This window comes from Pseudomonas sp. GW821-FHT04D07 (assembly GCF_059420225.1).
The window spans coordinates 1-57,671 of sequence record NZ_JBWKTH010000032.1 but is presented as its reverse complement, the minus strand read 5'-3'; the positions used below and the strand labels follow the sequence as shown (position 1 = coordinate 57,671).

The window sequence follows — 57,671 nt, the reverse complement described above, 5'->3', positions numbered from 1 at the left end:
GGCAAGAGCCTGTTGATCCTGATCGGCCTCGGCCTGGTCGCCTGGGCTCTGGCCAGCGGCTGGTACGCCTGGCGCCACAGTGGCCCGGTGTCCGCCGAGGAACAGATTCCAGCCGACGAATCGGCCATGACCCAGGACATCATCCAGACCGCCGTGCGGATCGTCGACCAGCACCGCGAGGGCACGCGCTACCTGCGTGATGCCCATGCCAAGGCCCATGGTTGCGTGAAGGCCGAAGTCCAGGTGCCTGCCGACCTGAGCAGTGAGTTGCGCCAGGGTGTCTTTGCCGAACCGGGCAAGACCTGGCAGGCGCTGATACGCCTGTCCAACGGCAACGCCTATCCGCAGTTCGACAGTATTCGCGATGCCCGTGGCATGGCGCTGAAGTTGCTCGATGTACCGGGCAAGCAACTGCTACCGGGACAGCAGGGGCGCAATGAGCAGGATTTCGTGATGTTCAGCCACCCGAACTTTTTCGTCAGTGACGTTGCCGAGTACCAGCAGAACATCGGGGCCCAGGCGGACGGCAAGCAGGTGCTGGCGTTTTTCCCGAGTTGGAATCCGACCCGTTGGCAGGTGCGCCATCTGTTTATTGCCCTGGCGACCTTGGCGCCGGCGCCGATCAGTCCGACGCAGACCACTTACTTCTCGGTCGCGCCGTACAAGTTCGGCAATGACAACGCCAAGTTCCGCGTGGCTCCCGATCCGCAGAGCTGCCCGGAATATGCCTTGCCGAAGCAGAATGAGGACCTGCCGAACTTCCTCCGCGGCGCCCTCGGCCAACAGTTATCCACAGACCGCGTCCCGGCCTGTTTTGTCTTGCAGATCCAGCGGCAGAACGCCCATCTGTATATGCCGATCGAAGACACCAGCATCGAGTGGAAGGAGAGCGACGCGCCGTTCCAGACCGTGGCGCGGATTCGGATTCCGGCCCAGGATTTCGATACGCTGGAGCAGAACATCGCCTGTGACAACCAGTCGTTCAGCCCCTGGCACGGATTGGAGGCGCACCGGCCGATTGGGGGAATCAACCGGTTGCGCAAGGCGGTGTATGACGCGGTCAGCGATTACCGGCATAGCCGCAACGCCGAGCAATAGCGTCAAAGCCTGAGTCTTGTGGCGTCCACTCGGGCGCCATCGCCGGCAAGCCGGCTCCCACAGTGGTCCGCATCGAACACAAATCTTGGGGACGACAAAAAACCTGTAGGAGCCGGCTTGCCGGCGATAGCGATGTGAGATTCACCACCGCCATCACTGGCACGGCTCAATAAACCCCAGACGACAAAAAGCCCGCACAAGGCGGGCTTTCTGTGATGACCTGGCGTTCAGCGGTCCAGATCATTTGAAGATGGCGCAGCGGACGGGACTCGAACCCGCGACCCCCGGCGTGACAGGCCGGTATTCTAACCGACTGAACTACCGCTGCGCGTAGCGTTGAAGCGAAATGGTGGGTGATGACGGGATCGAACCGCCGACCCTCTGCTTGTAAGGCAGATGCTCTCCCAGCTGAGCTAATCACCCTTTCGTTTCGGTGCGGGCGAATTATGCCACAAAAAATTCATAACGCACTGATTTAAATAATCTTTTTTCAGCGCATCGATTTCTCGAACAGCCGCACAGCAAAAAGCCCGCACAAGGCGGGCTTTCTGTGATGACCTGGCGTTCAGTGGTCCAGATCATCGAATATGGCGCAGCGGACGGGACTCGAACCCGCGACCCCCGGCGTGACAGGCCGGTATTCTAACCGACTGAACTACCGCTGCGCGTAACACTGATGACGAATGGTGGGTGATGACGGGATCGAACCGCCGACCCTCTGCTTGTAAGGCAGATGCTCTCCCGGCTGAGCTAATCACCCTTCGCTTTCGGTGTGGCGCGCATTCTACGGAGCACTCCGGACTCTGGCAAGCACTTTCTTTAATATTTTTCTCAGGCCTTCCAAAGACTTAGCAGAGGGTTGGCCTATCGGGCCATGAAGAGAATAATGCCCTCCTTTGTATAAAGGAGAGATGCACCCCATGTGGTTCAAGAACCTGCTGATCTACCGCCTGACCCAAGATCTGCCTTTTGATGCCGAGGCGCTGGAGACCGCACTGGCGAGCAAACCGGCCCGCCCCTGTGCAAGCCAGGAGTTGACCACTTACGGTTTCGTCGCGCCCTTCGGCAAAGGCGAAGACGCCCCGCTGGTGCATGTCAGCGGCGATTTTCTGCTGGTGGCCGCGCGCAAGGAAGAACGTATCCTGCCGGGCAGCGTGGTGCGCGATGCGCTGAAGGAAAAGGTCGAGGAGATCGAAGCCGAACAGATGCGCAAGGTCTACAAGAAGGAACGCGACCAGCTCAAGGATGAAATCATCCAGGCATTCCTGCCACGGGCGTTTATCCGTCGCTCCTCGACCTTTGCCGCGATTGCGCCGAAACAGGGCCTGATCCTGGTCAACTCGGCCAGCCCAAAACGCGCCGAAGACCTGCTGTCGACCCTGCGTGAAGTGCTCGGCACCCTGCCGGTGCGGCCGCTGACGGTGAAAACCGCGCCAAGCGCGATCATGACCGAGTGGGTGAAGACCCAGGCAGCCGCGGAACATTTCTTCGTGCTCGATGAATGCGAACTGCGTGACACCCATGAAGACGGCGGTATTGTGCGCTGCAAGCGCCAGGACCTGACTGGCGAGGAAATCCAGCTGCACCTGAGCACCGGCAAGGTGGTGACTCAGTTGTCGATGGCCTGGCAGGACAAACTGTCCTTCGTGCTCGACGACAAGATGGTGGTCAAGCGCCTGAAGTTCGAAGATCTGCTGCAGGATCAGGCCGAACAGGACGGCGGTGAAGAAGCCCTGGGCCAGTTGGATGCCAGCTTCACCTTGATGATGCTGACCTTCGGCGAATTCCTGCCGCAGCTGTTCGACGCCCTGGGTGGCGAGGAAATGCCGCAGGGTATCTGACCGCACGCTGTAAGCGGCGTGAACACCTGTGGGAGCGGAGCTTGCCCGCGAAGAACGATAACGCGGTGTGTCAGACAGACCAGGTTGTCAGCATTCGCGGGCAAGCTCCGCTCCCACAGAGACTCCGTCGTACGCAGGCTCTCGGTTCGACACGGGCATTGTGGGAGTCGGAGTTACCGGGTCGCCGCCCCCTCGATAATCACCAAAGGCTTCGCAGGCAAACGCCTCTGCCACAGGTCCACGCCGGCCTGGTTCGACACCGCATATAACAAGGAAAACACCATGCGCGCACTGGCCACACTCAGCCGCTTCGTCGGCAATACCTTCGCCTACTGGGTGCTGATCTTCGCCGTGCTGGCGTTTCTCCAGCCCAGCTGGTTCATCGCCCTGAAAATCGCCATCGTGCCGCTGCTCGGGCTGGTGATGTTTGGCATGGGCCTGACTCTCAAACTCGACGATTTCGCCGAAGTCGCCCGCCACCCCTGGCGCGTGGCCCTGGGCGTGGTCGCCCACTTTATTATCATGCCAGGCGTCGCCTGGCTGCTCTGCCGGGCCTTCCAGTTGCCGGCGGAAATCGCCGTCGGGGTGATCCTGGTCGGCTGCTGCCCCAGCGGCACCTCCTCCAATGTCATGACCTGGCTGGCCCGCGGCGACCTGGCGCTGTCGGTGGCCATCGCCGCCGTCACCACCCTGCTCGCCCCGCTGCTGACCCCCGCGCTGATCTGGCTGCTGGCCTCGGCCTGGTTGCCAGTGCAGTTCAGCGAGCTGTTCTGGTCGATCCTGCAGGTGGTATTGCTGCCGATCGTGCTGGGAGTCGTCGCCCAACGTCTGCTGGGCGAGCGCGTCCGCCATGCGGTGGAAGTCCTGCCGCTGGTGTCGGTGGTGAGCATCGTGATTATCGTCACCGCCGTGGTCGCCGCCAGCCAGGCGAAGATCGCCGAGTCCGGCCTGCTGATCATGGCCGTGGTGATGCTGCACAACAGCTTCGGCTACCTGCTGGGCTATTTCACCGGCCGCCTGTTCAAGCTGCCACTGGCCCAGCGCAAGTCGCTGGCGCTGGAAGTCGGCATGCAGAACTCAGGGCTGGGCGCCGCGTTGGCCAGCGCGCACTTCTCGCCGCTGGCGGCGGTGCCCAGCGCGCTGTTCAGTGTCTGGCACAATATTTCCGGGGCTCTGCTCTCGACCTGGTTCCGCCGCATGAGTGAAAAGCAGGACCGCGAACAGGCCGCTGAGCGCGCACTGAATTGAAGGAAATTTGACCAGACGGGCAAGAATGCGCACTATAGTGCGCAGCGCAAGGACGACCTTGCGGCTTGAGCGCAGCATCCATCCGGGGACGACCCCATCCATAGATGGAGGTTTTCATGTCCTGGATCATTCTGTTTTTCGCCGGTCTCTTCGAAGTCGGCTGGGCCGTTGGCCTCAAGTACACCGACGGCTTCAGCCGCCCGCTCCCCAGCGTACTCACGGTTACGGCCATGGTCATCAGCCTCGGCCTGCTGGGTTTGGCCATGAAGGAGTTGCCGCTGGGCACCGCCTATGCCATCTGGACCGGTGTCGGCGCGGTGGGCACGGTGATCGCCGGGATCATCCTGTTCGGTGAGTCCATGGCCTTGTTCCGTTTGGCGAGCGTGGCCTTGATCATTGCCGGGTTGGTCGGTTTGAAAGTCTCGGCCGCCTGACACTCTGCTTGATTCAACACGCCCCCCTGTGGGAGGCCCGCGAAGCCGCCAAAAGCTTCGCGGGCAAGCTCCGCTCCCACATCAGAGCTTCGGTCGTACACAAACTCTCGGCACGATACGGATAATTGTGGGAGCAGGATTTACCGGGACGCCGGACCGCCGCGAAGAGGCCCGCAAGGCCACCAAAACTTCGCGGGCAGGCTCCGCTCCCACACACGCCTAGCGGTGCACCATCCCCCGCAACTGCAACACCTGCTCGCGCAACTGCTCCGGCACCGCCACCTCGGCTCCGACCGGCGTTCCCGCCACCAGGGTCACCCGCGACCACAAGCGCCGGAATAACCCCTTGGCCGGATCACGACTGAAGAAACTGCCCCACAAACCTTGCAGAGCCAGCGGAATCACCGGCACCGGGGTTTCCTCCAGCACGCGGGTCATGCCGCCCTTGAATTCGTTGATCTCACCATCAGTGGTCAGCTTGCCCTCGGGAAAGATGCACACCAACTCGCCGTCCTTCAGGTACTCGGCGATTTTCCGGAACGCACGCTCATAGATATCCAGATCCTCACCGCGCCCGGCAATCGGAATCGCCCCGGCCGTGCGGAAGATGAAGTTGAGCACCGGCAAGCGATAGATCTTGTAATACATCACAAACCGAATCGGCCGCCGCACCGCGCCACCAATCAGCAAGGCATCGACAAACGACACATGGTTGCAAACCAGCAAGGCCGACCCCTCATCGGGAATCAGCTCCAGGTTGCGGTGCTCGACGCGGTACATGGAATGGCTGAGCAACCAGATCATGAAGCGCATGCTGAACTCGGGCACGATCTTGAAAATATAGGTGTTGACCGCGATGTTCATCAGCGACACCACCAGGAACAACTCGGGAATCGACAGCTTGGCCACGCTCAGCAGCAGGATCGAGACCATCGCCGAAACCACCATGAACAGCGCGTTGAGGATGTTGTTGGCGGCGATCACCCGGGCCCGCTCGTTCTCGACGGTGCGCGACTGGATCAAGGCATACAGCGGCACGATGTAGAAACCACCGAACACCCCCAGCCCGAGGATATCCACCAGCACCCACCAGGCCTGGTGATAACCCAGGATCGCCAGCCAGTCGTTGGCCTGCACGTTCTGCGGCAGGTTGCCGGAATGCCACCACAACAACAGACCAAACAGCGTCAGCCCGAACGAACCGAAAGGCACCAGGCCGATTTCCACCTTGCGTCCCGACAGCCGTTCGCAAAGCATGGAGCCGGCGGCAATCCCCACCGAAAACACGGTGAGGATCAGCGTCACCACGGTTTCATCGCCGTACAACCACTCCTTGGCGTACGCCGGAATCTGCGTCAGGTAGATCGCCCCGACAAACCAGAACCAGGAGTTGCCGACAATCGACCGCGACACCGCCGGCGTCTGCCCCAGGCCCAGGCGCAAGGTGGCCCAGGACTGGCTGAAGATATTCCAGTCCAGCCGTAGCTGCGGGCTCGCCGCCGCCGCCCGGGGAATGCTGCGGCTGGCCAGGTAACCGAGCACCGCCACCAACACAATGGCGCTGGACACGATAGGTGCGTAGTGCGCCGAAGACATCATCACCCCGGCACCGATGGTCCCCGCCAGGATCGCCAGGAAGGTACCCATTTCCACCAGGCCGTTGCCCCCCACCAGTTCGTCTTCAGCCAGGGCCTGGGGCAGAATCGAGTATTTGACCGGGCCGAACAGCGCCGAGTGGGTGCCCATGGCGAACAACGTCACCAGCATCAGCGACAGGTGATCGAACACAAAGCCCACGGCTCCCACCGCCATGATCGCGATTTCACCCAGCTTGATCACCCGGATCAGCGCGTCCTTGGCGAACTTTTCACCGAACTGTCCGGCCAGGGCCGAGAACAGGAAAAACGGCAGGATGAACAGCAAGGCACAGAGGTTCACCCAGATACCGCGATCCCCGGTGAGGGCGAGCTTGTAGAGGATGGCGAGGATCAACGACTGCTTGAACAGATTGTCGTTGAAAGCCCCGAGGGACTGCGTCACGAAGAACGGCAGGAAGCGCCGTGTACGCAGCAGGCTGAACTGTGAGGGGTGACTCATCTTCCCTGTACCTGAGTGGCGCCGAGAGCGGCTTTCTTGTTGGAAGGCGGATCACCGCCCCCGGGCCACAACCTTACCTAAAATCGGGCAACTATTTCGCTATTCCTGCCAGGCAGGGCGAAACAAAAAGCTCGCCTTCATAGGCCCCGCGCAGGGTCCGCGCACCGACAATCAACCAGAGCACCGCCAGCAACGCTACCAGCAGCAGGCCGAAGCCACTGAAAAAACCCAGGTGCAAGGCGCTGCCCAACTTCAAGGTCGCCAGGGAGTAGACCCCCAAGGGGAAGGTGAAGCCCCACCAGCCGAGATTGAACGGGATACCCCGGCGCAGATAACGCAGGGTGATCAGCACCGCCATCAGCATCCACCACAGGCCGAAGCCCCAGAGGATGATCCCGGCCACCAGGCCCAGGCCACTGGCGATCTCGCCGATACCCGACAGCCCGTTGGCGGCAAAAATCGCCGGCGAGTCCGCCCCCAGCACCAGCATGCCCAATGCACCGGTGCCGATCGGCCCCAGGGCCAGCCAGCTCGAAGCCGCCATATTTTCATGAGGCAATTTGTGCAAGGCCATGCGCAACAGCAGGATCACCAGGATGCTGAACGCCACCGGCACCGAGAAGGCCCAGAGCACGTAGCTGGTGATCAACACGTTGAGTTGCCTATGGGTATCGAGCAGGTGCGGCGCCAGCAGGCCACCGCTGGCCGCCGCCACTTCCGCGGCCACCACCGGTAACAGCCAGACCGCCGTCATCTGGTCGATGCTGTGCTCCTGGCGGGTGAACATCAGGTAGGGAATCAGCACGCCGCAGGCCAGGGACATCGCCACGTCGATCCACCACAGCACTTCGGCGACCTGCACCGCGCTGTCGCCCCAGCGCGGCACGCCAAACAGCAGGAAACCGTTGATGATGGTCGCCAGCCCCATGGGAATGGTGCCGAAGAACATCGAGACCGTGGAGTGCCCGAAAATCCGCCGCGCCTCCCGGAAGAACAATACCCAGCGCGCGCCGTAGAGCAGGCTGAACACGGCGAACAGCAGGATATTGAACAGCCACAGGCCTTCGGCTAAGGCATGCTGGCCGGGGACTTCGATCGGCAACTGGGCCAAGGCCAGCGCCAGCACACCGGTGCCCATGGTGGCGGCGAACCAGTTGGGGGTGAACTGGCGAATGACTTCACGGGGGTGCTGCAAGTGGCCCAGAGGCCGGATTCCGAATTTGACACTATTGGCACACGTTTGCATGGCTGACTCCTGTCCTCAGGTGAGGTTGCAGCCATCATAGAACTGGATCGAATATCCATATAACGGGTAATTTCTCTAACTATTATCTGCTTCATAGATAAGCAATCAGCAGCTGACAGCACCAGCGGTCTTTTCTGGAAGACATGCCCGGCTTGCGCCTGGCCGGGCAGTCAATCGTCGATCATCGTCCGTCACGGCCTGACGACGGTGAGGGTGCGTACGTTTGAGTACACCGGAGCGCCGCTGTGATAGAGCGACTTGGCGTAGAGGCGGCGGTCGCCTAGTCCGACGGTTATAACGAGTGTCCAATTGCCGAACGTAATATCACTTGTAACCTCCCCCTTGGAAACCGCGCTGGAGCCACTGCCGTCGAATATCTCGACTGTCTGTCCCCGGCTCGCCTGACCGGACAATCTCAGCTCCGTGCTGGAGGTGCTACCCCCATCTTGGATCTCTTTATTATCGGGGTCTCTGACATAGTCAAGGGTGGGGTTGATCAGCGGCACGACATGGAGATGGCGTACACTTGAGTATGGGGATGGATAGCCGTCCAAGGGATAGAGCGCTTTGGCGTAAAAAGCGTATCGTCCAATCGCGACGGTTAAATTGCATTCCCATGTACCGGTTAGTGGATTGGCTGTCGCCTGGCCCTTGGGCACTTCGTTTTCGTACCAGCCATCGACAATCGCGACGTTCCGGCCCTTGCTCGCCTGACCTGACAGTTTCAACCGGGTACTGACGGTGTAGCGTTGGAGGATTCCCGCCGGGACTTCTTTATCGTTGGCATCCTTGACACTGACAATCGTCGGCAGTGTCACGACCACGAAATTGCGTTCATTTGAAAGTACCGGGCTGACAGGATAGAGCGCCTTGGCGTATAGGCGGCGTGGCCCCTCTTCGACGGTTATAACGTGGACCCACAAGCCGAGCAGACGATCGGCGGTAGCCTCCCCCTTGGAAACCGCACCGCTTCCACTGCCATCGAATATCTCGACTTTCTGCCCCTTGTTCGCCCGCCCTGCCAGTTGCAGCGTCGTGCTACGGGCGAAGCCCCCCTCCGGGATCTCTTTATTGCCGTCTGATACGCTGTCAAGGGTCGGTATGACCTGCTCCAGTTTGACGGTATAGGTGCGCAACGGAAAGGTCTGCGCATTGGCCTCGTTGGTGGTCTTGCTGAAGTCGGCCTTGAACTCCATGGTCAGGGTGCTGCCATCCTTCAGTTCTCTCAGATAACTGTAGGCGGCGGAGACGTCATAGTAGCCTTGGTCTATCCAGGTCTCACTGGTCCTCGGGCCCCATGGTGGTGGCGTCCAGATATCCAGGTTATAGGGGGAAGTCCCGTCGACTTTTGTGCCCTTGAGGCGCAGCCACACATCCTGATTCGGCGCAATCAGCGGCCAGATACCAACCCTGCAGGTGACATCGGCGCTGATGGTGTTCAGGTCCAACTCGGTGCCTTCACCGCTGTTTTGGGCTTGCAGAATTTTAGGCACGGCGGCCTCTAGATCGCCGGGAGCGAAGGTCTGCACCGCCAGGTTGAGTGCGGCTGAGGGATCGGAGGTTTCGCCGTTGCGAATCACGCTGTAGGTCACCGTCACCGGCTTGCCCAGGTTATAGGCGAGCACCTCGACCGGAATAGGGATCTCGCGGCTGGTGGGCAGCGCCTGTGCCGGGGTGGTGTGCGAACCCTCTCCCGCAGTGCCGGTCCAGGTCACACGGACCTGATCACCGGGTAGGACGCCGTACTCGGGAATCACCACGGTCAGGGCATCCTTGGCCGCCACCGGATTCAATTGCTGGCTGGGCGCGGTGCCGGTGGCCTGCTTGACCCTGGGAGCGGACAGGTCCATGGCCGCACGGACCCTATAGGTGCGCAACGGAAAGGTCTGCGCATTGGCTTCATTGGTGGTCTGGCTGAAGTCGGCCTTGAACTCCATGGTCAGGGTGCTGCCGTCCTTCAGTTCTTTCAGATAACTGTAGGCAGCGGAGACGTCATAGTAGCCTTGGCTTATCCAGGTCGGATTGGTCCTCGGACTTCGTGGCGGCGGTGCCCAGATATTCAGGTCATAGGGAGTAGTTCCATCGGCCTTCGTGCCCTTGAGGCGCAGCCACACGTCCTGGTCTGGCGCAATCAGCGGCCAGGTGCCTGCCCGGCAAGTGGCATTGGCGCTGATGGTGTTCAGGTCCAGCTCGCTGCCTTCACCGCCGTTTTCGGCTTGCAGGATCTTCGGCCTGGCGGCCTGTAGATCGCCGGGAGCGAAGGTCTGCACCGCCAGGTTGAGCGCGGCTGAGGGATCGGAGGCTTCGCCGTTGCGAATTACGCTGTAGGTCACCGTCACCGGTTTGCCCAGGTTGTAAGCGAGCACCTCGACCGGAATAGGGATCTCGCGGCTGGTAGGGAGCGCTTGCGCCGGGGTGGTGTGCGAGCCATCTCCCGCGGTGCCGGTCCAGGTCACGCGGACCTGATCGCCGGGTTGGAAACCGTACTCCGGAATCACCACGGTCAGGGCATTTTTGGCCGCCACCGGATTCAATTGCTGGCTCGGCGCGGTGCCGGTGGCCTGCTTGACCCTCGGGGCGGACAGGTCCATGGCCGCACGGATGGTATAGGTGCGCAACGGAAAGGTCTGCGCATTGGCCTCGTTGGTGGTCTGGCTGAAATCCACCTTGAATTCTATCGTCAGGGTACTGCCATCCTTCAGCTCTTTCAGATAGCTGTAGGCGGCGGAGACCTCATAGTAGCCTTGGTCTGTCCAAGTCGTACTGGCGATCGGCCCCCGTGGCGGCGGTGCCCAGATATTCAGGTTATAGGGGGAAGTCCCGTCGGCTTTCGTGCCCTTGAGGCGCAGCCATAGATCCTGGCCCGGCGCAATCAGCGGCCAGATGCCGATCCGGCAGGTGACATTGGCGCTAATACCATTGAGGTCCAGCTCGGAGCCTTCACCGCCGTTTTCGGCTTGCCGAATTTTCGGCCTGGCATCCTGTAGATCGCCGGGAGCGAAGATTTTCACCTCCAGGTGGAACAAATCCGATGGCGGTGACTCGTTGCCGCCGCGAGGGGTGACGGTGTAACTGACCGTCACCGACTGGCCCAGACTGTAGGCAATCACCGACACCGGTAACGGGATCGTCTTCTCGCCTATCGTGCCCACCTCAACCGGTAACGTGGTATAGGAGCCTTCGGCCGGACTGCCGGCCACCCCGGTCCAGGTGACGCGGATCTCGTCGGTACCGCGCATGCCGTCATATTGCGGCACCACCGCTGTCAGCGTGGCCAGCGCCGCAAGCGGATCGAGTTGGTCGCCGGGCGCCTCGGCGATGGCCAAAGCGGGCAGCTCGTTGATACCACCATTCAATGTCAGTGACTGTTTGAAACGAATGCAGTCGAGGCGCAGTGCAAAGTCGCCAATGACATCCGCCGTCGTGGTGATGTTCCAGGTGAGGCCGCTCGCGGTCAGGGGTCGCTCGCCCGTCGGCTCGAGCTGAAGCTTTTGCGCGGGATCGACGCTGAACGCCAGATCCTGACCGATCAGCACGCTGTCGGAGCGTGGTTTGAGGGTCAACTGGTAGGACTGGCCGGGCAGAATCCACCAATGGTCGTCGGGTGAAATTTCCGTTCCGCCAACGCTGAGTTCGAACTGCGCCCATTTGCGGGTCGGGATGGTCTTGACGGCAAAGGCTTGCGTATCGGCTTCAGGCGTGTAAGGACTGTCGACGAGCGCGATGACCGTGGCATCGGCGGCTGGCTGGTAGCCAAACACTGCCACACCCTCCTCGCCGGTGAACAGGGTTTCCAGAAGGTCGCCGTCCTGGCGCCATTCGACGGCGACACCGGGTTCCGGATTGCCGGAGACCGCGTAATGAACGCTCACCTGAAGATCGATGGTTTCCTCTTCCTCGACGCTTGGCCAATAGTCGGGCTGCCCATGGTCGCTGAGGTCGAGCTTGTAGGGCCCGACGATGCAGGCCAAGGCCTCATGGGGCTCGGCATGATAGACACTTTCGAAGCGCAGGGTGGCGGTCCTGCCGTTGACGCTGGGGTCATCGGCATCGTGGCGAATTTCCCAGACCTTGGCGATAGGCTGGGCATCGTCATCCGCGTCGGGCTCTGTCGCTGCCACTTGCAACCCGGCCTGCCCGGCCTCGCTCTGATCGGTAAAGGAGGCATAGGCGCTGGTGCCGGTATAAATCCCGCCGCCAGCCCACCCGCAGTCTTCGGCCACCGGCAGGGAGAGATGATGCGCCCCGCCCCCCCGACAGATCGGCATATAGCGGCGGCCGTCCTTTTCCACCCAATAGCGGGCGCTGCTCCCGTCAAATTCGGGTGCGGGTTCATGGGTGCTCAGCGCCAGCGGCTTGAGATGCACGAACACCGACACACCTTCGGCCATCTCGGGAGAAACATCCGTGCCCAGGGCCTTGCCGGAAAAATGCAACTCACCCGGGCCGGCCGGCCAGCCCGGCTCTTGCGCGACGGGCTGATCACTATCGGGCTCGCTCGTCGCCTCGGCGACGGCGGCGGCATCGAACAGGCCGGACTGAAGGGCCAGGGTCGCCTTGGGCCGAGTGATTTCGTCGTTCAGATCCATTTTGTCATCGCAGATCAGCCAGTCTCGCGGCGGTTCCGCAGCCGCGTTCACGGTGCTCGTCTGCAACTCACGGGTCCAGAAATGCGCCCCACCGTTGAAATACGCCACCACCCTCGGATTGGCGCTCGCTTGCTGCGTCGGCTGATACAGGAACCTGAGTTGATAGCCGGGCGCCGCCGTCAGGCGCAGGTCGATTGGCAGATCGAACTCGATCGCGGCTTCCACTTCGCCATAGAGATAGACATACCGACGCTGGGTGTCATTGCTTGACACGTAGATAAGATCGGCACCGCTGAAGCCTGCTCCCGTGCGTCTCTTCCATTCGGCAGGCCAAGTGCTCGTAGGCAGGTCGGCTGCCGTGCCCAACAGGTTGCGTTTGATCCGTTTTTGCGCGTTCATGTCCACACTCCCCAACAGGTTGTGTTTGCGTCGGTCCGGGCGACTGCGTGCCAGGCTTGAACAAGGCTGGGTGGGTTCCCCGCCCTACTGGCGAAACCCCGTTTCACTTAAAAGCCCTTCGATCTTTTCGGCGAAGTCTCTGCCGCCATCCAGAGCGGTGTATTCCACTTCGACGATAATGTCGGTCAGCGATGCGAGAAGCTGCTCTTGCTTGCCGGGGAGAGCCCGTGGAATAGCGATCTGCCATGAGGAGATCGCGCCGGTTCGTTCAAAGGACGCGTAGCGCTCTTCGTCGAAGGCAAAACGCGAGCCGGTACCGTCATCGTCGAGTCCGTCGGAAACCGCGATTTGCGGCTGGGCGCGCAGGTTGTAGCGCACATAGGTGGTATCGGCATCGGCATGTCGTGGATCGTAGAGATGACGAGCGCCGCCAAGATCGGGTTTGATCAAGAGCTTGCTGGAGATTTGCGTGAGCATCATGCTGACCGTTTCATAGGGGCCGAGCAGCGCCGGCAGCGTGATCGATACACGCCGGATCTGACGCAGATAATGGCCGGGATAGTCGCTGTCGTAAAACCGGCTATCGAGGCTGAAGTCCAGTTTTCCGCTGCTCTGGAGCGTACGAAGTTTATCTGTCCACTCTTCTGGCGCGAAATAGTCGCGCAGCGAGACCATTTTCCTGATCGTCAAGCGCCGTTCATAGCGATGGACAAACGCCGACTCCATGCGCAGCAGGCCAAGTGTCAGCGTCTCGCCGGCCGTGAAGCCATGATGGCTGTCGACCCAGGCGCCGGGCAGGATAAAATGGGTGTCATAATCGCCAATTTCATATTGCCAGCAGGACTGCACCGACAAACACAGGGCGGTCACCGCATCGTAGGTCTGGAAATAAAGCGTGGCCATCTTGCTTTGCATCCAGCGATAGAGCGATGCCCGGGAGGTGCGGGTCTGGGTGAGAAACGCATACATCTCCCTGGCTTGTTCGATGGCGCGCACCTGCTGATTGAGCGAGACCACCGACGCCTTGATCTGGATGGCCTGGGCTTGCAGTTGCTGATTCAGCGCCTCGCGCTCGGCGATCGCTGCGTTGTGCTGGAAGTTCCACTCTTGACGCAAGCGCTGTTGCGAAGCGTAGCGATCATGCAGGCCGCTGTAGAGCGATTCACTTTGACTGTAGGTACTGGCTGCTGCTGCGACAGAATGTGCCGGACCACCGTATTTCATGCCCCCCGAGGCCACACCGAAAATATTGGCAAAGGTTTCCGCCGCGTGTCCGAAACTGCTGCTGATTCCCGAGGTCAAGGCGCCTGTTTTTGCACGCTTCAGATTCTCGCTCGCCTCGATTTCGTCCTTGTTGAGATCCTTCTGGATCAACTTCTCGTAATAGGTTTCTCGCTCAACAATCGCCTGTCGGGAAGCCTCAAGGGCGTCCCACATGGCATCGGCATGACGCTTCAGTTCGACTTGCAGCTCGCGGCTGAAGTCGCCCATCTCGATAAGATGTTCTTGTTGCAGGGTTTCCTGCTCGCAGCGATCCGCCTGTTCGATGTATTGCCGGAGTTGATCGCCAAACCGGCACAGGGTCTGTACCGCTTGTTGCGCACGGGGCAAGATGGCGCTGAAGCGATAAGGCGGGACGACCGGCGGCGTCAGGATGTCCCGCAGGTTGAAGCCGCCACCACCGGCCTGGGCCCGCATCAGGTCCTTGGGGTTGATGGGCGTGTCGTAAAGCGGCAGGTCGATGGGCTTGCCGTCGAGGGTCAGATAGTGCCGCAGGTTGTGCAGGCGTGCTTCCAAAGTGTCCCAGAGATCCAGCAGGTCCCGGTTGATTTCCGGGCGGAAGTCCGGGTGGTCCAGCAGGGGCGCCAAGAGTGTATGGCCGGATGTCAGCGGCAGATTGATCAGCGTATCGACCGATAGCGATGGGCCGAGCGCATCGAAACACTCGAGGTTTCGAGCAGCCTCCAGCTCACTGAGTGATTTTGGCGTCCAGTTGGAGGCCCCGCGCACGTCAGGGGCCGGCCCCATCATGCGCGCCGCCCTCAGGTAGAGCATTTTGGCTTCGGTCAGGCTGTCGCGCGTGAGTTGTCGATAAAGCCAATCTCCCCATTCAATCAGGGTTTCGACATAATCGCGAAAAATCCGTTTGCGATAATGGATCGGGCTGCTGTAGGCGATGGCATCCGGATCGGCGGGCGAGGCCACTTCGAAGCTTGGGTCGCCCGCCATCAGCAACGGACGCGAGCGCCAATAGGCGGTGGTTTCGACCCGTCCCGGATTGATCCTGGCGGACGGGTCGAACAGATAGTGCAACCATCCCAGCGCATCCTCGTAGCTCATTTCGCGGCGCAACCGTACCGCTATCAGATGTGGAAGATGGAAGAATATCTCCCAGAAATAGCGCCCGTTCGCCCCGTGGAAATCGAGAAATTCCGGCTTATCGGCCCCCGGGCGCGGTGGTTCTTCGGTGTGCTGACTGTCCCAGGAGAGCAAATTTTCGATGGAGAGCGCCGCCCGCTCCACCAATTCGCGACCGAATGTGGTGTTCAGGCGGATGGCTTCGACGGTTTTGTCCGCACCGAACTCAGCCCCAAAATCGAGAAACTGACCGGCTTGGCCTTGAACGCTTTCGGGTCCCCTTACAAGCCTCGGCCCATTGAGTCGCGGCGGCTTCAACCTGACCTCGTATTCTTGATAACCCTGGCTCCAGGTGTCGTCCATGTATTCCCCCAACCCGACGGCAACGATTTGCGGATTGCCCGCCAAAGGGGTCAAGTTCAAGTGCAACGCAGCGCCATTAAATCGAAACAGCCGCAGCTCACCGGCAGGCGCCTTGTCTTCGCCTACCCAAATTGGCAGGGCGAGTGGAGCCGCGGATTGAGTACCACGACGAGAGAATTTTTTATTGATTGCAAAGTTGGAACTGCCGTTGCTCGTGATTTTCAGCCAGGTTCCATGAACGCTGTAGTCGTCATCCGCTAGATTGGCCATCTGCCAAAATATATCTCTATAATCGCCATCACTGTTTAACGCCGGAACGGTCGTGGCAACTATCGCGTGCCCTCCATCAAACGTCACGACATGGCCCGCCGCCCCCTGCTCGTTTAAAAACTCGATCCGTGCGGGGGACGTATAATTACCCGACGCAAAATCAATCACTATGCTGTAGTAGGCGGAATGACGGGCTTCGACAGGGGACGGCTCATGGAGACTAATGTCAATATCAATAAAGGCATATTGTGCCAAGAGATTGGGGTGAACCCGCGCGCGTGAATGAGATATCCATTTCTCATACAGTTTCTGCACGCTACCCACTGTGACAAAAAGCTGTTTTCCAGCGATGTTCATTGCCCCTAGAAGTAGGTAGCGTGTGAGCCCAGACGGATGTTCATTGCTTTTAACTCGAATGGACTCGACCGCCCATCCCTTGTAATCGCTGTCTTCGCCCAACAGCGGTAAGCGTCGTTGGAGGTAAGACGGACCTTTATCCGGCTCCTCCCTCGAATATTGCTCAAGCAGGTGATCGATGTGACCACGCTCTTTTTCCGCGAGATCAATGCGGTTCAACAGTTCATCCCACGCGTAATAGCCTGTTGTGCTTTCACCATCGGTGGTCGACAGGATAACGCCGAGCACCATCTGTTTTGCTTCCTTGGTAAGCCCGCTATCGCTAACGATCGCCAGAAGATGATTACCTTCCTCATCGGCGCGTACACGTCGATGGTGCTTACCGAGTGCCACGCTTTTGCGCTCGAGCATGACCGTGTCAACGGTAAAGGGCGGCGCCCAGGTACCACTCAAACTGCGATAGGAGAAGCGAATATCAAACTGGTCCCAGTTAAGTCCCTCACTCCCGCCGATTTCATTGAGGGACGACCGGCTCACCCAGAACACATAAAGCCGGTTGCCAAAGAAGGTCAGGCGCACATTCGTTGCATCGCCAATCCCGGCCTCGATGGGCTCCCATTCGCTCCAGGCACTGGGAGGAACACGTGTTTGCGCCTCGCCGAGAACAATGGCGGCCTTGCGCCAGTAATGTTTGTTATCGCCACGCTTGCGCCCGAGAAAATAATAATCCGCCCGATAAACAGTTGAATCGGACCTAACAAAAGGCCCATCGATATAACCGTTGAGCACATCGATGTCGGCGATATCCTCGAATTTCTCGAGATAGGCGAGAACCGACGATCGTGCCCGCTCAGTGTTGAGGCGCCCCTGCGCCAGATCCCCTTCCAACTGTTGGTAAAACCGTGATTTGACAATGCGCAATTCCGGATCGATATAGTTTTCCGGATAGCTTTGCAGTTTCTGCGCGCCGGCCCAGATCGCATAACGGCTTTCCCACTGGCGCCAGGTTTCGACTTCCCGCTCATCGAAATCCTGCCCGAAACCCGGCTCGTCACCGGAGTAGATACCGTGGATATAGCGCTGCAAGCTGGCGATCCTCTCGCCCACGGCGGAGGTCTTCGGCGCCGTGCCGACATGGTGGTCGAACAGGTGATAGGCGTCGAGATCGGCGGCGCTCGCCAACACATTCGTATCGCCGTCCCGGGCCGCCACGGCGCCCAAATAACATTCAAGGAGCGCTTCCTGGCGCTGCTTGCTCAAGGCTTCGAGTTTCGTCGTAAGATCGGTCATGACCACGCCTCTTGGAAGTTCATTCCTGATGGCTGATCCCCCCTTATGCGCTCTCGACATCGGCGCGGAGGAATCGATGTACGTCTGCAATGCGTAAAAAAACCATTGCCGTGACAGCGCGGCTCAACGTCGCGGTCGTCGGGACGCGGGCTCATCCACTTGGATTTTCGTTCGCAGGATCTGGCTGTACCGGGTGCCTTGCAGTGCCGCGCCAATCGAAAACACCGCTCTGGGATCCGGCAGTTGCCGGCAATCGATCTGCCAGCTCAAGCGTCCGCCCTCGGGAAGCCGACGCATCTGCAAGAAACTCGGATTGGCCACCAGCCCCTGACCGACCGGATTGACGCCGCTCCAGGTCAGGGCAATCTCGCGTTCCGCCGTATCACTGGCGTCGGACCGATCCTCAAGGGTCAATGTGTATTGCTTGCCGACGATGAACGTCAGCGAATCCTGTTCGTCTTCGCTCGCCGGCTGCCCGATCGGCGCCAGGAAGAACCGCCAATGCGGTTCTGTCAGGACATTCACCGTGAATGTCACCGCCTGCCCCGCGGGGACTTCCAGCGTGGCCGAGAGGGTATATTCTCCAGCCCGATCAATCGGCACGGCAAAAACCGCCATGCCTTCGGCATCGGTCCGCGTCTCTTTGCCGCTCCCGCCGCCGTCCATGGCCCATTGCACGGGGTATTCGCCAACCCCCTGAAACACCGTCGCGGAGTCTGCCCCCACCTCGGCTTCCACCCGTACCCGCACATGCACCACCTCACCGGCCTGCGCAATCACCGACACATTGGCCGGTGATGCCGCGGCAAGCCTCGGCACGGGCAGAATGATCATGACCTGTTCGAAAAACTCTGCCCTCTCATCCCCTGCCTGTGAAGGCAACAGGGTCGCTCGAACCGTCATCGCTCCTTCCTTCAGCACGGACGAAGGCAACTCAAGAACCGCGTACCCGTCGACATCAGAAGCAACCGGCTCGCCCGGTTCATAATTCGACTCATCAGCGAATTGCACGCTCCAGTCGATTTGCTCTCCCGGCTTGCCCGCTCCGCTCAGTGAGAGAACGCGGCAGGCGATTGTGACGTCCAGCCCCAGCACATTCGGCCCCTTGAAGCGCAGCCTGTAGCTGCTTTTATCGATAAAGGGCGCATCGATGAAGCGAAACGCCGCAAAACCTTCAAGCTCCAGACCTTCGCCAAGGGTTGCCCGGACCTTCGTGACCCCCTCCTCGTTGCTAAACAACTGGGCATGGGCGACGCCGTTTTCATCGGCAACCGTCGTATCCTTCTTGAACTGGCCGGGCCCCTCGATCACGCTCCAGCGCACACGCCGGTTACGCCCCCAGTTCCCATAACCGTCCCGCAAGATAACGGACAATTCGAACGACTCACGACGGCCGGCCAGTTTGGGTGCAATCTCCTCATCCGGTTTCGGCTGACGCAGGCTCAGCGTTGCCTCGTCGCAGTCGATGGTCACCGCGGGCATGGCAATGCGCTGATCGAGCCCGATGGTTGCAAACACCGTGGCAATGCCCATCTCGGCACTCGATGTCAGCGTGACTTCGACCACACCGTCCGCGTCCGTGTGCGAGATATCCGCATCCAAAGCCCCGGGGCCTGTCAGCGACCAACGTACGCGGATATTGACCAGCGGTTTGCCGCTCAAGTCCCGCACCAGCAGGCGATACACCGCCTGGGCCTTTTGCGGGGCCAAGCTCAGCGCGTTGGCCACCAGACGTGTCCGGTCGACCGAAGCCTCGCTCGTCGCGGCCTGGCCGACCTCGGGGGCATTGCCGGAGCCGCCCACTTGCAGCCGACCGGCGTAGAGGCTGCCGAGCGCGTATTGCACGGCGTTGCGATAGTCTTCCGTATTGGCGGACACCGGCAATCCGCCCAGTTCATGCAGCGCCAGAATGCTGAGCTGGCTCGTGCGGGCCATTTCCAGCATTCGGATAAAGCCATTGAACTGGCTCAGTTGCGTAATCACCCCCGTCGGTGCAATAAAACGTGCGGCCTCCAGCACCTCGCGCGCGCTGATGCCCAACATCTCCGCGACCTTGACCGCGGCCGCATCCTGCATCAGGCGGGCATAATCCTCGCTCTCGGCGATAAGCTCAGGATCAAAGGCCTGCGGATCGTTGACCAGGGACAAATAGTCCATCAATGCCGATGGCGAAGCTTGCATTCGCGACGCGACATCGCGATAGGTTTGCAGGTGGTACAGCGTGGTCAGTGCAATCGCGCCGGTTGCGTCCAGCCCTGGTGCAAATCCGAATGAGTCGGGGGCTTCGGGCCGACCTTCCAACTGCCGCTTGTTCGCCGCATGGCGGCTCAACATTTCGCCATCCAACTCGAACTGACGAACCACATCGGCCAGGCGATGCAAGCTCCCCAGCTTCTGGAGCATGACATCGACATTGCTCCAATCTTCAAAGTCGTCGTCCCCGAGGAGCGCTTCCCGAGGCCGGGCCACAGCACGCAAACGCTGTGCAACCGGATCGGAGCGGCTCAACAGCTGCAAGGCCATCGCGCGCAATGACTCGGCGGGGGTCACCACGCCTTCCGTCTCCCACACCCAGCGCAAAATGTCGTAGACGCTCTGATCGGCCCACTCTATGAGAGGCAGGACAAGATCGGACGCAATCGCCAAGTAGGTGGCTAAATGCTCTTCGACCAGCGCCCGCTGCGAAGCCCGCATCCGGAGAATGACCGCGGTCACGGACTCCACCACCGTATTTTTAAGCGTTTGCGCCTCACCCTGGTCGTCCCCGTGGATAGAATCCTCCTCCCCTTGGGCGATCCTCTCCACCACGTCGGCAACGATGTTGCGAACACTCACCGCGTAATCCGTGTCCGAGCCCGAGACACCGTCAAGCACAATGCCCTGGGCATCGATAACGTCCGTAAGCATTGTCACCCAATCAATCCCGACGGCCGTCGCCACGGCATTCAACGCGGGGGGAACACCGGCTTGCTCCAGGACTTCATTGGTGATGCGAAGACCTCCCAGCATCGTATGTAAACTGGCGACCAATTGCCGTTCACTGTCGCTGGCCACGGGCACTGTCGTGTTTGAGCGCATGGCCCGCACAAACCACGCCAGGTCGATGCCTTTGTCCCGGCACCAGCGCACGCAATCGACAACCGCCATCAACGCTGCGGAAAAATCCGTTGCTCCCAGCGTGGGCAGCGCATCGACCGAAGGGACGCCGGCAATCTGCTTCAAGACCGGCCCCGATTGGCCGAGCATCTGCACAAGCCCGATCAGGACCGTCGGCGGAACATCCAAATAGCGGGCGATGCTGACAATGCGATAGAAGGAGGACAAAATCTCCAGGTTACGTTTGAGCTCCGGCGGGTCATAGCTATTGGCGACAACACGCGCCATATAGGTGAACTCGGACGTATCCAGGCCAAGGCTCGTACAAATCGCCTGGACGGTTTCCCGCCCGTGTTCATCCGTGTTGTCTTCGATCCGTGCGCTGAATGGCGAATTGTCCAGAACCAGGGGCTCGCCCAAAAGCCCATGGTTGACAAAAATGCGGTCGTATTGGGCGACCGTCTCTCCAGCGCCAAAAATCGATACCTTGTCGAGCCAGGCGGCAAAATCCTCCGCGGTCACCGCATAACGCCGCCGCATTTCGCAGAAAACCCCAAGGGCTTTCAGCGTATTGCGCGTAATTTGTGGCGCTCCGTTTTTTTTCTCGGCGTGATGGGCGGCGACAATCAGTTGATCCATCTCTCGAAAAGAGCTCCCGAGCCATCGGCTGAGCCGGATCAGCCGGTGGATCCGGTCCGCGCGTTCATCCGTCAGATTGGCAAGCTGAACGGGTGGATCGACCGGGACGGCTTCCGTGTCCCTGACCTGTCGGAAGCTGTGCGGGTCATGCATAGCCAGCAGGTCAATGGCGGGGTGTTGCGCCCCATTGATGTAAACCGCGCCAAACTCATGGGGGCCGGGCTCCTGCTGGGAAACCGTCGTTTGCGACACATGTCTGGACAAAACCGGCGCGTCTTCCCTGACGGCAAACAACCCGGGAAGCGCGTCCCGCGTTATCCCGGTGCGCGTGCAGAATTCCGCGCTGTCCTCTAAAGCCGCCCTGGAATAGACCCGATAGGTCGTCCAATAAAAGTTCGCTATCTCCTCTTCGTTGCCTGGCCGGGCGCCGTTGAAAAGCGCTTCCAGAAGAAGTTCCCGGCGCGCCGGGCCGATCGGTAAACTCAGCAGGAAGGTATCGTCGCCGCGATCGGTCTGCATGCCTGGGAAGGCAAAATAATGAAAATCCGGATCGGTTGCCCGCGCCAGTTCGCCAAAAGCTGAAACAGACGAGTCAAAAAGCGACAAGATCACTTGAAGCTGCTCAACCCAATGCTCGTAGGGCATGCTCAGCGGATAACGCGCTTTCGCGAGGACCCTGTCCGCCTCGATGGCGTCGGAATCCGATAGCCCCTCGGCATCGAGAAGCGACGCCTCCAAAATCTTCGTCGACAGCGATAACACCGAGCACTCCTGTGTCATCGCCGCGGAGTCAATCAGTTCGGCGGCAATATCCGGCCGTCGAACCTGCAAACGAAAGCGGTTCCCCTCGTCGCCGGCGCCCTCCAGGGCGAGCGCCTTCTTGTAAAGGCTGACCAGGTAGGCCACGGGCGAGGTTCTGGCCTCAATGGCATTCGGACGGGCCATGTTCGACCAGTCTTCGTCAAACTCCATGTCATAACGCGGCCCATCCGTGAGCGAGGCAAAACCGCGGCGCACATCATAGGTCAGGCTATCCGCGCCTCTCAGCTCGCGCTCGCGATACTGCCGCGCCATCCATATCGCCGCGCTCACCGCGCGCTCGTGCAGCTCCTGCGCCTGCCCGATGCGCAAGCCCTGCGCAATCCATCGCTCAGGCTGCTCCCGCGCCAGCTCCAGAATCGAGCCCGCCTGCGCAACAATGGCATGGATGGTTTCGCTTCCAGAGGGATTCAACTGCGACATCAGGGTTGTCGCCAACAGGGCCCGGGGAGCTGAAGAAGGGGTACTGGAAGGCGAGCGAAGATCAGGTGGCATAAAAGTTCTCCGAAGAAAGACTTCCAGACCCACAGCCTGCGCGCGAAACTACCCAGTAAAACTACAAGCCCAACGCACAGCCAAGAGCTGAGCCTTGCCGGCGATCAATACCATCCGCCTGCCTACGATGGGCCTTGCTTGTGAACATGTATCCGGACTCGCGCTTGGAGTCCAACTGTTAGCCGTCATCTGTCCTGTTGGAAATCAGTGGCGACCATGGAATGAGGTAAGCACAGGTTTTTGCTTCCAGCAACTGCAAGACGTCGCCTGATTTCATCGTCACGGAGCCAGTCATTGCCCTCCCACGGCGACCGTAAAATACCCTGTTGCCCCCCCCCCTCGGAGCTGGCTTGCCGGCGATGAGGCCCGTCAGCCATGCACCGCCCATCCGGCCGCCATCGCCAGCAAGCCGGCACACAGGTTATGGACTGTTGAACAGGCGCAAACCGCCGGAAAAAGAATGCACATCCGCCTCTTGTTCCAAACGATAAAGATCCAGTTGAGCCTCCCGACGCAACCACGCGGCATCCAGCACCGGCTCCGCCCCCCGGGCTGGCCGCTTGATTCCATCGCCACGCACCAGTGCACTGCGCAAAATGGCAAAACGTGCCCGATTGATATGCCCGCCGGAGCCATAGGTGCCGGCCTTGCCCAACTTCGCGGCGACCCCGGTATCACCACCGAACCAACCGACACCGATACCCAGGCGCGCCATGATAAAGGCATGATCGCGAAGAATCGCCGCACAGCCCTGGATCAGCTCGACAAACGCCTGGGTCGCGATATCCATGGCCTCCAGGCCGTGCAACTGGGCAATGCGCTTACCGACCCATACCCCTTTGGTCCTGAGCAGCAACGCATCGACGCAGTCATGGGCCAGCTCGACTCGGCGCCGCGGTTCGGGCTCGTGCAACAGTGCCTGCCTGAGGGTCTGCAAGGCAAAGGCCATGGGCACCGCGCCCTGGGGCCGCATCCGTCGCGAGGGCAGCACATGGCGGAGCAAATGATGCAGACCGAACAGACTCTCCGGCTGCAGGAACAAACGGGCCTGGGCGGACAGCGGTTGCCAGGCCACCTCCTGCAACAGGCCGAGCATCTGCGTCAGGTCCGCGGACTGGAGGCGCAAGGCCAACTGAGTGGACGCCGGCAATGGCGCCCGAAGGCCGGAACGTGTGGGAGTCGTCATGGGGCGCCGTGGTCATTCCGCTAAAAGACCCCAGTCTGACCAGCGCCCCGCCATCGATCTTGCAATAACCGATCAGCCGGCTGACCGGCTCAGGCCACCAGGTCCCGCGCCGGACGGCGCCCTACCAACATCAGCAAGGCGCCCAGGGAAAGCCCGATCAACATCACGCCGTAGCCGTCGGTCGTGGTGATCAGGCCGAGACGCTGGCACAGGTTGCCCGCCAGCAACGCCGGCAGGCAGAACGCCAGGTAGCTCAGCGCATAAAAGGCCGACATCAGCCCCGCCCGCTCGTGGGGCAAGGCCAGCGGTACCACACTGCGCAACGCGCCGAGGAAACCCGAACCGAAGCCGCTGCCCGCCACCAACGTGGCGAATAAAAACAGCACCAGGCTGGCGCTGTGCACCGCCAGCAGAATCAGGCTGACGCCGATGGCCAGCAGCGCGGCCCCCAGGCGCAGGACCTTTTGCGCCGGACGATTGCGCAGGGTGAAGATCGCCAACGCACCGCTGAGGGTCAGCACCGCCACCAGCACGCCACCGATCAGGTTCGAGGTCGAACCGGTCGCGGCACGTACCAGCGAAGGCGCGAGGGACAGGTAGAACCCACCCATGGCCCAGACCGCGACATCCACCGGCAAGGCGATCCACAGGGCCTTACGCGCTTGCGGCGGTACGTGCAGGGTTGGGCGCAACGACGCCAGGGCGCCCGGCTGCGCACTGACCGTTTCCGCCAAGCGCCAGACAAACAGTGCCTGCATCACCAGCAGGCCGAACAGAACCCAGTACACCAACTGCATGGGCTGTGGCGCGAACTCCACCAACAAACCGGAACCAAGGCCACCACAGGCCATCCCCAGCAATGGCGCAATACTGTTGATCAGCGGGCCCTTGCGGTTGTCGTTGTCCAGCAGGGACGCACCCAGTACGCTGGTGGCCATGCCGGTGGCAAAGCCTTGCAGCGCCCGCGCGGCGATCAGCCACGCGGCACTGTCGGCGGCGATGAACAACCACATCGCGCCGATATCCAGCACCAGCGCGGCAAAGATCACCGGCCGGCGGCCCAGATGGTCGGACAACGAACCGACCGTCAGCAGCGCCGCCAGCAGACTCAGGGCATACACCGCGAAGATCAGCGTCAGGGTCGCCGCGGAAAATTGCAGGGTTTCCTGATACAGGGGGTACAAGGGCGTCGGTGCGCTGGAGGCGGCCAGGAAGGTCAGCAAGGTGAGTGATAGGAACACTAGGCTGGCGCGTTTGGAAACGGGCGTTTCGAGGCTATTGGACATGGACACACTCCACAGGAGAAAGCGCAAAAGCTAAAATATTGCTTTTGCGGAGTGTGCTACGGCCTTTTTCTTAAAGCAAATTCTTTGTGTTAAGGTTTTGGCATGGCAATCAAAGAAAGTGTACGTCCGGGTGGTCGCAGCGCTCGGGTACAGGAATCGATTCATCAGGCAGTCCGTATGCTTCTCGAAGAGCAGGACCGCGCGAGCCTGACCGTTCCGCAGATCGCGGCGCGGGCCGGGGTTACGCCTTCGACCATCTATCGGCGCTGGGGCGACCTGGCGGCGTTATTGGCGGATGTCGCCCTGGCGCGCATGCGCCCGGAAGTCGAGCCGGCCAATACCGGCAGCCTGCGCGGTGACCTGCGGGCCTGGGCTGAGCAGTATCTGGATGAAATCAGTTCGGAACCGGGCCGGCAGATGATGCGTGATGTGCAATGCCGGCCCACCACTGGCTATTGCACGACCATTCTCGGCGGGCAGTTGCAGAGCATTGTCGATCGTTACCCGCAGGCTGCGCTGCCCAGCGTCGAGCGCCTGCTCGACCTGATCGTCGCGCCGACGGTGTTCCGGGTATTGTTCGCGGACAAGCCGTTGAGTGTCGAACACTTGCACCGGCAGATAGAGATCGCCCTCACCTCTGCGTAGACAACACCGTCTTGCCCCTTGACTCGCCAGCACGGTCAACGCGGTCATTGTGGGAGCCGGCTTGCCGGCGATGAGGCCAGTGAGCCTTGCAGCGCCCATCCGGACGCCATCGCCGGCAAGCCGGCTCCTACAAATCGGTGTTCCAACGCAACAATATCGTCGCGCCCGAAACCCTGGGCAAGGCTGCGACCTTGGTCGACACTGACGCCGCCCGGCCATCGTGCGAGACTGTAGCGCCAGGGCCGGACTGCCCTGGGGATGTCTTTTGCCGGGAGTTTCCATGTCGCTGTCCAGCGGGCTGATCGCCGCCGTCGCCCTGGCCTATATGGCCATCATGTTCGCCATCGCCTTTTATGGCGACCGCCGTAGCGCGCCCCTGCCGCCACGTATGCGGGCCTGGGTGTACAGCCTGTCGCTGGCCGTCTATTGCAGCAGTTGGACTTTCTTCGGCGCGGTCGGCCAGGCCGCCGACCAGCTCTGGGCCTTTCTGCCGATCTACCTGGGCCCCGTGCTGTTGCTGGTGCTCGCGCCCTGGGTCCTGCAAAAGATGGTGCTGATCAGCAAACAGGAAAACATTACCTCCATCGCCGACTTCATCGCCGCCCGCTATGGCAAATCGCAATCCCTGGCAGTGGTGGTGGCACTGATCTGCCTGGTCGGCGTGCTGCCGTATATCGCCCTGCAACTGAAAGCCATCGTCCTCGGCGTCAACCTGTTGATCGGTGCCGGCGCCGACGCCATGGGCGTGCGCGCCCAGGACACGGCGCTGGTGGTGTCGCTGATCCTGGCGCTGTTCACCATCGTCTTCGGTACCCGCAACCTCGACGCCACCGAACACCACCGCGGCATGGTGCTAGCGATTGCCTTCGAATCCCTGGTCAAACTGTTTGCCTTTCTCGCCGTCGGGGCCTTCGTGACCTATGGCCTCTACGACGGTTTCGATGACTTGTTCGACCAGGCCCGCACCTCGGCGCTGCTCGCCGAATACTGGGAGGAAACGGTCAACTGGCCGTCCATGGTGGTACAGACCGGCGTGGCGATGATGGCGATCATCTGCCTGCCCCGGCAGTTCCATGTCACCGTAGTGGAGAACATCGAACCCCAGGACCTGCGCCTGGCCAAGTGGGTGTTCCCCGCGTACCTGATCCTCGCGGCATTGTTCGTGGTACCGATTGCCCTGGCCGGACGCATGATGCTGCCCATCGATGTCTTGCGCGATTCCTACGTTATCAGCCTGCCCCTGGCCCAGGCCCATCCGGCGCTGGCCTTGCTGGCCTTTATCGGTGGCGCTTCGGCGGCCACCGGCATGGTGATTGTCGCCAGTGTCGCGCTGTCGACCATGGTCTCCAACGACATGCTGCTGCCCTGGCTGCTGCGACGACAGAACTCCGAGCGGCCATTCGAAGTATTCCGCCACTGGATGCTCTCGGTGCGCCGGGTCAGCATTGTCGCCATTCTTCTGCTGGCCTACGTCAGCTACCGCCTGCTCGGCTCGACCGCGAGCCTGGCAACCATCGGCCAGATCGCCTTCGCCGCCGTGACCCAACTGGCGCCGGCCATGCTCGGCGCACTGTACTGGAAACAGGCCAACCGCCGCGGCGTGTTTGCCGGTATCGCCGGCGGTACCTTCATCTGGTTCTACACCCTGGTCCTGCCGATCGCCGCCCACAGCCTGGGCTGGTCGCTGACCCGTTTCCCCGGGTTGGCCTGGCTCCACGGCAATCCGCTGAACCTGCCGATCAGCCCCCTGACCCAAGGCGTGGTGCTGTCGCTGGCGGGCAACTTCACCCTGTTCGCCTGGGTCTCGGTGCTGTCGCGTACGCGGGTCTCCGAGCACTGGCAGGCCGGACGCTTTATCGGCCAGGAAATCAACGCCCGGCCCAGCGCTCGCTCGATGCTGGCGGTGCAGATCGACGACCTGCTGACCCTCGCCGCGCGCTTTGTCGGCGACGAACGCGCGCGCCAGAGCTTTATGCGTTTTGCTTATCGCCAAGGCAAGGGCTTCAACCCGAACCAGAACGCCGACAGCGACTGGATCGCCCACACCGAGCGCCTGCTGGCCGGGGTCCTCGGGGCCTCTTCGACCCGCGCGGTGGTAAAAGCCGCGATCGAAGGGCGGGAAATGCAACTCGACGATGTCGTCCGGATCGCCGACGAAGCCTCCGAAGTGCTGCAATTCAACCGGGCCTTGCTGCAAGGCGCCATCGAAAACATCACTCAGGGCATCAGCGTGGTCGACCAGTCGCTGAAACTGGTGGCCTGGAACCGGCGTTACCTGGAACTGTTCAACTATCCGGACGGCCTGATCAGCATCGGCCGACCGATTGCCGATATCATCCGCTACAACGCCGAACGCGGCCTGCTCGGCCCCGGCGAGGCCGAAGTGCATGTCGCGCGGCGCCTGCACTGGATGCGCCAGGGCCGCGCGCATACCTCGGAGCGGCTGTTCCCCAACGGCCGAGTGATCGAGCTGATCGGCAACCCGATGCCCGGCGGCGGCTTTGTCATGAGTTTCACCGACATCACCGCGTTCCGCGAGGCCGAGCAGGCCCTCACCGAAGCCAACGAGGGCCTGGAACAGCGCGTTGCCGAACGGACCCACGAACTGTCGCAACTGAACGTCGCCCTGACCGAGGCCAAGGGCACCGCGGAGTTGGCCAACCAGTCCAAGACCCGCTTCCTCGCGGCGGTCAGCCATGACCTGATGCAGCCGCTGAACGCCGCTCGCCTGTTCTCCGCCGCCCTTTCCCACCAGGACGACAGCCTGTCCCCGGAGGCCCAGCAACTGGTCCAGCACCTGGACAGCTCGCTGCGCTCGGCCGAAGACCTGATCAGCGACCTGCTGGATATCTCACGCCTGGAAAACGGCAAGATCACGCCCAATCCCAAGCCCTTTGCCCTCAATGAGCTGTTCGACACCCTTGGTGCGGAATTCAAGGCCCTGGCCCAGGAGCAAGGCATGAACTTCCGGGTCCGTGGCAGCCACTTGCCGGTGAACAGCGATATCAAGCTGTTACGGCGGATCCTGCAGAACTTCCTGACCAATGCCTTCCGCTACGCCAAGGGCCCGGTGCTGCTTGGGGTCCGGCGCCGGGGCGGCGAGCTGTCGCTGGAGGTCTGGGACCGCGGGCCGGGCATTCCCGAGGACAAGCTCCAGGTGATTTTCGAGGAGTTCAAACGCCTCGACAGCCACCAGACCCGCGCCGAAAAAGGCCTGGGGCTGGGCCTGGCGATTGCCGACGGGCTCTGCCGGGTACTCGGGCATCGCCTGCAAGTGCGCTCCTGGCCGGGGCGCGGCAGCGTGTTCAGCGTCAGTGTGCCGATTGCCAGTCATCCGGCGAGTACGGCCGGCCACAACACGCCCCTCAACGGTCAGGCGCTGAGCGGTGCGCAGGTGTTATGCGTGGATAACGAGGACAGCATCCTGATCGGTATGCACAGCCTGCTGACCCGTTGGGGCTGCCGGGTCTCGACCGCACGCAATCGCGAGGAATGCGCGGCCTTGCTCGATGGCGGCCTGCGTCCGCAACTGGCGCTGGTGGACTATCACCTGGACGACGGCGAGACCGGTACCGGCTTGATGACCTGGATGCGCACGCGCCTGGCGGAGCCGCTGCCCGGCGTGGTGATCAGCGCCGACCTGCGCCCGGAAACCGTCGCGCAGGTGCATGGAGCGGGTTTGGAGTACCTGGCCAAGCCGGTGAAGCCGGCGGCGTTGCGGGCGTTGTTGAGTCGGCATTTGCCCCTCTGAAAACTTCACCGGCCCTATCGCCGGCAAGCCGGTATCTACAGGTCGATGTCTCAGCGCAAATCATCGCCGCTGCCCCGATCCTTGTAGGAGCTGGCTTGCCAGCGATAGCGTCCGCAAAGTCGATGCAGGGCTTGCGGGCCTCATCGCTGGCAAGCCAGCTCCACAAAGACCGCGTCCAGCCAGGCCGGTTACTCCGGCAACTGCATCACTCCGTCCTCATCGGTCATCGCCCGCTCCAGCAACTCCGCCGGCAGGCTCTTGCTCGCCCGCGCGCCCAACAGCTTGAGCTGTTCGCTGCGGCTGACCAGGTTGCCACGCCCGTCCGTCAGCTTGTTCCTGGCGGCGGCGTAGGCCTTGTCCAGTTGCTGGAGACGATTGCCGACCTCGTCCAGGTCCTGGATGAACAGCACGAACTTGTCGTACAGCCAACCCGCGCGCTCGGCGATTTCCCGGGCGTTCTGGCTCTGGCGTTCCTGCTTCCAGAGGCTGTCGATCACCCGCAAGGTGGCAAGCAAGGTGGTCGGGCTGACAATCACGATATTGCGGTCGAACGCCTCCTGGAACAGGTTCGGCTCGGCTTGCAAGGCCGCCGAGAACGCGGCTTCGATGGGCACGAAGAGCAAGACGAAATCCAGGCTGTGCAAGCCTTCCAGGCGTTTGTAGTCCTTGCCGGCCAGGCCCTTCACATGGTTGCGCAGCGACAGCACATGCTGTTTGAGCGCCGCCTGGCCGATCACCTCGTCATCGGCGACAACGTATTGCTGATAGGCGGTCAGGCTGACCTTCGAGTCCACCACCACCTGCTTGTCACCCGGCAACAGGATCAACACGTCCGGCTGGAAACGCTCGCCATCCGGTCCTTTCAGGCTGACCTGGGTCTGGTACTCGCGGCCCTTTTCCAGCCCGGCATGCTCAAGCACCCGCTCAAGAATCAACTCGCCCCAGTTGCCCTGGGTCTTCTGCCCCTTGAGCGCCCGGGTCAGGTTGGTCGCTTCATCGCTCAGGCGCAGGTTCAGCTGTTGCAGACGCTCCAGCTCCTTGCCCAGGGAAAAGCGTTCGCGGGCTTCCTGTTGATAACTTTCTTCCACGCGCTTTTCAAAGGACTGGATGCGCTCCTTCAACGGATCGAGCAATTGTCCGAGGCGTTGCTGGCTGTTTTCGGCAAACCGCGCCTCACGCTCATCGAAGATCTTTCCGGCCAGTTCGGCAAACTGCGCACGCAGCTCATCCCGCGAGCCCTGCAGGTCGTCCAGGCGCTGCTGATGGCTGTCCTGCTGCTCCCGCAGCTCAGCACTCAACGACGCCGCCTGGGCATCCAGGCGCCGCAGCTCGGCCTCTTTCTGGGCGCGCTCGAGGTTCCAGGCATGGGCGGCGTCGCGGGCGTTGTCACGCTCGATCTGCAGTAACTCGACTTCCCGGCGCAACGCCGCCAGTTCTGCCTGCTTGACCGTATTGGCCTGGCTCAGGTCGCTGACCTCGTCACGGCAGGCATCCAACTGGGCACTGAGACCGTCCGCCGCCAACCGGGCACTGCTCAAACGCTCGTCCAACAGCAGCAACTCGGCCTGGGCAACACTCGCCCGGCGCTGCAACTGCCAGGCCAGCGCCAGCAACGGCAACGCCGCGCCCGCCAAACCGAGCAAGAGACTGGTCAGATCCAACGCCATAAGAACTCCCAAAGGGCCAACGAACGGTAAAGAATCAAGGGTAACGAACGTGATCGCCCCTGGACAGTTCGGCCCAGATGGAAATCGTATCGGCCCTGAACGAGGGCAGGGAAGCCAAGCGAAATTTCATGTAGCAGTACATGCCATATCGCAGGGCGCGCCACTCTACGCTGTTTTTCGTACGGGTAAAGTCGAAAAAACCCGGCATGCCCGGGCTAGAGCAAGCGCTTGGGACAATCCACAGAAGCTGTGGATAACTCAGTGGACAACCCTCCTCCAACCCTCGCAAAGCCGCATGGAATGGGGCTCGCAGTCAAACTGTCGATTTTTTCACCAATAAAAAAAGACGATATTTTTCATTGACTTGTATTGGCGATACAGGCATTCGAGGGACAGATTGCGCAGATGACAGTCAGGTGACAAGCCGTGGCCCAATTGTGCACAAGTAGTGCGATAACCGTTATATCGACGCACCTTTTTTGCACAGGCATGGCCATTCGCTCGCCAACGCCGCCTCTGGCACCGGCACATCGCCCTCTTTCGTGCCGCCTCCCGCCAGCGGGATCCTGCCTCGACGCCAAGGCAGCCCCCTGGACAATATTTTTCGCTAACACACTTCCCTTATTCATTTCAATGCGATAGTATCCGCACCGTTAGTACCAAGCTGAAAGTCAATTCTGGTCGAACATACCCTCATAAGCACTATCCAAAATGGATCAGTCGCTCGAAACAGGGATCGACCCCTCGATGGTTTCCAGGTAAATCTTCTCCAGTACAGCCTTATGAAAGGCGGCTGCCGAAAATGATTACTCTGACCGAACCAACCTGCAAGATTGATCAGGATCTTCACCCCGGGCCCAGAACCTTTGCCCTTGTTGTGACTGCCTGCCCTCCTAAGTACCTACCTGCCAGCCCAAGCGCCACTTAACTTCATGCGCTTCAACTGGCGGCTTTGTTCCAGTCAGGTTCTTCGTCCGATCCATAATGGTTCGACGCTACTGGAACGTTTTAACGTTGCACGGATCAGATTCCGTGTCATTTGCAGGAACACCTAATAATTATGTCGACTCAAATCCATACCCAGGATGCCATTCGCACCCTGACCAACGCCTTCGCACCGATGAACTGCCTGATCATGGCCGCTCGCAAAGGCTGCTTCAGCTTCACACTGGTCAACGAACACGGTATCGCTCGTCACAGCGAACGCTTGTATCCCGACCAGTACTCCAGCGCCGAACCGCTGCAAGCGATCATCGACCGCACGCGCCAAGCCCTGGTTGCCTGAAGTTCGAAACAAGCTGTAACCCAAAAGCCCGGCCTTTGTTGCCGGGCTTTTTATTGCCTGAAGTTTCGCGATTTTGGCTGTATGACTAAGCACGAATAAATATATAAGCCATGTGCTCATGGCTTAAATATTTTAAAAACAGACCTTTACAGCAAAGATATGACACTACACTTCAACTCAAGCGGCCCGGGCCGCTTCCGGCGGGCCTGAACGCCTCCACCGCTACCAGAGGCCAGGCCACGCCGACCAATAAAAAACGCCGATCACACGGCAGGAACATCGAGGGTGTCATGGGTATTGCCGCCAGGGAATTGCGCCTTTATGTGATTCGTCCGACCCTGCTGTACCTGGGCCGGCACAGCCCGAGCGCCGAGGCGCTGCTGCTGGGCATCGCCGCCAGCCAGTCCGACCTTGGCTCAGCCCTGCACGACCGGCGTGGCCATGGCCTGTATTGCATCGACGAGAACCGCCATGCCGCGTTATGGGACCGCTATCTGGCCCCGGACCCGGAATTGGCCAGCCTGGTTCGCGGTCTCGCCAGCCAGCACGCCTTTTTAAGCAGCCCAAATCTGGAGCTCGCGGTAAATCTTCGTTATGCCACCGCCATCGCCTGGCTGCTGGTGGAAGAACACCACCCTCACCTGCCCGCCATCGACGATCTGCTCGGTATGGCGCGGATCTGGCGACAGACTTTCCAGCCACAAGGACGCTTAAGGGACTTCACCCGCGCCTGGCGAAGTTGTGACTCGTCGGTCACTCCGATCGCCTGTTAGAGCCCATACCGAGTTTCTGGAAAAACCCACCTACTTTGGTCGGATTGTCCTACAAAACCGCTCTATCTTCAGCAATACAGCCTATGGCGTCGAAGCGAAAATGTTGGTAGTTTTCGCTTCGGTGATCACCACGGAGTTCTAATAATGAAAAAAGTAATGCTCAAGACCACACTCAGCCTCGCCGTTGCTCTGGCATCCACCCAGTTGTTCGCGAGTGGCTTTGCCCTCAACGAACAGAGCATCAGCGGGATGGGGACCGGTTATGCGGGTCGATCTTCTTCTGCCGAAGATGCAAGCACCGTTTACGGCAACCCTGCCGGTATGTCCCTGCTCGGTCGCGATCAAGTGACTGCAGGTGTTGCAACCATCGATGCCAAGACCGATATCAAGAACGCCAGCGGCGGTCGCCGAGGCGGCACCAACGACGGCGATATGGTCCCTTTCACTTCCGTACCCAATGGCTTCTTCGTCAAACAGCTGGGTAACGGCTGGGCAGTGGGTCTGGGTGCTTACGCGCCTTTCGGCCTGATAACCGATTATGAAAGTGGCTTTGCTGGCAGTAACTACGGCCAGAAGAGCGAAGTCAAAGTTGTCACCCTGCAACCGACTGTCAGCTATGCCATCAACGATATGGTGTCTATCGGCGGCGGCCCGACCTTTAACCGTATGAGCGGCGAACTGAGCTCCACGACGGCGACTGGCGGTTTTGTGGACGTCAAAGGCGACGACACGGCGGTGGGTTACAACATCGGTGTGATTGTCCAACCAACCAACACCACCCGCCTGGGCCTGACCTACCATTCCAAGGTCAGCTACTCGCTGGATGGTCACACCGCCCTCAGCGGCGCGGGCTTCGGTCCCTTCAACGGTACCCGCTACAAGGGTTCCCTGGATATCACCACGCCAGAAAACGTCGACTTCTCGATCACCCAGAAACTGGATGATCAGTGGACGGTCTATGGCGGTGCCACCTGGACCCGCTGGAGCCGCCTGCAAAACATCACCATCAACAACCAGGGCGTTTCGCCGCTCCTCGGTGGCTCTGCCGGCCCGATCGGCACCATCACCGAACAACAGAACTGGCATGACACCTGGGCCTCGGCCATCGGTGTTTCCTACCGGGTCAACAAGGAATGGGTCCTGCGCAGCGGCTTGTCGGTTGACCAGGCGCCAACCAACAACACCGATCGTTCCGTGCGTATCCCGACCGGTGATCGCCGCGCCATCAGCTTCGGTGCTGGCTGGAGCCCAACCGATGACCTGACCATCGACCTCGCCGTCTCCTACCTCAAGGAAGAAGACGTCAACGTCAACCTCAACATCCCGGGTAAAGGCGCCTACAGCTCCACGTACGAAAACAGCGCATGGGGCTACGGCCTGGGCGCCACGTACAAGTTCTGATTCACAACGAGCCTGAACCACTCAGTTGTTGGATAGAAAAAACCCGCATCGTCTGATGCGGGTTTTTTATTGCCCCCTAGCAAGCACCCATCCCCAGTTGCATCAACGCCAGGCCGCCTTGATGCCAGCCCCACCAGGCCAGCGCCAGCAGCAAGGCGATCACCGCCAGGGCCAGCAGCCGCGACCAGAAGGCACTCATGCCAGGCCTGCCTGCGCCTGTAACCGCGCCACGGGCCGCTCACGCACCGGCCAGTTCAAGGCCGCCGCCAGCAAGCTTAGAAGGATGGAGACCTGCCAGATCAAGTCGTAGCTGCCGGTACGGTCATAGACCACGCCGCCCAGCCAACCGCCGAGGAAGGCCCCCAACTGATGGAACAGGAAGACGATCCCACCGAGCATGGAGAGATTGCGTACCCCGAACAGCGTCGCCACGGTGCCATTGGTCAGGGGTACCGTCGACAGCCAGAGAAAACCCATCACCATGCCGAACAGGTAGGCACTGAACTGCGTCACCGGCGCCCAGAGAAACACCGCGATCACCACCGCCCGTGCCAGATACAGGGCGGTCAACAGACGTGGTTTGGAGATCCGTCCGCCGAGCCAGCCGGCCGTGTAGGTACCGAAGATATTGAACAGGCCGATCAGCGCCAGCACCGTGGTTCCAACGGTGGCCGGCAAATGCTGGTCCACCAGGTAGGCCGGCAGGTGCACACCAATAAATACCACCTGGAAACCGCAAACAAAAAAACCGAACGCCAGCAACCAGAAGCCGGAATGGGAACAGGCCTCGCGCAGCGCCTCGGACAGGGTCTGCTCGCCCTCGAGCTTGGGCAGCGGCTTGTCCTTGAGCAGGCTCACCAGCGGCACGATCAGCGCCACCAGCACACCCAGCACCAGCAACGCCGTCGACCAGCCAAGCCAGCCAATCAGGCCCAGGGTGCCCGGCAGCATGGCGAACTGACCGAAGGAGCCGGCGGCACTGGCGACGCCCATGGCCATGCTGCGCTTCTCCGCTGGCACGGCACGCCCGACCACGCCGAGGATCACCGAGAACGAGGTCCCCGACAGGCCGAGACCAATCAGCAGGCCGGCACTCAGGGACAGGCTCAGCGCGGAGTCGGACAGGCCCATGCAGACCAGTCCGACGGCGTACAGCACGCCACCGATCAACACCACTTTTGCCGCACCGAAGCGGTCGGCCAGGGCCCCGGTGAAGGGTTGCGTCAGCCCCCAGATCAGGTTCTGCAAGGCAATGGCAAAGGCGAACACTTCACGGCCCCAGCCGAACTGCGCGCTCATCGGCGGCAGGAACAACCCGAAACCGTGCCGTATCCCGAGGGACAGCGCGAGGATCAGCGCGCTCCCGAGCAGAATCCAACCACTGGCACGCCACATCGATGTCATTGTTATGCTCCATTAGCGGGTATATACCCGCTTTATTCAAATAAAACGGCGATTACTCGCCGCTTGCCAACTCTTCCAGCAAGGCCAACAGAGTCGCGCGTTTTTCATCCCCGAGACGCTCCACCAGACGCTGCTGCGAGGCTTCCCAGGCCGGCTGGGCGGCCACCAGTCGCTCGGCCCCGGCATCGGTGAGCCGGACCAGGCGATTACGCTGGTCGGCGCCTTCGGTCAGGGCCACCAGACCGTCACACTCCAGTACCCGCAGGTTGCGCCCGAGGGTGCTGCGATCCAGGCCCATGGCTTCGGCCAGGCTGGAAATGCTCGGCTGGTCGAGACGCTTGAGATTGCACAGCAGAGAATACTGGGCAACATTGATCCCGAAGCCGTCGAGAGCGCCGTCGTAATGCCTGCTGACGCCACGAGCGGCGCGACGCAGGCTGATGCATAAGCAATCGGTTGATAACATAGCGTGTGTATATACCCGCAACACAGTAAAAACAAGTTTGAGCGATCTATCAGCGGTGTGGCGAATGACGCCATCGCCGGCAAGCCGGCTCCTACAGGGTGGTGGCGGTGTGGCAAATGTCGTGACCGTCGCGGCCCCTGTAGGAGCCAGCTTGCTGGCGATAGCATTCGCAAGATCGCCGAACAACCGTCAGACCAGCGCCAAGCCCACCAACACCACCATCTCCAGCAACTCCAGCAACGCCCCCGCCGTATCGCCTGTCGTACCGCCCAATCGCCGCATCATCAGCTGCCGCAACCAGCAGAAGCCCAGCACCGCCAGCCCGACCGCCCAAGCGCCCTTGATCCCGGCCAGCAGCCCACAGAACAGCACACTCACCAGCAACACATACCAGCCAGCCCGGCGCGGCAGATGATCGGCCAACGCCTGTCCCAACCCGCCGGCACGCACATAGGGGGTGGTCAGGAACAACCCGAGCAAGGCGCTACGGCCGATCAGCGGCACCAGCAGCAAGGTCACCGTCTGCTGGCGCTCGATCAACGCCAGCAAGGCGCAGAACTTCAACAACACCACCAGCACCAGCGTAACCACGGCAATCGGCCCGCTGCGCGGGTCCTTCATGATCAACAAGGTCCGTTCACGATCACCGAAACCGCCCAACCAGGCATCCGCGCTGTCAGCCAGGCCGTCCAGGTGCAGGCCGCCGCTGAGCAGCACCCAAGCCGTCAGCAGCAAAGCACCATGGAGCAACAACGGCGCGCCCGCCAATGCCCAATCGAGGGCATAAAGGACGGCGCCGAAGAGTAACCCCACCAACGGGTAGCAAAGCAACGACCGTCCCATGTCCCGGGGTTCCGGCATTCCCGGCAAGCGAATAGGCAGACTGCTGAGAAACTGCAAGGCGATCCAGAACGGCAAGCGGTTCACCGCGCCTCCCTCAACCCACCGTCCGCCGCCACCTGCAAGGCGAACAAAGCGCCATGGGCCACCTCGACCTGCAGCAACTGCTGACGTGGCAACCCACGAGCCTGGGCCAGCAAAACCTTCATCACCCCGCCATGACTGATCAACAGCAGGCGCTGGCCGGTATAGCGTTGCCGCAAGCGCGCCACCGCCGCCAGCACTCGCTCGGCAAACTGCTCCACCGGCTCGCCATCAGGCGGGGTAAAGCCATAGGGATCGGACCAGAACCGGCCCAGATCATCGGCGTCCGTCTCCATCAACGCTGCCGCGCTCTGCCCTTCCCAGGCACCAAAATGCAACTCGCGCAGGTCGCGCTCGATCTCGACCGCAAGCCCCAGGCGCGCGCCCAGTTCCTCGGCAAAACGCGCACAACGCTGCAAAGGCGAACTGATCAAGCAATCCCAAGGCCCTTGCTGCGCCACACCGGCCCGCATCTGTTCCCAGCCCTTGAGCGTCAAGGCATCGTCCAGGCTGCCGCGCAAGCCGCCACCCAGTTCGGTTTCGCCGTGACGCAGCAGGTCCAGGCGCAAATTCATGCCGGGCGATCGGCCACGGCCGCCTCGGCAAAGGTCGCCATCTGCCCGTGCAGGTCGCAGGCCAAGCGCACCAACGGCACCGCCAGCGCCGCACCGCTGCCTTCGCCCAGGCGCAGGCCCAGATCGAGCAAAGGCTCGGCCAGCAGGCTTTCCAGGACATGCCGATGCCCGCGCTCGGCGCCACGGTGGGCGAAGATCAGCCACTGCCGACACTCGGGATTCAAGCGCACCGCGACCATCGCCGCGACAGTGCAGATAAAGCCGTCGACCAGCGCCGCCACGCCTTCCTGGGCACAGGCCACATAGGCCCCGGCCAGCGCCGCGATCTCAAAGCCGCCCAGGCGGAACAAGGCCTGCAACGGATCGTCAGTATGCTCGGCATGCAGCGCCAGCGCCCGCTCGATGACCTGCGCCTTATGGCTGACACCGGCCGGGTCGAGCCCGGTGCCAGGGCCGGCCAACAACGCCGCCGGGCATTTCAGCAGCGCACAGGCCAGCGCACTGGCCGAAGCCGTGTTGCCGATGCCCATTTCGCCACCGATAAACAACTCGCTGCCCGCCGCCACCGCACGCCGCACGCTGTCACGCCCGGCGTCCAGCGCCAACCGGCCCTGGGCTTCGCTCATGGCCGGGCCCTGGGCGAAGTTCGCGGTACCGGCGCCGATCTGCAGATGACGCACGCCCGGCAGATTGAGCATCGGCGTCACGGTGCCGAGGTCGTTGATATCCAGTTGCGCGCCCAACTGCCGCGCCAGCACACTGATGGCCGCGCCGCCACCGACGAAGTTGGCGAGCATCTGCCCGGTCACTTCCTGCGGATAAGCCGACACCCCTTCCGCCACAACACCATGGTCGCCGGCAAAAATCGCGACCCACAGCGTGTCGACCCGCGGCTTGAGCCGGCCTTGCAAACCGGCCAGTTGCACCGCGACCTGCTCCAACTGGCCCAGGGAGCCAGCGGGTTTGGTCAATTGTTGCTGACGCTCGAACGCCGCGTCCTGCGCCTGCAGATCAATCGTCTTGCACGGGTTCAGCCACCACGATTCACTCATAACGCAGTTCCTTTCAAAGTCAGGGGCAAACCGGCGACTGTCAGCACCACACGCTGACAACGCTCGGCCAGAGCTTGATGCAGCCAACCGGCTTCATCGACATAACGGCGAGTCAGTTCGCCCAACGGGACGATACCCAGACCGGTTTCGTTGCTGACAAAAATGATCTCTCCCGGCAACTGCGCCAGGCCTTGCAACAGGGCTTCGCGCTCGATCTTCAAGCGTTCGGCGTCGTCCAGCATCAACAGATTAGTCAACCACAGGGTCAGGCAATCGACCAATAGACAGACATCGGGCGCCGCGTTCTCGCGCAGGACCCGGGCCAGTTCCAGCGGTTCTTCGATCAAGCGCCAATGGGCCGGACGCCGCTGGCGATGCAGGGCGACCCGTTCGTTCAACTCAGCGTCCAGCGGCTGGCTGGTGGCAATATAGATCACCGGCAGCGCGCTTTCCGCCGCCAGCCGTTCAGCCAGGCGACTCTTGCCGGAACGGGCACCACCGAGAATCAGTTGCAACATGGTCGGACGCCCTTATTCAAGACCGCAAAGCTGACGCAAGCGATCGGTATCCAGATGTTTTTCCACCAGGTCGGCCAGGCGTTCGATATCGCGCTCGCGCAGGGCGTGATAATCCACCTCCTGCACCTGCGCCAAGCCAGCCCAGCGCAGCAGTGCACTGCAGGCCCGGGGCGACTCGAACAAACCGTGCAGGTAAGTCCCGAGCACCTGTCCGTCAGCACTTTGGGCGCCGTCGCAACGACCATCGTCCAGGTGCACGAGCGGCTGTTCCAGCGCCGCGCCGACGGTTACCCCGGCATGGATCTCATAGCCGCTGACCTCGGCGTCTTCCAACGCCAGGCGACCGTGCACATTGCGCAGTTGTTTTTCCTGTTCCAGTTCGGTGCTCAGGGCCAGCAGCCCGAATCCTGCGCTGGAGCCCGGTGCCCCTTCCAGGCCCAAGGGATCACGCACCTGCTCACCGAGCATCTGCAGACCGCCGCAGATCCCCAGCACCTTGCCGCCATAGCGCAGGTGACGGTTGATCGCCGTGCCCCAGCCCTGCTGGCGCAGATAGGCCAGATCGCTGCGCACGCTCTTCGAGCCGGGCAGGATGATCAGGTCCGAGGCTGGAATAGCCTGGCCGGGACCGATAAATTGCAGGTCGACCTGCGGATGCAGGCGCAACGGATCGAAATCGGTATGGTTGCTGATGCGTGGCAGCACTGGCACCACCACCTTCAGCACCTGGTCGGCCTTGTCCGTCTGGCGTTGGTCGAGGCCATCCTCGGCTTCCAGGTGCAGGTCCAGTACATAAGGCAGTACGCCGATCACCGGCTTGCCAGTGCGCTGTTCCAACCAATCCAGCCCGGGCTGCAGCAAGGCGAGATCGCCGCGAAAACGGTTGATGATAAAACCCTTGACCCGCGCTTGCTCGCTGGGCGACAGCAGTTCGAGAGTGCCCACCAGATGGGCAAATACTCCACCGCGATTGATATCGGCAATCAACAGCACCGGGCAGTCCACTGCCTCGGCGAAGCCCATGTTGGCGATATCCCCGGCACGCAGGTTGATCTCCGCCGGCGAACCCGCGCCTTCGACCATCACCACCGGATAGGCGGCGCTCAGACGCTGGTGCGAGGCCAGCACGGCCTGCATGGCGATGCTTTTGTAGTCGTGATAGGCCACGGCGTTCATGCTGGTCACGGCACGGCCGTGGATGATCACCTGGGCACCGGTGTCACTGTTGGGCTTGAGCAATACCGGGTTCATATCGGTATGCGGCGCCAGGCCCGCCGCCTGGGCCTGCACCGCCTGGGCCCGGCCGATCTCGCCGCCGTCGGCGGTCACCGCGCTGTTGAGCGCCATGTTCTGCGGCTTGAATGGCGCCACACGCACGCCCTGGCGGGTCAACCAGCGGCACAGCGCTGTCACCAGGGTACTTTTGCCGGCATCGGAGGTGGTGCCTTGCACCATCAGGGTGGTCATGCCGGCTCCCCGGCAAAGACCAGCAACGCCTGCTCCAGCCGCAGCCAATCCGCTTCATTGGCGGGCAGGCCGAAACGCAGGCTGCTGTTCTGGGTGAACAGTCGCAGCAGAATGCCGCGACGGGCCATGAACTCATACAGCGCCTCGGCCCGCGCAGTCACCAGCCACTGGAACAGCGCGCAACCGCCCTGAGGTGCCAGATCGAAACGCGTCAACAACGCCACCAGCCGCTGGCTGGCCTGTTCGCTGCGCACCCGCTGGCGCTCATGGCCGGCGGTGTCGGCGAGGCAGACCTGCCCCAGTACCCGCGTCGGCCCGCTGACCGCCCAGGGCCCGACCTGTACGGCGAGCAACTTGAGCAACTTGCCTTCGGCCAGGACAAACCCCAGGCGTACGCCGGCCAAACCGAAGAACTTGCCGAACGAGCGCAGGACAATCAGCCCGACCTGGTGACTGTGGGCGGCCAGGCTGCGCTCTGGCGTGTTGTCCATGAAGGCCTCATCCACCACCAACCAGCCACCGCGCTGGGCCAGGCGGGCATGCCATTCGAGCAACTGCTCCGGGGCCAGGCTCAGGCCGGTGGGATTGTTCGGATTGACCACGACCAGCACGTCGAGGCTGTCGAGAAAAAACTCGACTTCATGCTCCAGCACTTCGCGCACGATGTAGCCATTGCGCCGCCAGGCTTCGGCATGCTCGGCATAACAAGGCGACAGCACACCGACCTTGCCCGCACGACGCAGGCGCGGCAGCAACTGGATCGCCGCCTGGGAACCGGGCACCGGCAACACCTGGGGGGCGCCGTAATAGCGGCAGGCGGCCTGCTCCAGGCCGTCATCGGTTTCCGGCAGGCGCGCCCAGGCACGCTCGGGGATCGGCGGGATCGGCCAGGGCCAGGGCGCCAGGCCACTGGACAGGTCCAGCCAATCGGCCTCGGCAATCCCGTAGTGTTCCACCGCCTTGCGCAGGCGCCCGCCGTGCTCAAGCATAGATCTCAGCTCCCAGACAAAGAATCAGCAACCACAACCACACACCCCGTTGTACCAATTGCCAGCCCCGGTCGATGGAGTCGGCGGTCGCCGGCTCCCCTTCGCCCAACGGCGGACGCTGATGCAATTCACCGTGATAAATCGCCGCCCCACCCAACTCGACCCCCAGCGCCCCGGCGCCGGCCGCCATCACCGGCCCGGCATTCGGGCTGTCCCAGGTCGGTCCCTGGCGGCGCCAGCATTGCAGCGCCAACCCGGTTTTGCCGAGCAAGGCATAGGTCAGGGCCACCAAGCGTGCAGGAATATAGTTCAAAACATCGTCGATCCGCGCCGCCGCCCAGCCAAAACGTTCGAAACGTTCATTGCGATACCCCCACATGGCATCCAGGGTATTGCTCAGGCGATACAGCACCACGCCGGGCGCGCCGGCCACGACAAACCAGAACAGCGCGGCGAACACCGCATCGCTGCCATTTTCCAGCACCGACTCGGTGGCCGCGCGGGCCACTTCGGTGTGATCGAGTTCCGTGGTCTGGCGACTCACCAGATAGCTCACGCGCTGACGGGCGCGATCCAGGTCATCGCTGCGCAAGGCCTGGGCCACGGGGATGACGTGTTCACCGAGGCTGCGCAAGCCGAGGGCGCAATAGAGCGCGAGGATATCGACGATCCAGCCGACATAGGGCGCCCACGACAAGGCCGTGGCCAAGAGGGTCAGCGGCAACACCGCCATCACCCACGCCGTGACCCCATGACTGCGCCAGCCACGCCCGCCGGAATTGAAACGTTGTTCGATACGGTCCGCCAGACGGCCGAACGCCACCAGCGGATGCCAGCGTTTGGGTTCGCCCAGCAGCGCATCCAGCGCTACCCCGGCGACACTCAACAACGCCACACTCATTGACTCACTCCCCAATAATTCTCATACAACAGTTCACTCAAGGGGCGCGGTTGCGCCCAACCTTCCAAGACCAGCATCGGTGCCGGATAAAACGCCTGGACCGGTCCCAGGCACAGCACCGCCAGCGGCTTGGCCCCCGTCGGCAGACCGAGCAGTTGCGCCAGGGCCTGCGGTTCGAACAGCGAGACCCAGCCCATGCCCAGGCCTTCGGCACGGGCGGCCAACCAGAGATTCTGGATGGCGCAGGACAAGGACGCCATGTCCATTTCCGGCAAGGTCCGCCGGCCGAAGATATGCCGCTCGCGATCATCCATCAGCGCGGCGACCAGCACCTCGGCACAGTCATTGATGCCTTCGACCTTCAACTTCATGAATTCATCGGAACGCTCGCCCAGGGCCTCGGCGGTGCGTATCCGTTCTTCTTCCACCAACTGCTGGATCTGGCCGCGCAATCCGCGGTCGGTAATGCGAATAAAACGCCAGGGCTGCATCAACCCGACGCTGGGCGCCTGATGCGCCGCCTCCAGCAAGCGCGAGAGCAGCTCGGGCGCGACGCTGCCAGCGGTAAAGTGGCGCATATCGCGGCGTTCACCGATGACACGGTAGACCGCCGCGCGTTCTTCAGGGCTAAAAGCGTTGTCGGTCATGGCCTCCGCGCGGGTAAGTCCGCGCGCTCCGAGAGTGCGCCGGCCTTGGCAAGGTGGATATCCGGGGCCAACAGCGCGGCAATCGCCCGCGGATTGGACGGAAAATAAAAGTGCACATAAGAAGCGGTCATCCGCCCTTGGCGATACACCGCCTCGGCGCCGCGCCCGCCATTGGGGCTCAGGCCCCGGGCAATCGGTTCCAGCGCCGTGGTGGTCAGCGAATGGTGATAGGTGTGACCGCGCAACAGCCCTTCCGGCAACGCCACCGCCTGCAAGGCCAGGGCCGCCAGGCGCTTCTGCATCGTCGCCTCACCCGCCAGCAGGCCCAGCAACTCGGCGCGTTGCCCTTCGACATCGGTCAGCGCATCGAGCAGATAGAGCATCCCACCGCATTCGGCGAGCAAGGGTTTGCCGGCCTGATGATGGGCGCGGATCGCCGCCAGCATCGGCGCGTTCCGGGCCAGGACCAGGTGATGCAGTTCCGGATAACCACCGGGCAGGTAAAGGCTGTCCGCCTCGGGCATGACTTGATCGTGGATCGGCGAGAAAAACCGCAACTCGGCGCCCATGGCCCGTAACAGATCCAGGTTGGCCCCATAGATGAAGGCAAAGGCCTCGTCATGGGCGACGGCGATGCGCACGCCGGCCAGCAGCGGCTCGGCGACTACCGGCGCGGGCGCGGCAAACGCCACTGGCGGCGGCAACGCCACCTCGCAGCTGCCGGCCAGAGCCTCGGCAGCCGCGTCCAGGCGCTTGTCCAGGTCATTCAATTCACTGGCCTGCACCAGGCCGAGATGACGACTCGGCAGCTCGATCCCGGTTTCCCGCGAGAGCGCGCCGTACCAGCGCAGGCCTTCGGTCAGGCTGCCTTCGAGCAATTGCGCGTGCCGTAGGGTACCGACACGGTTGGCCAGCACCCCGGCGAACGGCAGGTCCGGCTGGTAACGTGCCAGCCCCAGGGCCAGGGCGCCGAAGGTCTGGGCCATGGCCGTACCGTCGATCACTCCGAGCACCGGCACACCGAAATGTCGGGCCAGATCGGCGCTCGACGGCGTGCCGTCGAACAGCCCCATGACCCCTTCGATCAGGATCAGGTCGGCCTCGCCCGCCGCCTCCCAGAGCAGCCGGCGACTCTCCTCGGCGCCGACCATCCACAAATCCAGCTGATAGACCGGCGCACCGCTGGCGCGCTCATGGATCATCGGGTCGAGAAAGTCCGGGCCGCATTTGAACACCCGGACCTTGCGCCCCTGATTGCGGTGCAGGCGCGCCAGGGCCGCGGTCACCGTGGTCTTGCCCTGGCCGGAAGCCGGCGCGGCGATCAGCACCGCCGGGCAATGACGCGCTTGCCTCATAGTTCGATGCCCTTTTGGGCCTTGATCCCGGCCTGGAACGCATGCTTGAGCAGGCCCATTTCGGTCACCGTGTCGGCCAGTTCGATCATTTCCGGCTTGGCGCCGCGTCCGGTGACCAGCACGTGCTGCATCGGTGGACGGGCTTGCAGGTCGGTCAGGACCTGATCGAGGTCCAGATAACCGTGCTTGAGGGCGATATTCAGCTCATCGAGCAGCACCAGGCCGATGCTCGGGTTGCGGAGCATTTCCCGGGAGACTTCCCAGGCGGCTTCGGCGGCGGCGATATCGCGCTGGCGATCCTGGGTCTCCCAGGTAAAGCCTTCGCCCATCACATGGAAGCGCACCTGCTCGGGGAAGCGCCGGAAAAACAGCTCTTCGCCGGTGCTGTTGCGGCCCTTGATAAATTGCACCACGCCACACTGCATGCCATGGCCCATGGCCCGGGCGAGCATGCCGAAAGCCGAGCTGCTCTTGCCCTTGCCGTTGCCGGTGAGGACCAGCAACAGGCCGCATTCATTTGGCGCACTGGCAATACGCTCGTCGATCACCGCCTTTTTGCGCAGCATGCGCGCCAGGTGGCGTTCGTCGCGATCAGGGGATTCGTTCATGGCAGCTCTCCGTTGGGGCTGGATAAGGCAAACGGGGGGCAGGGAAAAACGCGGCCGGAGCCGTCCAGCATCGCCCGCCGTGACGCTGTGGGATGGATCAGGCCGGTCTCCGGGCTCATGAGCGCTATTCGCGGGACCGCGCGCCTTCCCATGTCGGCTGGACACAGTGGCTCAAGGCGCGGTCTTGACTCATTTACCGTTGCGGGGGCAGCGCCGGAATCGCGCCTGTCGAAGGGCTCACCGGCTTCCCTGTTTCACCCTGTCGGCGATTCGCCACAGAGCACCTGAAACAATCGGCGAAGGTTAGAGGGTTGGGGGTGGAGCGTCAAATAAAGCCGCCATCAGAAAAGCAAACGCCCCGGGCCAGGCGGGGCGTTTGTAGACAATTTGGGAGGAAGCCTTTTGCCAAAGTCGATAGTGGGAGCCAATGTCAGGAGCGAGCACCCGCGAGCACACCAGCAGGCTCGAGTTCCTTGCCGCGGCTCAAACCGACCTTGAGAAAACGACGCTGATTTTCAGAAACACCCACAGCAGCCAACGACATGGCTTCAGCGGTGAATTTGGCAATCATGGCCGCTTTCGCAGCGTTTTTAGTCGTTTTCATAGACACCTCTGCGTCTTGACAATTAAAGAGATCTTAATGACCCGCTACAGAAATCACAAGGCGACCGTCATCGCCAAAATCAAACCCTAACTCCTTGTACAAGGCGATAGCTCCCTACCCCGACCCAGATCAAAAAACCGGCGCCAGAAATTGTGCTACGTTGAGGAAGGTGATATCAAATAGCCATAACCCGACCAACAATAAAAAGGGGAGCTCCATGCAAGGCCTGATCATCAGCAATCCGAAACTGGAATTCCTGCGCCCCGCCCTGGAGCGCTGGCCCGAGTGCATCGATCGCTACAACCAGCTCCTCGGTGACGGACAGGCGCCCTACTGGTTCAACGAGCGGGCCAATCTGGGGTTATTGTCGGTCGCGGCCTGGGCGGCGGAAATGGTCACCCTGGAGCATTTCCCGACCAAGAAGCAGCTCGAAGAGGGCGACCGCAGCGGACGCTGCGACCTGCAGATCTCCACCGCGCAGGAGTCGGTCTATATCCAGGCCACGCAACGCTGGCCCAAGGTCAATAACCTCAACCCGATGCCGGCCCTGCTGGATGTGGCGAGCGATGCCAAAAAAATCAGCCATCCGCATCACCTGAAACTCGGTTGCCTGTTCGTCTCGCCGTTCAAGCCGCAGCAGAGCCCCAGCCCGGAAGACCTGCAGGATATGGTCGACGACCTGCAAAAGGCCAACAGCTGCGCCGTGGCCTGGTACTTTCCCTACGCTTATCGCAAGTTGCACAACGAAGCCGGCCAGTATCATCCCGGCATCGCTCTGCTGTTCAAGGAAGCCTAGCGCTTACGGCACAAGGTCAGGCCATCGCCCAGCGGCAGCAGCGACAAATCCACCCGCGCGTCATCCTTCAAGGCCCGATTCAGCGCCTGGATGGCCCGGGTGTCGGCGCTTTGCCCATTCACCTCGAGCACCCGCCCACTCCACAGCGTGTTATCGAACATCGCCAGGCCGCCCGGGCGCAGCAAGCGCAGGGCACTTTCCAGATACGCCGGGTAATTGGCCTTGTCGGCGTCGATGAATATCAGGTCGAACTGCTCGCCCTGCCCTTGCTGCTCCAACTGCGCCAGGGTCTCCAGCGCCGGCGCCAGACGCAACTCGATACGCGCAGCCAGACCCGCCTCCCGCCAGTAGCGCAGCGCCGTGGCGTTGTAGTCCCCGGGAATATCGCAGCACAGCAGGCTACCGCCCTCCGGCAAGGCCGAGGCCATGCACAAGGCGCTGTAACCGGTGAAGGTGCCGACTTCGAGCAAACGCCGGGCGCCGGTCAGCTTGACCAGCAACGCGAGGAACTGGCCCTGTTCAGGCGCCACCTGCCAACGCGCCATGGGCAACGCCTGGGTTTCGTCACGCAGACGCTTGAGCAACGGCGTTTCGCGCAGGGAAACGTCCAGCAGATAGCCGTAGAGGGCATCGTCCAGCTTGAGGGTGCGAGCGGTCATGACAACCTCGCGGTAACGCAGTGGCTAACTAAGGGTTGCTCGCCAGACGCCCGGCAGGCAATACACGTTTGGCATTCAGGTAGGCGTGCTGCCAATAGGCCTTGGACAGACTGTCCAGTTTCACCGTGCCGCCGGTGGCCGGCGCATGGACGAAACGGCCTTCGCCGACATAGATCCCGGCATGGCTGACCTGGGAGCCACCGTTGGTGGCGAAGAAGATCAGGTCGCCGGTCTGCAAGGCGTTCTGCGGCACGTTCGGCGCGCGCATCACGATCATCTCACGGGTCGAGCGCGGCAGGTTAATGCCTGCCATATCACGATACACATAGCTGATCAGGCCACTGCAATCAAAACCCGAGTCCGGCGTATTGCCGCCCCAACGATAGGGCGTGCCGACCAGCCCCAGGGCGCGGAACAGCACGTCTTCAGCTTCTGGCGAGGAGGGTTGCGGGGAGGCGAAGACCACGGGCCGAGCCACAGGCGCTGGCGGCGGCGGCGCATGGCCAGCACAGGCACCGAGCAAGGCGGTGAAGGCAATCAAGGCAATACGGGCCGTGGTCGACATGTGCAGAAATCCTGACTGAATGCGGCTTTCTCTGCCGTGGTGTAGAGAAATCAAAACCGCGCAAGCAGGGCTCGCGCGGTCAGATACTCAACAATATCTCAGGATTCTAGCGGCTATGCGCTAAACTTCAAGTATCACTTTAACTTCGGACGTTTTTTGTACAGATTCGCCTGACACTGAAGCTTGGCATTTAGCCATCAGCAGGGCCGAAGACTACAAAACGTTCGCGCGATTACTTGTTGCTGGCGGTGACCACGGTCGGAGCCATCGCCAGGGCGCGCTTGGCTTCAATGAAGGTCTTGCTCCAGTAGCTGTCGCCCAGGCTGTCGATCCGCACACCACCGCTGCGGCGGCTGCTGGAGTGGATGAACTGGTCATCACCCAGGTAGATCCCGGCGTGGCTGACACGACCGCGACGACCGTTGGTGGCGAAGAACAGCAGGTCACCCGGCTTGAGCTTGTTGCGCGCAACCAGCGGCGCCTTCACGTTGATCATCTCACGGGTGGAGCGCGGCAGGTCCAGCCCGGCTTCCTCACGGAACAGATAACCAATGAAGCCGCTGCAGTCAAAGCCGGAACTCTCGTTGGTGCCGCCAAAACGGTAACGGGTACCGATCAGGGACATGCCACGTTCGAGAATGCTGTCGGCCAGGACCGGCAACTGGTAAGGCTTACCGTCGGCGAACTCGGCGAGTTCCTTTTCCGTGGCCAGTTCATCGTCCAATACGGCCGAGGATTTGACGCCAGAAACCGATGCGGTTTTGACCGAATTATCGACCTGTTGTTGCGAAACCGGCGTATGCGCCGCGCAACCAAACAACAGGGTAACGAGTGCGAGAGGCACGAGGGGTGCGAAGCGATTTAGCATGGGCACGACCGTGGCTGAATGTGTAAGGAGGCGTGACTATGCCCTCTATCACCCTCATTTGCAAATTTTATGGGACAAGATGTGACTCGGTCGCTTCTTGAAAACATCTAACGACTTAATACCCAAACGGTTCCCGCGCGCCTGAAAAAAGCTTCTGGCGTGGGTTTTGTGACGTCTGGATTTTGGCGAAAAAGCGCTGAAAGCCCCGGTTTTACCAGCCCAGGGTCTCTTTGAGAAAGGGGATGGTGAGCTTGCGCTGGGCCTGCAACGAGGCCTGATCGAGCCGTTCGAGCAATTCGAACAGGGCACTCATGCTGCGAGTACCACGGGTCAGGATGAAATGCCCTACTTCGTCGGTCAAATGCAGGCCACGTCTTGAAGCACGCAGTTGCAAAGCCCGCAGCTTGTCTTCATCCGAGAGGGGACGCATCTGGAAAATCAGTGCCAGGGTCAGGCGCGATTTCAGGTCGGCCAGCTTGACCGGCAGTTCACGCGGCGAGGTCGAGGCGGCAATCAGCAGGCGCCGACCGCTGTCACGCAGACGGTTGAACAGGTGAAACAGCGCCTCTTCCCAATCCGCGCGCCCGGCGACCACTTGCAGGTCATCCAGGCACACCAACTCGTACTGCTCGAGGTTGTCGAGCAACTCGACCCCTCGGTCCATCAACTCCGCCAGCGGCAGGTACACCGCCGGCTCCCCCATCTGCTCGAAGCGCAGGCAAGCCGCCTGCAACAGGTGGGTACGCCCCACGCCGTCCTTGCCCCAGAGGTAGATCAGGCTTTCGGTCCACCCAGCGTCGGCTTCGCATAGCCGCTCGACATAGCCGAGTGCAGCGGCATTGGCGCCTGGGTAGTAGTTGATGAAGGTGGCGTCATCACGCAGACGCACACCTAGGGGCAGCTGAATCGGTTTCATGCTGACTGAACGGTTACCGGGAACCGTTAGTGGCCTCTGTGTAAAGTGTGCAAAGTTTATACCCGTGACGCCGGGTGCACAATGCAACAGACCACAAGCAAAATCAAAGGTTTGCGTGCGCTCTTCAGAGGTCGGGGTCTTCCTGGCCGCCGTACATGTCCGAACGTTTGTACAGATCGTGCATATGCCGCACCAGCACCATGATCACCGCGGCCACCGGCAGGGCCAGCAATACGCCGGTGAAACCGAACAGTTCACCCCCGGCGAGGATCGCGAAGATCACCGCCACCGGGTGCAGGCCTATACGGTCACCGACCAACAGCGGCGTCAGCACCATCCCTTCCAGGGCCTGGCCAATCATGAACACCGCGAGGATGCCGATCATCGGGTACAGGTCACCGCCAAACTGGAACAGGCCGGCGATCATCGCCGCGCCGATGCCAATCACAAAGCCCATATAAGGCACGATGGCCGCCAGTCCGGCCAGCAGGCCGATCAACAGCCCCAGCTCCAGGCCAACCAACATCAGGCCACCGGCGTAGATCCCCCCCAACGCCAGCATCACCAGCAACTGGCCGCGCATGAAGGCCCCCAGTACGTCATGGCACTCACCGGCCAGGGAAACGATACGCGCCTCGCGGCCACGGGGTAGCAGGCTGCGGATCTTCGCCATCATCAGGTCCCAGTCCCGCAGCAGGTAGAAACTCACCACGGGGACCAGCAACAGGTTCGCTGCAAAGCCGATCAGCGCCAGACCCGAGGCCGTCGCCTGGGACAGCACCACACCGACAATGTCGCTGGTCTGGCCCATGTGCTCGCTGATGGCCGCCTTGACCTTGTCGAACTTCCAGAAACCGTCGGCCAGGCCGAACTTGTGCTGGGCCCAGGGCATGGCGGTGTGCTGCAGCCAGTCAAGCATCTGCGGCGCCAACTCATACAGGCGGAAGAACTGCTTGGCCAACATCGGCACCAACACCAGCAGCAAGGTCATCAACACCAGGATAAACAGCGCGAACACCGAGACCACACCCCAGGTCCGGGACATCCCGAGTGTTTCCAGGCGATCGACCACCGGGTCGAACATATAGGCCAGCAGCAGACTCACCAGGAACGGCGAGAGTATCGGGTGCAACAGGTACACGAACAGACACAGCAGGATCGCCGCGCCCAACCAAAACCATCGACGTGTGTCGGTCATGGACGACCTCTGCCTTATATATAGAAAGAAATTCGATAGAAGCGAAAAGCTACCAACGGAAACGCAACTGCGCCGTCGCTGGCGTCGGTGCAACAGGTGTCGCGGCCGGAGCCCCAGGGGCTGCTGGCGGAGCGCTGGCCGTCACTGCCGGCAAAGCCTCACCCGCCGGAATTTCCTGCAACTTCGCCAATCCCAACTGCGCACGCAACTGCTCGGCACTGCCGCTGACCTGATAGACGATCCTCTCGCCATCCACACTTTGCGGCCGGCCGCCGAAGGGTTCGAGCAAATGTTCCAGGGCCGCGTAACGCTCCAGGGTCATGCCCCGCACTTCCAGCAGTTGTTCGCTGGTCACCCCGGGCTTGGCCGCAAAGCGCGGCGCCAGGCGCTCGCTCACCGCCAACAGCACGGCATCCGCCAACGCGGCGCTGTCGGCGCCCTGGGCCGTGCCCTGTTCTTTCTGGTCGCCCAGCCACAAGCGCCATTTCGCCTGCCACTGGCCACCGTCCTGATGGGCGTGCACCGCCAGCAGCGCATCGGCGCCGTAGCGTTCGGACGCCGCGTGCAACGGCGAAGCATCGCTGCCTTCAAGGTTCTTCGCCGTGGCCACGATCTGTTCATCCAGGTCGGCCAAGGGCAGACGCAGTGGCAGACCACGGTGTTGCGCCGCGCGGCGCAGCGGTTCGGCGGCCGATTGACCGTCACCGACCAGGTTGGAACCCTCGGTCGAATCATTCAGCCACCAACCGAGAATCGCCGGTCGGTTGCTGCCCCACAGCGCCAGTCCGGCACCGCGCAGGGCGCGATCGGTGCTCACCGGGTCGAAATCCACCTGCAGGCTTTCCGGCGGCCCGGCGTCATAGCCGTACTGGCTGATGATTTGCTGCGGGTCCTTGCGCACTTCGGCCAGGCCCGGGCTCTGCAACGCCTTGGGATCGCCGGTCAGGCGCAACACCAGGGTTTCCAGAGCGCGCTGGGTGGCCTGGGTGCGCTCATCCGGCGTCTGGCTGCTGACCGGTTCGCGCACCTGGTACAAGCCATTCAGGGTTTGCGCGTGGATCGCCAGGCTCAACAGGGAAAGACAGCCGGCACTCAATAATGTGATCAGACGCATGAAAAATTCCCGACGGGCAGAAAGCGGCAGGTAAAGACCGCATGAATACAAGGCGACAGGTTTAGGACCACGGCGCAGTGCCATTATTCACACAATCGCTGAAAAGTTTTTCCCCGTCATAAAGATCGCGGGGCAAGAGCTATACCTTATACAGCCGCGTCAATTGCGGCCAGCATGAGCGCACAGGGATTTTTTTAACACGATATGACCCTGCCGTCGGCCCGAGGATGGCCGCTGCTGCCCAAGCCTGATAAAATCGCGCGCCTTCGCAGACCGGCGAGCGTCAGGCCCAGGGAAACTCGAACCTGTTCGTTTTCCCCATGAAGCCCAACCGCTGCCGGTCGATACCCCCTGAATCCCCCCTAAAGGCCTGGATCATGAGCAAGCAACCCTCCCTGAGCTACAAGGACGCCGGTGTAGACATCGACGCCGGTGAAGCATTGGTCGAACGCATCAAGAGCGTGGCCAAGCGCACTGCGCGCCCGGAAGTCATGGGCGGCCTGGGCGGTTTCGGCGCCCTCTGCGAGATCCCGGCCGGTTACAAGCAGCCGGTCCTGGTCTCCGGCACCGACGGCGTCGGCACCAAGCTGCGCCTGGCGCTGAACCTGAACAAGCATGACAGCATCGGCATCGATCTGGTGGCCATGTGCGTGAACGACCTGGTGGTCTGCGGTGCCGAACCGCTGTTCTTCCTCGATTACTACGCCACCGGCAAGCTCAATGTCGACACCGCCGCCCAGGTGGTGACCGGTATCGGCGCCGGCTGCGAACTGGCTGGTTGCTCCCTGGTAGGCGGCGAAACCGCTGAAATGCCAGGCATGTACGAAGGCGAAGACTACGACCTGGCCGGTTTCTGCGTCGGTGTGGTGGAAAAGGCCGAGATCATCGACGGCTCGAAAGTCGCCGCTGGCGATGCCCTGCTCGCCCTGCCGTCTTCCGGCCCGCACTCCAACGGCTACTCGCTGATCCGCAAGATCATCGAAGTGTCCGGTGCCGACATCGAAAGCATCCAGCTCGACGGCAAGCCGCTGGCCGACCTGCTGATGGCCCCGACCCGCATCTACGTCAAGCCGTTGCTCAAGCTGATCAAGGACACCGGCGCGGTCAAGGCCATGGCCCACATCACCGGCGGCGGCCTGCTCGACAACATCCCGCGCGTCCTGCCAAAAGGCGCCCAGGCCGTGGTCGACGTGGCCAGCTGGCAGCGTCCGGCGGTTTTCGACTGGTTGCAGGAAAAAGGCAACGTCAATGAAACCGAGATGCACCGCGTGCTGAACTGCGGCGTCGGCATGGTCATCTGCGTGGCCCAGGAACACGTCGAAGCGGCACTCAACGTCCTGCGCGAAGCCGGCGAGCAGCCATGGGTCATCGGCCAGATCGCCACTGCCGCCGAAGGCGCTGCCCAGGTCGAACTGAAGAACCTCAAGGCGCACTGATGTCCGCGCCGATAACCTCGACCTGTAACGTCGTGGTGTTGCTGTCCGGTAGCGGCAGCAACTTGCAGGCGCTGATCGACAACGTGCGGACCGGCGAAAATCCGGCCCGCATCGCCGCGGTGATCTCCAACCGCGCCGACGCCTACGGCCTGCAACGCGCCCAGGACGCGGGGATCGAAACCCGCGCCCTGGACCACAAGGCCTTCGACGGCCGTGAAGCCTTCGATGCCGCGCTGATCGAACTGATCGACACCTTCAATCCGCAACTGGTGGTCCTGGCCGGTTTCATGCGTATTCTCAGCGCTGACTTCGTCCGTCACTACCAAGGGCGCCTGCTGAATATCCACCCCTCTCTCCTGCCCAAGTACAAAGGCCTGCACACCCATCAGCGCGCGCTGGAAGCGGGTGATCGGGAGCATGGCTGCAGCGTGCACTTCGTCACCGAGGAACTCGATGGCGGACCTCTGGTCGTACAGGCTGTGGTTACGGTAGAGTCTGACGATACCGCGCACAGTCTGGCGCAACGGGTCCACGCCCAGGAACACAGGATTTATCCGCTGGCGGTACGCTGGTTCGCCGAGGGGCGTTTGGTCCTGGGTGAACAGGGTGCATTGTTGGACGGTCAATTACTCGCGGCCAGCGGCCACATGATTCGAACCTAGGAGATTTTATGCGTCGTGCCCTGCTCTTCGCTCTTACCCTGCTCGCCTTGCCGGCAGTGCAAGCGGCGGATCTTCAACCTTTCTCCGCCAGCTACACCGCCGACTGGAAACAACTGCCCATGAGCGGTTCGGCCGAGCGCAGCCTGTCGAAAAACGACAACGGCACCTGGACCTTGAGTTTCAAGGCTTCCATGATGATCGCCAGCCTGACCGAGGAAAGTACTATTCGCCTCGACAAGGACACCCTGCTGCCACAGAGCTACACCTTCGAACGTGGCGGCCTGGGCAAGGCGAAGAAGATCAACCTGGACTTCGACTGGGCGTCGAAGATGGTCACCGGCACCGATCGCGGTGACCCGGTCAAGGTGCCCCTCAACAGCGGCATGCTCGACAAGTCCACCTATCAGTTGGCCCTGCAACGTGATGTTGCGGCCGGCAAGAAAAGCATGAGCTACCAGGTGGTCGAAGGCACCGACACCGACACCTACGACTTCCGGGTCCTGGGCGCGGAAAAAGTCAGCACCAAGGCCGGCTCGGTCGATGCGATCAAGGTCGAGCGCGTGCGCGACCCGACGCAGAACAAGCGCACCACCGTCATGTGGTTCGCCAAGGACTGGGACTACCTGCTGGTCCGCCTGCAACAGGTGGAAACCGACGGCAAGGAGTACAACATCATGCTCCAGGAAGGCACCGTGGCCGGCAAAGAGGTCAAGGGCAGCTGATTCAAGCCGCCAGAAAGAGCCCCGCGAACGCGGGGCTTTTTTATGCCGCGATAAAACCTGCATCACGCTTCTGTAGGAGCTGGCTTGCCAGCGATAGCGACCTGACAGTCACCACCGTCCTCTTACCGTAACCACGCTCGCCAGTGTCTGGGACGCTGTTTTGCAGCGCAGCCAAGATGAAACTTTTGTCATAAAACTCCCGCCCAAAAGACGCAAACCCAAGCAATCCGGGCCCTTGGCTATTATTGCATTCCTGGCAAGAGTAAATTCCGTCTGTTACCGATTTACGTAGGAGCCTAATGAATCATATAACAGAGGCCTGCGACGCGTTGCCGCAGTTCAACAGAGACTGGAGCTTGCAGATGACCGTAAAAGTAACCGAACGCGATGATGCACACATGTCCCATGAAGGCGTTGCCCACGGCATTCGAATCTGGGATGTACACCAGCAGGACCTCCTGGTAGGCATGTTTCACAACGAGACCGACGCTCATAATTATAAAAACGAGCTGGAAACCCTCGAGAAGAAACGCGAGATGCAGGCGTCCTGAACGCCTGGTAATGACAGACTTGTAAAACGACAAACCTCGCTGCCTGGCGGGGTTTGTCGTTTCAGGCCGGAGCAGGTGTGGAGGTGTGCCGGCTTAGGCGACTTGAGCGATATGCAGCTCAACATGCAATCCGGCAGCGGCCAGCCTGCTGATCATCTGTGTCATCGCATTGAGAAAGGCACCATTTTGACGTACAATTAAAACAATATTGTCCACTTCGCCGAGGAGAATTCATCATGGGCGTCGCTACAGACACCAGACAAGACCGTATCAATCTCCGGCTGAAGCCCAGTGCCAAGAATGCGCTGGAGCGCGCCGCGAGCTTTGAAGGCAAGACCGTCAGTAATTTCATACTGACCAGTGCGTTGGCTCATGCTGAAAAAACCATTCACGAGCACGAAGCCATGAGCCTGAATAGCAGAGACTCCGAAGTCTTCTTCAATGCATTGGCCAAACCGATCCGCTTCAACGAAAAACTGACCGCCGCCTTCGAGGAACATGATCAGCGCGTCACCAGCCAATGACCGATTATTCAAATTTGCTCATACGACCACTGGGGAGTGATCACGACAGACCTGGATTCCATTGCGGCGTAGCCTCACTGGATGACTATATTCAAAAGCAGGCCCGTCAGGATGTGAAGCGCCGTGTCAGCCGAGTCTTTGTGGCAACCACGGCGGAACAACCGAAGAGTATTGCGGGCTACTACACGCTCTCCACCCTGTCGATTGAACTCAGCCAATTGCCTGGTGACCTCGCCTCTAAACTCCCACGACATCCTGTGCCAGCAGCCTTGCTAGGCAGGTTGGCGGTCAATCACGCGGCTCAGCGTCATGGGGTGGGGAAAATCCTGCTGGTCGATGCCATCAAGCGAACCCTGGCCGTCAGCGATGAGATCGCCATTTACGCCATGGTCGTCGATGCCATTGATGAGCGAGCACAGCGTTTCTATGAATCATTCGGTTTCTCACCTCTTGGTTCAGAAAGCCGGCGCTTGTTCCTACCGCTCAAATCCATCTGAATCCGCTCATCGCGACACACCGTTTTGCACAGACCTTAAACGGAAAAGAGATCAAGCAGCCAAGTGCCTGATCTCTCTTTCTTGGCAGAACTGCCTCAACCAGTCGGATGATTGTCCAATGCGGACGCCAGCTGATTGGACGGGGACGCCCCCTCAAGCAGCGCATCCACCACCGCCCGCGCCACCTCCACCGAATGCAACATGCCCCAGAACAACGCCCGCTCGACGGGGTTGGTATGCAGGCTGATTTCGTCGCCATTGAGCTCCGCGGTTTCGAGCAGATTGGAGACGTAGGTCAATGCGTCCTGGGCATTGATGCCCGGTTGGATGGCAAACAGCGTGGGTTTGTACTGGGCTTCAGGAGTGACGGGCTTGGAGCACGTGAACGCTAGGGTATCGAGCAGACGGGCCGTGCCTGTGGGGGTCAGATCGGGCTCGTTGGACGGGGTATCAGAAAGTTTACGCAGGTACATTGCCCTGTCGGCGGTGCTGAGGGCTTTGCGAATGGGCGGTGGATCGGGGGTTATCTTCTTGGTCATGGAGACTCTCCTACTTAAGTAAGGGATTCATCCACTCCTGCTGCGACACAAGGGTGGCGAACTGCACGCAGGTTCGCAGACCGGTAAGTAGGAACCGGCAGGGCTAAGCCTCCTGCGCACAGCTCGCCATAACGCGAACGCTAAAAAGCCGCTTTCGCGGCGCTGTGCGCCTACTTACGACCGGGCTGCGAAACCCGCATCACTGATTTTGCAGCGACAGTCGAACTGTAGCCCTGGCGTTTGGCGCACGCAATATTCTCCCATGCCTGTAGCGCGTGGGAAATATGAGTTTTTTCGGCAGTCCATTTCGCGTATTGATTGAGCGCTGCTGAGCCGCGCGCTAAAGCGAAGACCCAAGCCTTACCCCATACTGATGAAAACACGTCGATCAGCAAGGGAGGATGTCTGTGGTGGTTTAATTTCCCCGGACACCCCGATAGGTGGAAAATGCATCTATCGAGGAGTTTTTCATGACCGACAA

At 61.4% G+C, this 57,671-nt stretch carries 45 protein-coding genes, 4 tRNA genes, 1 pseudogene and 1 riboswitch (1 of these 51 running past the window's edge); of the genes and pseudogenes, 16 read left to right on the top strand and 34 right to left on the bottom strand.

The features are described from left to right. On the top strand, positions 1-1,098 hold the 3' portion of the coding sequence (locus AC07T0_RS27135) for a catalase family protein (protein WP_495004073.1). The gene continues 39 nt to the left of window position 1, outside the view; only the last 1,098 of its 1,137 coding nucleotides appear in the window; its start codon lies off the left edge, out of view; it ends in the stop codon at positions 1,096-1,098. Positions 1,099-1,349: 251 nt separating this feature from the next. On the opposite strand, the gene AC07T0_RS27130 is transcribed toward AC07T0_RS27135, so the two are convergent. From AC07T0_RS27130 to AC07T0_RS27115, 4 genes are all read right to left on the bottom strand, one after another. Beyond that, positions 1,350-1,426: transfer RNA gene (locus AC07T0_RS27130), tRNA-Asp, on the bottom strand. Between the two features lie 19 nt (positions 1,427-1,445). Further along, positions 1,446-1,521, bottom strand: a tRNA-Val gene (locus AC07T0_RS27125). A gap of 165 nt (positions 1,522-1,686) precedes the next feature. After that, a tRNA-Asp gene (locus AC07T0_RS27120) sits at positions 1,687-1,763 on the bottom strand. Positions 1,764-1,782: 19 nt separating this feature from the next. Continuing rightward, positions 1,783-1,858, bottom strand: a tRNA-Val gene (locus tag AC07T0_RS27115). Between the two features lie 160 nt (positions 1,859-2,018). On the opposite strand from AC07T0_RS27115, the gene rdgC reads away from it, so the two are divergent. The 3 genes from rdgC (at position 2,019) to sugE (ending at position 4,621) form a co-directional block, all read left to right on the top strand. Then, positions 2,019-2,939: a recombination-associated protein RdgC gene (rdgC, locus tag AC07T0_RS27110; RefSeq protein WP_495004072.1), complete on the top strand. Its 921-nt coding sequence runs from the start codon at positions 2,019-2,021 to the stop codon at positions 2,937-2,939. Positions 2,940-3,221: 282 nt separating this feature from the next. Continuing rightward, positions 3,222-4,187, top strand: a complete 966-nt coding sequence (locus tag AC07T0_RS27105; protein WP_495004071.1) for a bile acid:sodium symporter family protein — start codon at positions 3,222-3,224, stop codon at positions 4,185-4,187. A 116-nt stretch (positions 4,188-4,303) separates the two neighbouring features. Then, entirely contained in the window at positions 4,304-4,621 is a 318-nt protein-coding gene (sugE, locus tag AC07T0_RS27100) for a quaternary ammonium compound efflux SMR transporter SugE (protein WP_495004070.1), read from the top strand. A gap of 219 nt (positions 4,622-4,840) precedes the next feature. Here the strand turns inward: sugE and AC07T0_RS27095 are convergent, their stop codons facing one another. The 7 genes from AC07T0_RS27095 to AC07T0_RS27065 form a co-directional block, all read right to left on the bottom strand. Continuing rightward, entirely contained in the window at positions 4,841-6,718 is a 1,878-nt protein-coding gene (locus AC07T0_RS27095; RefSeq protein WP_495004069.1) for an MFS transporter, read from the bottom strand. Positions 6,719-6,809: 91 nt separating this feature from the next. Further along, on the bottom strand, positions 6,810-7,964 hold the full coding sequence (locus AC07T0_RS27090) for a TDT family transporter (protein WP_495004068.1): 1,155 nt from the start codon (positions 7,962-7,964) through the stop codon (positions 6,810-6,812). A gap of 191 nt (positions 7,965-8,155) precedes the next feature. Then, positions 8,156-12,952, bottom strand: coding sequence for a hypothetical protein (locus AC07T0_RS27085; protein WP_495004067.1), 4,797 nt, complete (start codon positions 12,950-12,952; stop codon positions 8,156-8,158). 84 nt (positions 12,953-13,036) lie between these two features. Beyond that, positions 13,037-17,590 (bottom strand): Tc toxin subunit A-related protein, encoded by a 4,554-nt coding sequence (locus AC07T0_RS27080; protein WP_495004066.1) that lies wholly within the window; start codon positions 17,588-17,590, stop codon positions 13,037-13,039. A 123-nt stretch (positions 17,591-17,713) separates the two neighbouring features. Next, entirely contained in the window at positions 17,714-22,567 is a 4,854-nt protein-coding gene (locus tag AC07T0_RS27075; protein WP_495004065.1) for a Tc toxin subunit A, read from the bottom strand. A 493-nt stretch (positions 22,568-23,060) separates the two neighbouring features. Beyond that, positions 23,061-23,825: a hypothetical protein gene (locus AC07T0_RS27070; protein ID WP_495004064.1), complete on the bottom strand. Its 765-nt coding sequence runs from the start codon at positions 23,823-23,825 to the stop codon at positions 23,061-23,063. 89 nt (positions 23,826-23,914) lie between these two features. Continuing rightward, the gene (locus AC07T0_RS27065; RefSeq protein WP_495004063.1) at positions 23,915-25,111 is read right to left on the bottom strand and encodes an MFS transporter; all 1,197 of its coding nucleotides are present in this window, start codon (positions 25,109-25,111) and stop codon (positions 23,915-23,917) included. A 102-nt stretch (positions 25,112-25,213) separates the two neighbouring features. On the opposite strand from AC07T0_RS27065, the gene AC07T0_RS27060 reads away from it, so the two are divergent. Beyond that, a complete protein-coding gene (locus tag AC07T0_RS27060; RefSeq protein WP_495004062.1) occupies positions 25,214-25,756 on the top strand; it encodes a TetR/AcrR family transcriptional regulator in 543 nt (180 codons plus the stop codon). A gap of 280 nt (positions 25,757-26,036) precedes the next feature. Then, a complete protein-coding gene (locus AC07T0_RS27055) occupies positions 26,037-29,507 on the top strand; it encodes a hybrid sensor histidine kinase/response regulator (protein WP_495004061.1) in 3,471 nt (1,156 codons plus the stop codon). A gap of 188 nt (positions 29,508-29,695) precedes the next feature. On the opposite strand, the gene AC07T0_RS27050 is transcribed toward AC07T0_RS27055, so the two are convergent. Beyond that, a complete protein-coding gene (locus AC07T0_RS27050) occupies positions 29,696-31,060 on the bottom strand; it encodes a DNA recombination protein RmuC (RefSeq protein ID WP_495004087.1) in 1,365 nt (454 codons plus the stop codon). 1,174 nt (positions 31,061-32,234) lie between these two features. Here AC07T0_RS27050 and AC07T0_RS27045 point away from each other — a divergent pair. From AC07T0_RS27045 to AC07T0_RS27035, 3 genes are all read left to right on the top strand, one after another. Continuing rightward, positions 32,235-32,459 carry a hypothetical protein gene (locus tag AC07T0_RS27045; RefSeq protein WP_420648078.1) on the top strand — a complete coding sequence of 75 codons (225 nt, stop codon included), beginning with the start codon at positions 32,235-32,237 and terminating at the stop codon, positions 32,457-32,459. Between the two features lie 290 nt (positions 32,460-32,749). Continuing rightward, entirely contained in the window at positions 32,750-33,232 is a 483-nt protein-coding gene (locus AC07T0_RS27040; RefSeq protein WP_495004060.1) for a hypothetical protein, read from the top strand. A 144-nt stretch (positions 33,233-33,376) separates the two neighbouring features. Continuing rightward, positions 33,377-34,633: an OmpP1/FadL family transporter gene (locus AC07T0_RS27035; RefSeq protein ID WP_495004059.1), complete on the top strand. Its 1,257-nt coding sequence runs from the start codon at positions 33,377-33,379 to the stop codon at positions 34,631-34,633. 76 nt (positions 34,634-34,709) lie between these two features. Here AC07T0_RS27035 and AC07T0_RS27030 read toward each other — a convergent pair whose 3' ends face one another. From AC07T0_RS27030 to AC07T0_RS26965, 14 genes are all read right to left on the bottom strand, one after another. Then, positions 34,710-34,832 carry a hypothetical protein gene (locus AC07T0_RS27030; RefSeq protein ID WP_256261664.1) on the bottom strand — a complete coding sequence of 41 codons (123 nt, stop codon included), beginning with the start codon at positions 34,830-34,832 and terminating at the stop codon, positions 34,710-34,712. Further along, the gene (locus tag AC07T0_RS27025; RefSeq protein ID WP_495004086.1) at positions 34,829-36,028 is read right to left on the bottom strand and encodes an MFS transporter; all 1,200 of its coding nucleotides are present in this window, start codon (positions 36,026-36,028) and stop codon (positions 34,829-34,831) included. Before AC07T0_RS27025 ends, AC07T0_RS27030 begins: the two co-directional genes overlap by 4 nt. Before the next feature lie 61 nt (positions 36,029-36,089). Then, positions 36,090-36,503 carry a MarR family winged helix-turn-helix transcriptional regulator gene (locus AC07T0_RS27020; protein WP_495004058.1) on the bottom strand — a complete coding sequence of 138 codons (414 nt, stop codon included), beginning with the start codon at positions 36,501-36,503 and terminating at the stop codon, positions 36,090-36,092. A gap of 189 nt (positions 36,504-36,692) precedes the next feature. Next, complete coding sequence (locus AC07T0_RS27015) at positions 36,693-37,430, bottom strand: adenosylcobinamide-GDP ribazoletransferase (protein ID WP_495004057.1); 738 nt, start codon at positions 37,428-37,430, stop codon at positions 36,693-36,695. After that, the gene (gene cobC / locus AC07T0_RS27010; protein ID WP_495004056.1) at positions 37,427-38,002 is read right to left on the bottom strand and encodes an alpha-ribazole phosphatase family protein; all 576 of its coding nucleotides are present in this window, start codon (positions 38,000-38,002) and stop codon (positions 37,427-37,429) included. Before cobC ends, AC07T0_RS27015 begins: the two co-directional genes overlap by 4 nt. Further along, on the bottom strand, positions 37,999-39,054 hold the full coding sequence (gene cobT, locus AC07T0_RS27005; RefSeq protein WP_495004055.1) for a nicotinate-nucleotide--dimethylbenzimidazole phosphoribosyltransferase: 1,056 nt from the start codon (positions 39,052-39,054) through the stop codon (positions 37,999-38,001). Before cobT ends, cobC begins: the two co-directional genes overlap by 4 nt. After that, positions 39,051-39,572: a bifunctional adenosylcobinamide kinase/adenosylcobinamide-phosphate guanylyltransferase gene (cobU, locus tag AC07T0_RS27000; protein ID WP_495004054.1), complete on the bottom strand. Its 522-nt coding sequence runs from the start codon at positions 39,570-39,572 to the stop codon at positions 39,051-39,053. Before cobU ends, cobT begins: the two co-directional genes overlap by 4 nt. Positions 39,573-39,584: 12 nt before the next feature. Then, positions 39,585-41,039, bottom strand: coding sequence for a cobyric acid synthase (locus AC07T0_RS26995; RefSeq protein ID WP_495004053.1), 1,455 nt, complete (start codon positions 41,037-41,039; stop codon positions 39,585-39,587). Further along, positions 41,036-42,028 carry a threonine-phosphate decarboxylase CobD gene (cobD, locus tag AC07T0_RS26990; RefSeq protein WP_495004052.1) on the bottom strand — a complete coding sequence of 331 codons (993 nt, stop codon included), beginning with the start codon at positions 42,026-42,028 and terminating at the stop codon, positions 41,036-41,038. The genes AC07T0_RS26995 and cobD overlap by 4 nt, the downstream gene beginning before the upstream one ends. Continuing rightward, complete coding sequence (cbiB, locus tag AC07T0_RS26985; RefSeq protein WP_495004051.1) at positions 42,021-42,929, bottom strand: adenosylcobinamide-phosphate synthase CbiB; 909 nt, start codon at positions 42,927-42,929, stop codon at positions 42,021-42,023. Before cbiB ends, cobD begins: the two co-directional genes overlap by 8 nt. Then, a complete protein-coding gene (bluB, locus tag AC07T0_RS26980; RefSeq protein WP_495004050.1) occupies positions 42,926-43,576 on the bottom strand; it encodes a 5,6-dimethylbenzimidazole synthase in 651 nt (216 codons plus the stop codon). Before bluB ends, cbiB begins: the two co-directional genes overlap by 4 nt. Beyond that, positions 43,573-44,931 carry a cobyrinic acid a,c-diamide synthase CobB gene (locus AC07T0_RS26975; protein ID WP_495004049.1) on the bottom strand — a complete coding sequence of 453 codons (1,359 nt, stop codon included), beginning with the start codon at positions 44,929-44,931 and terminating at the stop codon, positions 43,573-43,575. The genes bluB and AC07T0_RS26975 overlap by 4 nt, the downstream gene beginning before the upstream one ends. Continuing rightward, positions 44,928-45,539 carry a cob(I)yrinic acid a,c-diamide adenosyltransferase gene (cobO, locus tag AC07T0_RS26970; RefSeq protein ID WP_495004048.1) on the bottom strand — a complete coding sequence of 204 codons (612 nt, stop codon included), beginning with the start codon at positions 45,537-45,539 and terminating at the stop codon, positions 44,928-44,930. Before cobO ends, AC07T0_RS26975 begins: the two co-directional genes overlap by 4 nt. Before the next feature lie 83 nt (positions 45,540-45,622). Continuing rightward, positions 45,623-45,842, bottom strand: a riboswitch (cobalamin riboswitch). A gap of 127 nt (positions 45,843-45,969) precedes the next feature. Beyond that, the gene (locus AC07T0_RS26965; RefSeq protein ID WP_495004047.1) at positions 45,970-46,143 is read right to left on the bottom strand and encodes a hypothetical protein; all 174 of its coding nucleotides are present in this window, start codon (positions 46,141-46,143) and stop codon (positions 45,970-45,972) included. A gap of 217 nt (positions 46,144-46,360) precedes the next feature. Between AC07T0_RS26965 and AC07T0_RS26960 the strand changes: the two genes are divergently transcribed. Then, positions 46,361-46,939 carry a hypothetical protein gene (locus AC07T0_RS26960; RefSeq protein WP_121133768.1) on the top strand — a complete coding sequence of 193 codons (579 nt, stop codon included), beginning with the start codon at positions 46,361-46,363 and terminating at the stop codon, positions 46,937-46,939. Here the strand turns inward: AC07T0_RS26960 and AC07T0_RS26955 are convergent. The 6 genes from AC07T0_RS26955 to AC07T0_RS26930 all read right to left on the bottom strand — a co-directional run bounded on the left by AC07T0_RS26955 (position 46,936) and on the right by AC07T0_RS26930 (position 52,259). Continuing rightward, a complete protein-coding gene (locus AC07T0_RS26955) occupies positions 46,936-47,598 on the bottom strand; it encodes a class I SAM-dependent methyltransferase (protein WP_495004046.1) in 663 nt (220 codons plus the stop codon). The two genes, AC07T0_RS26960 and AC07T0_RS26955, sit on opposite strands and share 4 nt — an antisense overlap. 28 nt (positions 47,599-47,626) lie before the next feature. Then, complete coding sequence (locus AC07T0_RS26950; protein ID WP_495004045.1) at positions 47,627-48,163, bottom strand: C40 family peptidase; 537 nt, start codon at positions 48,161-48,163, stop codon at positions 47,627-47,629. Positions 48,164-48,395: 232 nt separating this feature from the next. Next, complete coding sequence (locus AC07T0_RS26945) at positions 48,396-49,031, bottom strand: C40 family peptidase (RefSeq protein WP_248796832.1); 636 nt, start codon at positions 49,029-49,031, stop codon at positions 48,396-48,398. 211 nt (positions 49,032-49,242) lie between these two features. Continuing rightward, on the bottom strand, positions 49,243-49,947 hold the full coding sequence (gene hda / locus AC07T0_RS26940; RefSeq protein ID WP_100940947.1) for a DnaA regulatory inactivator Hda: 705 nt from the start codon (positions 49,945-49,947) through the stop codon (positions 49,243-49,245). Positions 49,948-50,071: 124 nt separating this feature from the next. Beyond that, positions 50,072-51,145, bottom strand: a complete 1,074-nt coding sequence (locus AC07T0_RS26935; RefSeq protein WP_495004044.1) for an AI-2E family transporter — start codon at positions 51,143-51,145, stop codon at positions 50,072-50,074. A gap of 49 nt (positions 51,146-51,194) precedes the next feature. Next, positions 51,195-52,259: a DUF2066 domain-containing protein gene (locus AC07T0_RS26930; protein WP_495004043.1), complete on the bottom strand. Its 1,065-nt coding sequence runs from the start codon at positions 52,257-52,259 to the stop codon at positions 51,195-51,197. 377 nt (positions 52,260-52,636) lie between these two features. Between AC07T0_RS26930 and purM the strand changes: the two genes are divergently transcribed. The 6 genes from purM to AC07T0_RS26900 all read left to right on the top strand — a co-directional run bounded on the left by purM (position 52,637) and on the right by AC07T0_RS26900 (position 56,651). Continuing rightward, positions 52,637-53,695: a phosphoribosylformylglycinamidine cyclo-ligase gene (purM, locus tag AC07T0_RS26925; RefSeq protein WP_495004042.1), complete on the top strand. Its 1,059-nt coding sequence runs from the start codon at positions 52,637-52,639 to the stop codon at positions 53,693-53,695. An 11-nt stretch (positions 53,696-53,706) separates the two neighbouring features. Then, the gene (gene purN, locus AC07T0_RS26920) at positions 53,707-54,357 is read left to right on the top strand and encodes a phosphoribosylglycinamide formyltransferase (protein WP_495004085.1); all 651 of its coding nucleotides are present in this window, start codon (positions 53,707-53,709) and stop codon (positions 54,355-54,357) included. Between the two features lie 8 nt (positions 54,358-54,365). Beyond that, positions 54,366-55,079: a DUF3108 domain-containing protein gene (locus tag AC07T0_RS26915; RefSeq protein WP_495004041.1), complete on the top strand. Its 714-nt coding sequence runs from the start codon at positions 54,366-54,368 to the stop codon at positions 55,077-55,079. 362 nt (positions 55,080-55,441) lie between these two features. Further along, positions 55,442-55,630, top strand: coding sequence for a hypothetical protein (locus AC07T0_RS26910; RefSeq protein ID WP_100940982.1), 189 nt, complete (start codon positions 55,442-55,444; stop codon positions 55,628-55,630). A gap of 236 nt (positions 55,631-55,866) precedes the next feature. Further along, positions 55,867-56,154: a type II toxin-antitoxin system TacA family antitoxin gene (locus AC07T0_RS26905; protein WP_495004040.1), complete on the top strand. Its 288-nt coding sequence runs from the start codon at positions 55,867-55,869 to the stop codon at positions 56,152-56,154. After that, entirely contained in the window at positions 56,151-56,651 is a 501-nt protein-coding gene (locus tag AC07T0_RS26900; protein ID WP_248796827.1) for a GNAT family N-acetyltransferase, read from the top strand. Before AC07T0_RS26905 ends, AC07T0_RS26900 begins: the two co-directional genes overlap by 4 nt. Before the next feature lie 95 nt (positions 56,652-56,746). On the opposite strand, the gene AC07T0_RS26895 is transcribed toward AC07T0_RS26900, so the two are convergent. Then, the gene (locus AC07T0_RS26895) at positions 56,747-57,190 is read right to left on the bottom strand and encodes a hypothetical protein (RefSeq protein WP_495004039.1); all 444 of its coding nucleotides are present in this window, start codon (positions 57,188-57,190) and stop codon (positions 56,747-56,749) included. A 170-nt stretch (positions 57,191-57,360) separates the two neighbouring features. Further along, a pseudogene (locus AC07T0_RS26890) lies at positions 57,361-57,671 on the bottom strand (hypothetical protein); the annotation flags it as partial.

Coding starts and splice junctions, on each gene's coding strand:
- rdgC (WP_495004072.1), top strand. CDS start 2,019: ATGTGGTTCAAGAACCTGCTGATCTACCGCCTGACCCAAGATCTGCCT.
- AC07T0_RS27105 (WP_495004071.1), top strand. CDS start 3,222: ATGCGCGCACTGGCCACACTCAGCCGCTTCGTCGGCAATACCTTCGCC.
- sugE (WP_495004070.1), top strand. CDS start 4,304: ATGTCCTGGATCATTCTGTTTTTCGCCGGTCTCTTCGAAGTCGGCTGG.
- AC07T0_RS27095 (WP_495004069.1), bottom strand. CDS start 6,718: ATGAGTCACCCCTCACAGTTCAGCCTGCTGCGTACACGGCGCTTCCTG.
- AC07T0_RS27090 (WP_495004068.1), bottom strand. CDS start 7,964: ATGCAAACGTGTGCCAATAGTGTCAAATTCGGAATCCGGCCTCTGGGC.
- AC07T0_RS27085 (WP_495004067.1), bottom strand. CDS start 12,952: ATGAACGCGCAAAAACGGATCAAACGCAACCTGTTGGGCACGGCAGCC.
- AC07T0_RS27080 (WP_495004066.1), bottom strand. CDS start 17,590: ATGACCGATCTTACGACGAAACTCGAAGCCTTGAGCAAGCAGCGCCAG.
- AC07T0_RS27075 (WP_495004065.1), bottom strand. CDS start 22,567: ATGTCGCAGTTGAATCCCTCTGGAAGCGAAACCATCCATGCCATTGTT.
- AC07T0_RS27070 (WP_495004064.1), bottom strand. CDS start 23,825: ATGACGACTCCCACACGTTCCGGCCTTCGGGCGCCATTGCCGGCGTCC.
- AC07T0_RS27065 (WP_495004063.1), bottom strand. CDS start 25,111: ATGTCCAATAGCCTCGAAACGCCCGTTTCCAAACGCGCCAGCCTAGTG.
- AC07T0_RS27060 (WP_495004062.1), top strand. CDS start 25,214: ATGGCAATCAAAGAAAGTGTACGTCCGGGTGGTCGCAGCGCTCGGGTA.
- AC07T0_RS27055 (WP_495004061.1), top strand. CDS start 26,037: ATGTCGCTGTCCAGCGGGCTGATCGCCGCCGTCGCCCTGGCCTATATG.
- AC07T0_RS27045 (WP_420648078.1), top strand. CDS start 32,235: ATGTCGACTCAAATCCATACCCAGGATGCCATTCGCACCCTGACCAAC.
- AC07T0_RS27040 (WP_495004060.1), top strand. CDS start 32,750: ATGGGTATTGCCGCCAGGGAATTGCGCCTTTATGTGATTCGTCCGACC.
- AC07T0_RS27035 (WP_495004059.1), top strand. CDS start 33,377: ATGAAAAAAGTAATGCTCAAGACCACACTCAGCCTCGCCGTTGCTCTG.
- AC07T0_RS27030 (WP_256261664.1), bottom strand. CDS start 34,832: ATGAGTGCCTTCTGGTCGCGGCTGCTGGCCCTGGCGGTGATCGCCTTG.
- AC07T0_RS27025 (WP_495004086.1), bottom strand. CDS start 36,028: ATGTGGCGTGCCAGTGGTTGGATTCTGCTCGGGAGCGCGCTGATCCTC.
- AC07T0_RS27020 (WP_495004058.1), bottom strand. CDS start 36,503: ATGTTATCAACCGATTGCTTATGCATCAGCCTGCGTCGCGCCGCTCGT.
- cobC (WP_495004056.1), bottom strand. CDS start 38,002: ATGAATTTGCGCCTGGACCTGCTGCGTCACGGCGAAACCGAACTGGGT.
- cobT (WP_495004055.1), bottom strand. CDS start 39,054: ATGAGTGAATCGTGGTGGCTGAACCCGTGCAAGACGATTGATCTGCAG.
- cobU (WP_495004054.1), bottom strand. CDS start 39,572: ATGTTGCAACTGATTCTCGGTGGTGCCCGTTCCGGCAAGAGTCGCCTG.
- AC07T0_RS26995 (WP_495004053.1), bottom strand. CDS start 41,039: ATGACCACCCTGATGGTGCAAGGCACCACCTCCGATGCCGGCAAAAGT.
- cobD (WP_495004052.1), bottom strand. CDS start 42,028: ATGCTTGAGCACGGCGGGCGCCTGCGCAAGGCGGTGGAACACTACGGG.
- cbiB (WP_495004051.1), bottom strand. CDS start 42,929: ATGAGTGTGGCGTTGTTGAGTGTCGCCGGGGTAGCGCTGGATGCGCTG.
- bluB (WP_495004050.1), bottom strand. CDS start 43,576: ATGACCGACAACGCTTTTAGCCCTGAAGAACGCGCGGCGGTCTACCGT.
- AC07T0_RS26975 (WP_495004049.1), bottom strand. CDS start 44,931: ATGAGGCAAGCGCGTCATTGCCCGGCGGTGCTGATCGCCGCGCCGGCT.
- cobO (WP_495004048.1), bottom strand. CDS start 45,539: ATGAACGAATCCCCTGATCGCGACGAACGCCACCTGGCGCGCATGCTG.
- AC07T0_RS26965 (WP_495004047.1), bottom strand. CDS start 46,143: ATGAAAACGACTAAAAACGCTGCGAAAGCGGCCATGATTGCCAAATTC.
- AC07T0_RS26960 (WP_121133768.1), top strand. CDS start 46,361: ATGCAAGGCCTGATCATCAGCAATCCGAAACTGGAATTCCTGCGCCCC.
- AC07T0_RS26955 (WP_495004046.1), bottom strand. CDS start 47,598: ATGACCGCTCGCACCCTCAAGCTGGACGATGCCCTCTACGGCTATCTG.
- AC07T0_RS26950 (WP_495004045.1), bottom strand. CDS start 48,163: ATGTCGACCACGGCCCGTATTGCCTTGATTGCCTTCACCGCCTTGCTC.
- AC07T0_RS26945 (WP_248796832.1), bottom strand. CDS start 49,031: ATGCTAAATCGCTTCGCACCCCTCGTGCCTCTCGCACTCGTTACCCTG.
- hda (WP_100940947.1), bottom strand. CDS start 49,947: ATGAAACCGATTCAGCTGCCCCTAGGTGTGCGTCTGCGTGATGACGCC.
- AC07T0_RS26935 (WP_495004044.1), bottom strand. CDS start 51,145: ATGACCGACACACGTCGATGGTTTTGGTTGGGCGCGGCGATCCTGCTG.
- AC07T0_RS26930 (WP_495004043.1), bottom strand. CDS start 52,259: ATGCGTCTGATCACATTATTGAGTGCCGGCTGTCTTTCCCTGTTGAGC.
- purM (WP_495004042.1), top strand. CDS start 52,637: ATGAGCAAGCAACCCTCCCTGAGCTACAAGGACGCCGGTGTAGACATC.
- AC07T0_RS26915 (WP_495004041.1), top strand. CDS start 54,366: ATGCGTCGTGCCCTGCTCTTCGCTCTTACCCTGCTCGCCTTGCCGGCA.
- AC07T0_RS26910 (WP_100940982.1), top strand. CDS start 55,442: ATGACCGTAAAAGTAACCGAACGCGATGATGCACACATGTCCCATGAA.
- AC07T0_RS26905 (WP_495004040.1), top strand. CDS start 55,867: ATGGGCGTCGCTACAGACACCAGACAAGACCGTATCAATCTCCGGCTG.
- AC07T0_RS26900 (WP_248796827.1), top strand. CDS start 56,151: ATGACCGATTATTCAAATTTGCTCATACGACCACTGGGGAGTGATCAC.
- AC07T0_RS26895 (WP_495004039.1), bottom strand. CDS start 57,190: ATGACCAAGAAGATAACCCCCGATCCACCGCCCATTCGCAAAGCCCTC.